This is a genomic window from Actinomadura rugatobispora, from assembly GCF_055379765.1.
This window is the reverse complement of sequence record NZ_AP029191.1, coordinates 8,009,610-8,065,712: the sequence shown is the minus strand read 5'-3', so window position 1 is coordinate 8,065,712 and position 56,103 is coordinate 8,009,610. Positions and strand designations below refer to the sequence as shown.

Here is a 56,103-nt window from a genome sequence, read left to right as displayed (position 1 = left end):
CGACGGGTAGTCGGCGGCGATCGCCTCTTCCACGGGCACGCCGCAGCCGATCACCTCGATCTCCCGGTCCGCGAACACGCCGTCGATGCGCCGGCCCGGGCGCCGGGACGAGAACGTCGCCGCGTAGCCCTCGGGAGCGACGGCGTGGGCGTCCTGGAAGATCTCGTCCAGCGTCCTCCAGGACGCGCCCCCGGGCTGCTCGTTGATGTCCCCGGCGATCACGACCGGCGCGCGGTGGGCGGCGCGGGCCCGCTCCAGAATGCCGATGATCTCGCCGGTGTGGGCCAGGCGCGGCTCGTCCCGCAGGTCGAGATGGGTGCTCGCCGCGATCAGCCGCGCCCCGCGGCCGTCGCCGTCCGGGAACTCCAGGACGGCGACGGCCAGCCCGCGGCGGTGCAGCTTCGGAAACGGCTCCAGCAGGTGGTACTCGCGGTGCACGACCCGGGCGCGCGGCCCCGCCAGCACGGCCAGCCCGGCCGCGCGCCGTCCCGAGGCCACCGACAGCCCGCACGCCCGTGCCAGCCGCCGCCGCTTGAACCGCCACCCCAGGAAGCGCGGCACCTCCTGCAGGCAGACCACGTCCGGCTCCAGGGCGCGGACCACCCGCGCCACGGCCGCCGGGTCGTCCCGCAGCGACCGGACGTTGTAGCTGAGCACCCGGACGACGACGGCCACCGCCCGCCTCCCCCGCCTCGCCGGTCGCGTCAGGTCCGGGCCAGGTCGGCGGCGCCGACGATGCCGGCGGCCGACCCCAGCTCGGCGATGAGGATCTCCGGCAGCGGACGGTGCCCGCGGCCGGTCAGCGCGGTCTCGAACGCGTCCCGGATCGGGTCGAGCAGCAGGTCGCCCGCGTCCGACAGCCCGCCGCCGATGATGAACGCGCCCGGGTCCAGGATCGCGGTGAGATCGGCCAGGCCCTGCCCCGCCCAGTGCGCCACCGTCCGGAAGCACTCCAGCGCCGCGGTGTCGCCCTCGCGGGCCGCCTGCGTCACCTCGGGCCCGCTGATGCCGTCGGGACGGCCGTCGCCCAGCTCCAGCAGCCGCCCCGCCATCGCCGGGGCCACCCGGGCCAGGTCGCGGGCCTCGTGCACCAGCGCGTTGCCGCTGGCGTACTGCTCCCAGCAGCCGCGGTTGCCGCAGCCGCAGCGCCGCCCGTCCGGGACGACCCGGAAGTGGCCGACCTCGGCGCCGATCCCGAACCGGCCCCGGTAGAGCTCGCCGTTGATGATGATGCCGCCGCCGATGCCGGTGCCCAGCGCGATCAGCACGATGAAGTCGTGGTCGCGGCCGGCGCCGAACCGGGCCTCGCCCCAGGCGGTGGCGTTGCCGTCGTTCTCGACCACGACCGGCAGCCCGGTCAGGTCCTCCACCTTCTTCTTGATCGGCTCGTCCCGCCAGGCCAGGTTGGGCGCGAACAGCACCGTGGAACGGGTCTCGTCCACGAACCCGGCGGTGCCGAGGCCGACCGCCGCCACGTCCTCGAACTTGCCCTTGAGCAGGTCGACGACCTCGGCGATGACCGCGGCGGTCTCCTTGGGGTTGGTGGAGGGGGTGGGACGGCGGACCTTCTCCAGAATCCTGCCTTGGTCGTCGACCACGCCCGCGGCGACCTTGGTACCCCCAACATCAACGCCGATGGTCAGGGCCATGTGCGGTTCCTCCTCCTCGCGGCGCCTACCGGAGCCCTCACTGCGTCACTGCGCGTCCTTGCGCGTCACTGCCGGCCACTGCGCGACCCGCTGCGCGACATTGTGCGGCATCGCGGGCGGTCGCGGGCGTTTCCGGCGGCGGCCGGCCGCTCACCCGCGCTGCCCGGTCGCTAACCCGTGGCGGCGGGGCGGTCGCCGCCCGGACCGTTCCGCGGCGGCGGTCCGGGCGCGGGGCGGGTCCGCTCGAAGGCCGCGGCCACGTCCATCGCCGCGGCCAGCAGCGAGCGCCCGGCCTGCCGCAGGTGCTCGCGGACGTCACCGCCCGACGCGCGGCCCACGGCGATCGCCCGGCAGACCGGGCAGTCGCGGCACTCGGGTGCGCCGGTCGCGATCCGCGGCGGCTCCCGCGGCGCGCGCGGTTCCCGCGGCTCCCGCGGCTCGCGCGGCTCCTCGGAGACCGCGCGGCTCCACACGTCCTCACCCGCACGTTCACCTGCACGTTCTTCCGTACCGCCGGCACCGGCCCGGCCCGCCTCGCCGCGCGGGCCGGCCGCCGTCTCGCCCAGCCGCCTGCGCAGCGTCTCGAAGAGCTTGACCGCCTCGTCGAGGAGGTCGCCTGGCTGCTCGTTCATGAGAACATTGTCCATCCGTCGTCGGCGCGAAACCGCATCGCCGCCCCCGGCCCGCGACGGGGCCGCTCAGCCCTCGACGTACCGCTTCAGGCCCTTGAGCGCCGAGTCGATGATCCGCTTCTCAGCCTTGCGCTTGACCATCCCGATCATCGGGACGCGGACGTCCACGGCCAGCTCGTAGGTGACCTCGGTGGCGGGCTCGCCGCCGCCCCCGGCCTCCCCCAGCGTGTAGGAGCCGTGCAGCCCCGTCACCACGGTGCCCTGCTCCACCAGCTCCCAGTGGACGTGGTCGTCGCCGCCCCACTCGTAGCGCAGCCCGACGGTGTCGCTGAACGGACCGCCGTCGAAGGTGAGCCGGGCCAGGCGGGCGCGGCCGTCGTCACCGGTCTCCTGGACGGTGAGGTCGCGGATGCCGCTGGCCCACTTCGGATACGCCTCGAGATCGGCGATCACCGCCATGATCTCGGTCTTCCCGGACCTGATGGTGATGGAAGAACTCGTGCGGTCCGCCATCGATGCCCGCCCTTCTGCGCTCGGGAGCACGCCGGTTCCGGCGTCCCCCTGGAAAGTATCCGTCAGAGCGACAGAACGTAAGGAACCCCGCTGCCACGGAAGTGACCCACGTTGACGCATTCGGTGCGGCCGATGCGCATGCGGCGCGCCAGCGGCTGGTGGACGTGCCCGAACAGCACGTACCGGGGCTGGGTCTCGCGGATCGCCTCCAGCACCGCCTCGCTGCCCCGCTCGAACCTGCGCGCGACCGTGTCGTACAGCAGTTCCGGGACGGCGGGCGGGATGTGGCAGCACAGCACGTCGACCGCGCCGACCGCCGCGACCTTGGCCGCGTAGGCGTCGTCGTCGAGCTCGTAGGGGGTGCGGTACTCGGTCCTCAGGCCCCCGCCGACGAACCCGAACCGCAGCCCGCCCAGCTCGACGACCTCCCCGTCCAGGACGTGCTGCCCCTCGCGCAGGTACTCGGCCCACATGGCGGGGACGTCCACGTTCCCGTAGGTGAGGTAGGCGGGGGTCGGCATCGCGGCGAACAGCTCGGCGTACTGGCGGCGGACGGCCTTCTCGATGTGCGGCCAGGCCCCGCCCTCCAGGGAGTCCCACATCCGCCGGGAGAAGGCGCGGGCCTCCTCGAAGTGCTTCTGGGTGCGCAGCTCGATGAGCCGGTCGGCGTTCTCCTGGCCGAACAGGTCCGCGAAGATGCCCTGGGCGTGGTCGGAGTAGTCGATGAACAGGATCAGGTCGCCCAGGCAGATGAGCGCGTCCGCCCCGTCCCCCGCGCGCTTGAGGGCCTCGGCGCGGCCATGAACGTCACTCACCACATGGATCCGCATGTCCCGACTCTAAATGGTCCGGTCCGGCGGTGCGCCACGGCGTGTCGCCCTGACCACCCTCACCGGGCGCCGGACCCGGTCGCGGCGACCACCAGCGCCCGCCACTCGCGGACCAGGCGGGGGTCCACGGGGGCGTCCCAGGAGCCGTCGGGACGGACCGCGGTGCCCACGTGGAACGCGGTGATCCCGGCCGCGGCCAGCACCGCGACGTGCTTGCGGCGCAGCCCGCCGCCCGCCATGAGCAGCCCCGCCGAGCGCGGGCCCTCGGCGGCCCGCCGGACCAGGACGTCCACCCCGGCGTCGACGCCGCGCGGCGAGCCCGCGGTGAGCACGGTGTCCGGCCCGCCGTCCAGGTCCCGGACGGTCCGCCAGGCGGGCGGCGGGTCGGCGGCGTGGTCGAGCGCCCGGTGGAAGGTCCACGGCAGCGGCGCGAGGGCGGCGGCGAGCTTGCCGGTGGCGCCGGTGTCGATCCCGCCGAGCGGGTCCAGGAACCCCAGGACGAAGCCGTCGGCGCCGGCGTCCCGGTGCAGGCCGGCGACCCGGCGCAGCCGGTCCAGCTCCGGGATCGTGGTGCGGAAGCCGGCGTTGGCCCGCAGCATCACCCGGATCGGCAGGGTCGTCACCGCGCGCACTCCGGCGACCAGGTCGGGATCGGGCGTCAGGCCGTCGGCGGCCATGTCGGCGACGACCTCCAGCCGGTCCGCGCCGCCCTCCTCGGCCGCCCGCGCGTCGGCGGCGTCCAGCGCGATCACTTCGAGCAACGACACGGCGCCCCCGCCTCCCCCATGGTCACCCCGCCATGGCTTCCCACGGGTCACGAGCCTAGGCAACGGGCCGCCGCGACCGGGGCGTCCGCCCGCGAACTTTGCGTCACCGTTAACCGGGGCACCGCGGCGGAGGCGGCGGGACGGGCCTGATCATGCCGTAACAGAATTCCTACTCACGGGTATCATTCGACGGTGAGGACGCTGTACCGTCGTCCCCACCGTTGCGGCACCCGCGGCGCCCGGGGGTGCGCAGCGTCCGAGCCTTGCCGACCGTAGCCGCGTTCAACCGAGGAGATGGGCCGTGCGCGAGTTCAGCGTCCCCGCGATGGTGGAGGTCCCCGCCGCCACGAATCTGACCGACGCGCCCTTCACCCGGGCCGCCGAGCGTCCCGGCACGATCGTGCTGCGCCGCCGCGAGGGCGAGGCCTGGCGCTCGGTGACCGCCGGGGAGTTCGCCGCCGAGGTGACCGGGATCGCCAAGGGCCTGATCGCCGCGGGCGTGGAGCCCGGCGACCGGGTCGCGCTCATGTCCCGGACCCGGTACGAGTGGACCCTCCTGGACTACGCCATCTGGGCGGCCGGCGGCGTGACCGTGCCGATCTACGAGACCTCCGCCCCGGCGCAGATCGAGTGGATCATCGGCGACTCCGGCGCCAAGGCCGTGTTCGCCGAGACCTCCGCCCACCTGGCCGCGATCGCGGAGGTGCGCGACTCGCTGCCCGGCCTCGCCCACGTGTGGGGCATCGACGCCGGCGACCTGGAGGACGTGGTCGCCTCCGGCGCGGACGTCACCGCCGAGACGGCCGAGGAGCGCCGCCGCTCCCGCGCCTCCGGCGACCTGGCCACCGTCATCTACACCTCGGGCACCACCGGCCGTCCCAAGGGCTGCCAGCTCACCCACGGCAACTTCGTCGCCACCTCCCGCAACGCCGTCCAGGGCGCCATCTCCGAGGTCGCGGTGGACGGCAGCTCCACGCTGCTGTTCCTGCCGCTGGCGCACGTGTTCGCCCGGCTGATCCAGGTCGCGGCCGTCGAGGGCGAGATCGTCCTGGGCCACAGCGACATCCCCAGCCTGCTGCCCGACCTGGGGTCCTTCCGGCCGACGTTCCTGCTGGCCGTCCCCCGGGTCTTCGAGAAGGTCTACAACGGCGCCGAGCAGAAGGCCGCCGCCGAGGGCAAGGGCCGCATCTTCCACGCCGCCGCCGACACCGCGATCGCCTACAGCCGGGCGCTGGACGACGGCGGCCCCGGCCTCGGCCTCAAGATCAAGCACCGGGTGTTCGACCGGCTGGTGTACGGCAAGCTCCGCGCCGCGGTCGGCGGCCGGGTCGAGTACGCCGTCTCCGGCGGCGCCGCCCTGGGCGAACGCCTCGGGCACTTCTTCCGCGGCGTCGGCATCACCATCCTGGAGGGGTACGGCCTCACCGAGACCACCGCCCCCGCCTCGGTCAACCGGCCCACCGCCATCAGGATCGGCACGGTCGGCCGCCCCATCCCGGGCGTGACCCTGCGCATCGCCGAGGACGGCGAGGTCCTGGTCCGCGGCGTGAACATCCTCACCGGCTACTGGAACAACGACGCCGCCACCAAGGAGTCCCTGGAGGAGGACGGCTGGTTCCACACCGGCGACCTGGGCGCGCTCGACGAGGACGGCTACCTCAAGATCACCGGGCGCAAGAAGGAGATCCTGGTCACCGCGGCCGGCAAGAACGTCGCCCCCGCCCCGCTGGAGGACCGGCTGCGCGCCCACCCGCTGATCAGCCAGTGCCTGGTCGTCGGCGACGGCCGCAAGTTCATCAGCGCCCTGATCACCCTGGACCAGGAGGCGCTGGGCCCCTGGAAGGAGCGGAACGGCAAGCCCGCCGCGATGACCCTGGACGAGCTCCGCCGCGACCCCGAGGTGATCGCCGAGATCGACGGCGCGGTCGCCGAGGCCAACCGGACCGTCAGCCAGGCCGAGGCCATCAAGAAGTACGAGATCCTCGGCGTGGACTTCACCGAGGAGGCCGGCCACATGACCCCCAGCCTCAAGGTCCGCAGGCACGCCGTCATGAAGGACTTCGCCGACGAGATCGACGCCCTCTACTCATAGGGCGGCGGTGGTCACAGAGCGGCGGTGACCGCCTGGTCGATGGGGGTCTCGCCGCCGATGAGCTCCAGGACGCGGCGGCGCGCGCCCGGCTCCCGCAGGAGGGCCGCGGTCACCGCCGCCACGTCGTCCCGGGTCACGGGCTCGTGGCCCACGTACGGCGGGCCCAGGCGTACCCGGCCGGTGCCGGGGTCGTCGGTGAGGAGGCCGGGGCGCAGGATCAGCCAGTCGAGGCCGTCGCGAGCCCGCAGGTCGTCCTCGGCCTCCTTCTTGGCCCTCATGTAGGCGGCCCAGACCTCGCCCCGGCCGGCGTCGGGCGGATTGTCCACGCCCATCGCCGAGATCTGCAGGAACGTGCGGACGCCCGCGCGCTCGGCCGCGTCCGCCAGGAGCACCGAGGCGGCCCGGTCGACGGTGTCCTTGCGGGCGGCGCCGCTGCCCGGGCCCGCCCCGGCGGCGAAGACCGCGGCGTCCGCGCCGGCGATCCGCTCGGCGACCTCCTCGGCGGAGGCGGTCTCCAGGTCGAGCGGCACCGGTTCGGCGCCGGTCGCGCGCACGTCCTCGGCGTGGTCGGGATTGCGGATCAGGGACCGCACGGTGTCGCCGCGCGCGGCCAGCAACCTGGCCAGCCGCAACGCGATCTTCCCGTGTCCTCCGGCGATGGCGACGTCCATGACGACGATCTTACGGACGCGGGCGCGGCCGGCGCGGGGACGGCCCCCCGCGCCGGCCGCGCCGGCGGGTCTCCGGATCAGCGGCGGCGGATCAGCAGCGGCGTCCGGAGTTGATGCAGGACACCGCCCGCTGCATCAGGTTGTCGGGCATGACGTTCACGAAGTCGGCGTGGTCGGTCACCGGGTCGTGCCCCTGCTCGGGGAAGGAGTCCACCGCGAACGCCTGCGCGCGGTTGGGCAGGTTGTAGCTCAGCGTCAGCCGCAGCTGCGGGACGGCCTGCCGGCCCTGCGGGCAGGCGCCGTTCGCCTGCGGGAAGACGATGTGGTCGCGGTGGTTGGCGCTGTCGGTGTTCTGGCCGTCCCAGCAGCTGGGGAAGTCCAGGACGCGCTGCACCTGGCTGCCGCGCGGGCAGAGCGGGTACTTGTCGGTGAACGCCCGGTTGGCGAACCCGCTGCAGGTCCACGAGGCGCGCGCGTTGGCCAGGCCGTTGGTGGCGGCCTTGGCGTCACCCATGATCACCCGCAGGAACCGCGGCATCGCCACCACCCTGCTGCGCGGGTTGCCGCGGAACTGGATGTTTGCCGAGCGCGGCAGCACGATCGAGCCGACGTTGCCGTCGGCCGCGCTCTGCTGGGCCGCGGCGGAGTCGTCCTGCCCGTTCCGGTCGCGCATGACCGGCCAGTAGTAGGTGGACAGGTCGCCGTTGGTGCAGGTGGTCTCGGAGGCGGCCAGGCTCTCGTCCGTGGAGAAGGCGTCGGCCGACTCGTTGCCGACGTAGTCGTGGATGTGGTGCGCCCCGTTCTGGACGCCCGGCGCCACGATGAAGTTGTCGGGGTTGTGGTGCTCGTTCTGGTTCGTTCCGCAGCGCGAGCTGAACGTGCCGCGCGAGCCGCCCCGCGACGGGCGGACCTGGCGCACCCGCGGGGCCTGGCGGATGTTGACGAAGTCGTCGGCGTCCGGGCCCTCGGCGATGCCCGGCGGCTGCTGGGCGGGCGGGTTCGGGTCCTGGGACGGCGGGGCCGAGGGGTCGGCCGACGGGTCCGCCGACGGGTCGGCGGACGGGTCGGCGGGCGGGGGCGCGGACGGGTCGCCCTGCGCGGGCGGCTGCTGGCCGCCGCCGCCCTGATCGGGCGGCTCGGTGGGTTCCGCGGTCGCCGGGGGCGACGGCCGCTCGGGCGCCGCCAGCGCCGGGCCCTCCGCCGCCGCCGCGATCAGCAGCAGCGCCGGAAGGACGACGGCTATGCGTTTCCTGCTTCCCATGTAGATCTCCCTGTGAGCGGGGGTGGGGAAATGAAAGACCCGTCAGGAAAGGGCCGATTTGGAGACGAGACCCGTGCTCTCCAGCAGCGTCATGTGCGTGTTGACGTACTTCAGCGAACGCTCGGCGAAGGCCCGGATCTCACTGTTCTCGGTCTTGGCGCGGACTTGGGCGATCACGCCGAAGACCTTGCCGTGGGCCGCGCGCAGGCGCAGCACGAAGGTGCTGTCGAATTCGCCGCCGAACCGGTCGGACATCTCCGCCAGCCACGCCTTCTGCTGCGGATTGGGCTCGTTCGGCAGGATCACCTGCAGCCGCTGCGCCACCGTGCGGGTGTCCTCGTCGAGCCGCGCGTGCTGCTCGGCGATCATCTGCGCGATCTCCTTGACCCTGGGGCTGGCGGCGCGCTGCTGGGCCTGCTGGCCCGCGGGCATCTCCCACAGGCCCGCCTGCCGCACCGCGACCAGCAGCTGCCGGTCGTCGGCGCTGAGGCGCCCCCAGCGCGTGTCGACCGTGGCGCCCGACAGGCGCCCGGCGGTGGTGTCGCCGTCCGCCGGCACGCCCGGCGGGCTGAGGACGACCACCAGCGCGGCCGTGACCGCGAGCGCGGCCGTGACCACCAGCAGCAGCCGGCCGCGCCGCAGCCTGCGCAGCAGGCGCGTGTCGCCGGCTCCGTACGACTTCCGCACCGGTCTCCTCCTTTCACCGCATCCCTGAACTCCACCCCGGCAGGCGTTTCCAGGAAATACGCTCCGCGCCGGGCACCGGTTCACCGGGTTGCATTTTTTCTTGCTTTTCTTCGCGGCCCGGAAAAGGGCAGGCGGTATCCCCGCGCAATCACCGGGCCGCACAATTGGCGGCCCGTTTCACGCATGCCCCGCCGCGGTTCGCGGGGCATGCGCGGGTCACTCGTCAGGAACGGCGGGAGCCGCTCTTGGGCACGCCGGTGGTCACGCGCAGCGCCAGCGCGGGGCACATCGCCACCGCGCGCTGCACGTCGCGTTCCATCCAGGTCGGGATGTCGGTGCCGAGCACGACCGGGAATCCGTACCGGTCGAGCTGGATCAGCTCGGGCACCAGGTAGGCGCACAGCCCGTGGCCGTCGCAGCGGCTCCAGTCGATCGCGACCCGGCCCTCCTTCCCGGACGGGACGGGCAGCGGCAGCACCCCGAACACCGGCTGCCCGCAGGTCCCGCCGTACCGGTGGACCTCGATGTCGCCGGCGAAGGCGTCCAGCGCCGACAGCACGAACCTGGCGGTGCCGTCGGGATGCGAGCAGGCGCCCCGGCCCCGGCCGACCCCGGCCGCGCGGCGCACGTCGTCGACGCTGCCCGACCCGTCGTTGAGCGCGTTCATCGCCCGCACCACGTCGGGCAGCCCCAGCCGGCACGGCCCGCACTGCCCGGCCGACTGCGCGGCCAGGTAGGAGGCGATCCGGGTGGCCTCGCCGAGCGGGCAGGTCCCCCGGGTGAGCGGCAGGATGATGCCCGCGCCGACCGTGCCGCCGACCGCCTTCATGCCGGCCCGCGACAGCACCGCGCGGGCCGCGCCCACCGGGTCCAGCCACATGCCGTGGTAGCCGCCGACCAGCACGGGCTCCCCGCGCTGGACCTCCGCGTGGTCGAGGACGGCCTGCAGCGGGGTGCCGAGGGGGGCTTCGACGACCCGCGTCCCGCCCACGGTGAGCAGGGTGGTGCCCGGCTCGTCCTCGGTCCCGGCGGAGGCGTACAGGTCGGGGCCCAGCGAGGTCAGCACGGCGAGCTGGGCGAAGGTCTCGGTGTTGGACAGCAGGGTCGGGCAGCCGTCCACGCCCGACTCGGCGGCCCGCACCTTCCGGCCGGGCGGGATGGGGATCTCCCCGTTGATCGCGCGGACCACCGCGCCGCTCTCGCCGGAGATGAACCGCTCGGTGAGCCGCACCACCCGGGCCGGCATGCGGCGCTCGACGATGGCGGCGCGGACCGACCGGGCGGCCTCGTCGTCCTCGACGGCCACCACGATCCGCTGGGTGCCCAGCGCGGTGGCGGCGATCGCGGCGCCGTCCAGGACCAGGTGCGGGGCGCGGTTGAGCAGCACCTTGTCCTTGGCGCTGCCGGGCTCGCCCTCCGCCCCGTTGACCACCACGACCGCGTCCTGCGCGGGACGGCGCCGGTCGCGGCGCTCGCCGGGCAGCTCGATCTCGTCGGCGGTGGGATGGGTGATCCGCGCGGCGACGGCCATGAGCTTGCGGGCGAACGGGAAGCCCGCGCCGCCGCGCCCGCGCATGTCGACCTGCTCGGCCATCCGCACCAGGTCCTCCAGGACCGGTGTGCTGAGCCGGCCGTGCACCGCCTTGTGCCGCTCCAGGTCCAGCCGGTCGAACCGGTCGAAGCCCAGGGTGAGGCGGGGCCCGCCGATGTTGGAGACGGTGACGGCGCCGGTCATCGCATCACCTCGGTGTCCCAGAAGTCGCCCCCGCCGCCGCGCGGATCGCCGCCGCGCGGGTCGTCGTTGCGCGGGCCGTCGTACCGGGGGTCGCCGCCCCGGGGATCGGCGCCCCGGGGGTCGGCGCCGGCGTACTCGGGCGAGCGCACCGCGCCCCGGGACACGTTGCGCCGCCCGCCGCCGGTACGGCCGCCGCGCGCCTCCCGGGCGGACGGCGCCGTCGCGGTGTCGCCCGCGCGCCGCACCTCCCGCGGCCGGAACACCACGAACACGCGGGTGAACACGGCGAGGGCGACCATCCCGACGCACAGCACGTAGCTGAGCGTCACCCACGCCGCCGCCGACCGCCCGGCGGTCAGGCCGTGCGTGATCGCCATCGGCCAGGACGCGTAGGCCAGCGCGTGCACCGACCGCCACACCCAGGGCCGCGTCCCGCGGGCGAACCGGGCCCGCAGCAGCCCGCTGGCCACGACCACCAGCAGCAGGTCGAACGCCAGCGCGCCGTACCCGATCGGGCCGGTGCTCGGCACGAGCACCTGCCGCGGCACCGCCAGCCCGCCCAGCACCTTCACCAGGACGTGCGCGATCACGAACGTCACCGCGAGCATCGAGGCCGCCCGGTGCACCGCCTGCGCCAGCACCCGGTGCCGGATCGCCAGGATCAGCCGCTCGGTGGCCAGCAGCCCGCTGACCACCGCCGTGGTCATCGCCAGCAGGCCGAACACGCCCGCGTAGAAGGAGAGGAAGCGCTGCACGTCGCCGGCGACGGCGGCGCCCTGCGGGGTCGCCGCGCCGATCAGCACCAAAACCGCGCCGACGGCCGCGGCGCGCAGCGCCCAGCTCGGCACGGCGGGATCATCGCTACTTCGCGTCTGCACTGCTCGAACTCCTGTTCTGGGTAGTGGAAGGCGCGGGGTCGTTCCCGGGTGCGTCGGCACCGTTGCCGTTGCCGTTGCCATCGCCGTTGCCCGGCAGGCCGGGGAGGTCGGGGAGGCCGGGCGTCTCGGGGAGGTCCTCGACGGGCACCGCCCCGAGGTTGGCCAGCAGTCCCCCGGGCAGGACCTGCATCACGCCGCGCTCGGCGAAGCCGAGCAGCGGGCGGGCCCGTTCCCGGAGGGTCCAGCCGCCGAGCCGGGTCCCTTCGAGCGGGACCTCCTCGGCGCCGCGGCGGAGGGAGAACTGGACCAGCGGGCGGGGCGCCGCCGCGCCGCCGCAGGCCCGGTCGGCGCCGATCCGGCCCAGCGTGTCGCCGCGCTTCACCGTGCTCCCGCCGCGCAGCTGGCTGACCTGGCGCATGCGGTAGTAGGTGCTGGCCACCCCGCTGCGGTGCACCACCATGACCAGTCCGCTGCCGGCCGAGTCGGCGCAGAACCGGTAGAGGCGGCCGTCGGCGGCGGCCTGCACCCGGCCGTCGCCGCCCCAGAAGGCCAGCGCGCCGAGGGGTCGGGACGAGCCGTCCCCGTCGGCGCTGCCGATCGTCCAGGCGCCGCCGACCCGCCAGGGCAGCATCAGGCCGTCCCCGGCCCGGGTGCCGTTGGTGGCCGCGGCCGCCTGCTCGGCGGTCACCGAGCTGTAGCGGCGCAGCGCCTGCGCCTCGGCGGGCGGCATCACCGCGGCGGGCATCCGCCCGATCATCGCGGCGAACGAGCTGCTGCCCGACACCGCGACCTGCCAGGTGCCCTGCGCCCAGCGGCCGACGAAGAACGCGGTCTGCGGGGTGGCGGGGCTGGCGGCGGGCACCGGGACGGCGGTGGTGCCGAACGCCCACTGGCGGTCGGCGCTGACCCGGTCGACGCCGACGATGGGGGCGCCGCCCGCCGCCGCCCCGTAGGCCTGCCGGGCGGCCGGGCCGTGGTTGGCGAGGGTGAGGGCGCGGACCCGTTCGGTGAGCGTGCGGGTCTCGGGCGCCGCCGCGTCCGGGCCGCCCGGCGTCGTCGCGGGCGGGCGCTGGGCCGGCGCCTGGCCGGACGGCTTGGGCAGCGATCCGGGCGAGCGCAGGACGAGGTCGGAGCCCGCGGGGCCGGGCGTGCCGAAGGTGCTGCCCTCCAGCAGGCTGCGCTCCACGATCGCCAGCAGCGACAGGCCGACGAAGATGGAGAAGACCAGCGCGCCCGTGCTCAGCCGGTCGGCCGGGCCGCGCGCGCCGCGCACCCGCTGGTGCGGCATGCCGGTCTGCTTGGGCAGCGCGTGCGGGCCGCCGCGCCGCGGGCCGCCGCGGCCGGGGCGGCCGGGACGGCGCTGCCGCCTGCCCTCCCGGCGCCTGCCGAGCGAGCCGCGGCGCTTCCGGGCGGCCTCGGACTCCTCCGCCCGCGACCACGCGCTGAAGGCCCGCTCGAACCGCGACTCGAACCTCGGCTCGGCACGCGGCTCGGTTCGCGGGTCGGAGACCGGCTCCGAACGCGGGTCGGTTCGCAGGTCGGAGCGCGGGTCGGCGCGTGGATCGGCGCGTGGGTCGGCGCGGGGCACCGGGCGCGGGTCGGCGCGTGGGGCCGGGCGCGGGGCACCGGGGGGAGCCTCGGTACGGGTCCGGATCGGCCGCCGCGGGTCCGGGCGCGGCGGCTCGGGCAGCCCCGAACCCGGCAATCCCGAAACGGGCAGCGCCGAACCGGGCAGCCCGGGGCCGGGAGGCCGCGGGTCCGTGCGCGCCGGCTCGGGCCATGCCTGCTCGGGCACGCCCGCGTTCCGGACCCCGAGATCCCGCCGGGCCTGCTTGCGCGGCCGTTTCCGGGCAGGGTACGGGGGCTGGTCACGGGGGTCCGTGACCGACGGCGTCCGTGGCGGCTGGGACCGCCCCGGCTGCGCCTGCTGCCGCGGCTGGGACCGCTGCTTCGACCGGGAGCTCTGCTTGGACCGGGGACGTCCCGGATCCGCCCAGAAGGCGTCATACGAGCTCTCGGACGCATGCCTGCTGTCGCGTCGCGCCATGCCCTCTCCTGTGGAGGAGGCGAAAGCGGCGAACGACGCCGAGGTTCCGTCTCGTTCCGGGCCGCGAGGGTCCGGAACGCGTTCCTGATCGAGTCTCGGGCGGCGGCCTGGAGCCCGCTCCGCTCCTGCCGCACCCTGGGCCGCCTCACCTTCGAGTCCGGCCCGACACCCCCGGAGCATACGCCCCAGGGGCCCCCTTGATGCGGATCAGTGACAAAAAATCCTCCGGAAACCCTGTCCGGAAGCGGTTGCGCCTTTCACCGCACGCGGAGCCGGGCACCGCCTCCACGGTCCGCCCCGGCCGGCGGTGGTGCTCGCGCACGTACTGCGGTACGTGCGGGGGCGGCGGGGCGTTCACGCCCGGCGCGGCGGATTCTCGAGAGGCGCTTTCCGGGACCGTTCCGCGGGCGCGGCTTAGGCCCGGCTCAGCCTTCCCTTAAGCCAGGCATAACGCTCGTGCCATGGCCGTCCCGACGGCCTAGCGTCAGGGGTGTCATCGGTTCGCCGGTCCGGGAGGAGGTACCCCGATGATCGACCTCCGCGGGGTGGCCCACCCCTCCTCCGTCAGGACCGCGCGCCGGTGCCGGGGTCGCGCCCGGCACTCCCGTCCACGCCTCGACGATCCGCGCGCCGGCCGTCCCGCACGACGCGCCCGCCTCCAGGTTCTCCCCCCGAAAGGGCGCCTGGCCGGAGCACGGCGGATCACACCCTCCTCGACAGGGGCGGCGTGGAACTGGTCTCCGGGAGTGCCCGGCGCGATCTCAACCCCTCGGAGCATCACCCGCGGCCGCCGGACCGGCGCGGGTCCGGCGGCTCGGGTGATCCGGCTCAGGTCGACCAGGGCAGCCGCAGCGCCTCCAGCTCCGGGTCGGCCAGGATCGACTCGATGAGCGACGCCGGCCCCACGACCTTGGTGCCCCACAGGTCCCAGTCGCAGTAGACGATCCAGGAGCGGTCCTCGGGCCACAGGTTGGACGGGCAGCTCGACATCGCCGGATGGTCGTACAGCTCGGCCGCGTCCCCCAGCCGCCCGGCCAGGACGGCCTCCCGGTCCCAGTCGCCGGTGACGAGCGAGCAGTAGTAGGCGTAGCAGCGCCGGGCCTCCCCCTCGACATCGTGCCGCACCAGCAGCGACATCAGCCGGCGCCAGCCCTCGCGGTCCAGGCAGCCCTCGGCGGGCGGCTCCACGGCCGCCGACCAGCTCCCGGTGGGATGCGCCTGGCGCAGGCAGCGGTTGCCCGGCAGCGCGCCCTCCGGCACGGCCGGCTCCCCGAAGCCGCGGGCCAGCTCCGCCCAGCGCAGCCGCCGCCACCCCGCGCCCGGATGGCCGCCGCGGCCCAGCCGGGTGCCGGTGACGACCGCGCCTTCCAGCAGGTCCCGGTCGATCTCCCCCGGCGCCTCCGGCTCGGCCAGCCCGGACGCCCGGGCCGACTGGTAGACATCGTCGTGGGTGGTGGTGACCAGCCCTCCGTTCCACACGTACATGGAGTGCAGGATCCATACCGCGTCCGGGCGCCGCGGTGGTTGGTAGCCCGCGTGGTTGTGGTCGGGATCGAGATCCTTCAGCCAGCCCGTGGCCTCCCCGGAGACCGGCTCCCACGCGTCTTCGACGTCCGCCATGCTCCGCATCCTGCCACTGTTCGCAGCGGGTTCCGCACGCGGCATGACGGTGGACGGCCGATCACCGCCCCGCGTTCGCCGATCACACCCCGAAGTTCCCCGCGGTCTCCTCCGTGCGGTCCCGCTTGAGGTGCAGGTCCCAGAGGAGTCCGGCCAGGTCGGCGGGGTCGAGGATCTCCACCTCGGGCAGGGCGGGGCCGTCCGAGGAGGAGGCGGCGCCGTCCATCAGCGCGTGCACCTCGCTGCCGGCGATTCCGCCGCCGATGCTGAGCAGGCCGGTGTAGACGCCGGTTCCGGCCAGCGCGGCGTTCAGGGTCAGGACGTGGTGGCGCATCGCGGCCATGGCCGTGCCCACGTTCCCCAGCATCGGGAGGGGGTGCCGGCCCGAGGTGCCCTGGGAGAACAGGAGCGTGCCCTCGCCCCGTTCGAGCATGCCGGGCAGCACCCGCCGCGCCAGGCCGACGGGGGTGTTCAGGAAGAGGTCGATCGGGCCGCGCAGCTCGGCGGGGCCGGTCTCGGTGATCGGGGTCGGCGCGAAGCCGAGGGAGAGCCCGCCGGGGCTGTACTCGAGGACGTCGACCGTCCCGAAGCGCCGCTCGATCGCGTCCACGGCGGCCTCGGCCTGGGCGGGGTCGGCGAGGTCGGCGGGGAAGGCGGCCGCCTCGACGCCCTCGGCCGCCAGCGTCGCGACCAGCTCGTCCAGCCGGGCCGCGGTACGCGACACCAGGGCGGCGCGGAAGCCCTCGCGGCCGAACCGGCGCGCGACCGCCAGCCCGAGCGCGGGCCCGGCCCCGAACACGGCGATGGTCTTCGGCGTTCCTGCGGACATGGCACTCCCCTAACTTGAAGGCATCCTCAACTTTCTTCACGGTAGCACAGAACTTGAGGCGACCCTCAAATAACTAGGATGGGGGACATGAGCAGCGGCGGTCCCCCCAGAGCACTGCGCAGCGACGCCCGGCGCAACCGCGAGAAGGTGGTGGCCGCGGCACTGGAGATCTTCACCGAGCGCGGCCTGGACGCCCCGCTGGAGGACATCGCGCGGCGCGCGGGCGTCAGCATCGGCACCCTCTACAACCGCTTCCCCAGCCGCGAGGCGCTGATCGACGAGATCCTCCCCGACCTCATCGGCGCCCAGATCGAGGCGGGACGCGAGGCGCTGGCCCACCCCGACCCCTGGGAGGGCTTCGTGCTGTACGTCACCCGCACCTGCGAGCTGCAGGCCCGCAGCCGCGCCGTCACCGACGCCCTGTCCATGCGCTTCGACCGGGCCGAGAAGCTCGCCGAGGCCTGCGCGCAGGGGCTGTCCCACGTCGGCGCGATCATCGACCGCGCCCGCGAGGACGGCGGCCTGCGCCCCGACTTCACCCCCGCGGACCTGGTCTACATCATCTGGAGCAACGCGCGGGTCGTGGAGGCCACGGCATCGGTCGCGCCCGAAACCTGGCGGCGCAACCTGGCCTTCGTCCTGGACGGCCTGCGCGCCGAGGCCGCCCACCCGATCGCCGAACCGCCCATGAGCCCCGAGCAGATCGACGAGGCCATGCGCGGCCTCGCCCGCCGCTGACAGCGGGAAGGCCCGTCAGGAGCCGTTCAGGAGGGTGTCGAGCCGGTCGGCCTGGAGCTCCCAGCGCCACTCCTGCTCCACCCAGGAACGCCCCCGCTCCCCCAGCTTCCGCGCACGCGCGGGGTCGCCCAGCAGGTCGCCCAGCGCGCGCGCCACCGCGGCCACGGAACGGCCCTCGACGACCACGCCCGTCTCCCCGTCCAGGACCGCGTCGGGCGCACCCCCGGAATTCCCCGCCACCACGGGCAGTCCTGTCGCCGACGCCTCCAGGTACACGATGCCGAGCCCCTCGACGTCGAGGCCGCGACGGCGCGTCCTGCACGGCATGGCGAACACGTCCCCCGCGTCATAGTGCGCGGGCAGCTCCTCCCAGGGCACGCTCCCGGTGAACACCACCGAATCCGCCACCCCGAGCGACGCCGCCAGCCGCTCCAGATCGGCACGGTACGGCCCGCCGCCCACGAGCAGCAGCGCCGCGTCCGGAACGGCCTTCCGCACCCTCGGCCACGCATGGATCAGAGCGTCCTGCCCCTTACGCGGGACGAGCCGCGACACGCACACGGCCACGGGACGATCGACCAGACCGTACCGGCGCCGCATCTCCTCGCCACCGGCCCCCGCACGGAACACCCCCTCGTCCACGCCCGGAGCCAGCCACGCCATCCGCGACGCGGCGGCGGGAGACAGGACCCGCGCCATCCGGCTCCGCGTGTACTCCCCCAGGTACGTCAGCGCGTCGACGCCCTCACCGATCCGCCGCAGCAGCCCGCGCGCCACCGGCAGCGACGCCCACCCGGCCTCGTGCCCGTGCGTGAGGCCCACCAGCCGCTCCGCGCCCCGCCGCCGCAGCGCCGGCGCCAGCAGCCCCAGCGGCGCCGCCGCCCCGAACACCACCGAGTCGCAGCCCTCCGACCGCAGGATCTCCCCCGCCCGGCGCAGCACGGACGGCTCCGGCACCATCAGGGAGGTCGGGTGCCGCACCACCGGGAACGGCTGCGCGGCGTCGAACTCCGCCGCCCCCTTCCACGCCGGCGCGTACACCACCACCGACCCCGGCGGCCGCCGCACCGCGAGATTGTGCACGAACGCCTGGATGCCGCCCGGCCGGGGCGGGAAGTCGTTGGTGACGACGAGGGTCTTGGTCATCTCTCCCCAGACTAAGGAACACCGGGCCAAGAAGCACCGGGCCGGGGAACACCGGGCACCGGTCCGCCATGAGCGGAGGCCCGCCACCGGTGTCCCGGTGACGGGCCTCGCGAAACGCCGTGCAAGGGGCTCAGCGGCTGAGCTGCTTGCTCCCCTTGCCGTTCTCGTTGCCGGCCTCCAGCTCGTGCTCGCCTTCGCCGTGCTCGCCGTGGGCGTGCTCCTCGATCGGGATGTCGTCGAAGGTCCACGCCCGGTTGAGCCGCGACCGCACGTGCCCCAGCGGGCCCTTGGAGCTCGGCGCGGGAATGCCCGCGGCGTCCACCGCCGGGGCCTCGGGACGGGTGTTCTCCTTGCTCAGGATCACCGCCCGCTCCTCCTCGCGCGCCGGCTCGTGCCGCTCGCTGAACTTGCCGTCCGGCGACATCACGATGATGCCGCTCTCCACGCCGTGCGCGATCGTCGCGGCGTTGCTGCGCTGCAGCCCCAGGCAGATCCGCTTGGTGACGATGTAGGCGACCACCGGGCCGATGAAGATCGCGAACCGGAAGAACCAGGTCGTGGCGAACAGCGACACGTGGAACCGCTCGGCGAGCACGTCGTTCGCGCCGGCCAGCCACAGGATCCCGTAGAAGGCGACCGCGGCCATGCCCACGCCGGTGCGGACCGGGGCGTTGCGCGGCCGGTCGTTGACGTGGTGGTGCCGCTTGTCGCCGGTCACCCACTGCTCGATGAACGGCCACAGCGCCGCCCCGGTGAAGATGATCCCCAGCGGTCCCAGCGCCGGGATCAGGACGTTCCAGCTGATCGTGTGGCCGAACGCGGTGGTCTCCCAGTTCGGCATGATCCGCAGCGAGCCCTCGAGGATGCCCATGTAGAAGTCGGGCTGCGAGCCCGACGAGATCGCCCCGGGGTCGTAGGGGCCGAACAGCCAGATCGGGTTGATCTGGGCGAAGGCCCCCAGCAGCGCGCACACGCCGAAGGTGAACATGAAGTAGGCGCCCGTCTTGGCCATGAAGACCGGGTAGAACGGGTAGCCGTACACCTTCTCCTCGGACTGCTCCTTGACCGGCATCGCGGTGTGCTTCTGATGCCACATGATCATCATGTGCGCGGTGACCAGGCCCAGGATGAGCGCCGGGATCAGCAGCACGTGCAGGGTGAACAGCCGCGGGATGATGTCACCGGTGTTGCCCTCGGGGAACTCCCCGCCGAACAGGAACATGTAGAGGTACGACCCGACGACCGGGATCGACTCCGCCACGCCCTGGGTGATCCGCAGGCCGGTGCCCGACAGCAGGTCGTCGGGCAGCGAGTAGCCGAACAGGCCCTCGACCATGCCCAGCGTGAACATGCCGATGCCGATCAGCCAGTTGATCTCACGCGGCTTGCGGTACGCGCCGGTGAAGAACACCCGCAGCATGTGCGCCATGATCGACGCCATGAACAGGATCGCCGCCCAGTGGTGGATCTGCCGCATCAGCAGCCCGCCGCGGACGTCGAAGCTGATGTGCAGCGTCGAGGCGTAGGCCTCCGACATCCGCACGCCGTTCAGCTTGGTGTACGACCCGTCGTACACCACCTCGATCATGCTCGGCTTGAACCAGAGCGTCAGGAACGTCCCGGTCAGCAGCAGGATGATGAACGAGTACAGGGCGATCTCGCCCAGCATGAACGACCAGTGGTCCGGAAAGACCTTCTTCATGTTCCGCTTGAAGAAGGTGGTGGAGCCCAGGCGGTCGTCGAGGAAGTTCAGCGTTCCGTCGACCGCCTTCGGGGCGGTTGCCTCGCTCATCCGCGCTCCCAGAAGCTCGGGCCGATCGGCTCGGGGAAGTCGCCCGTGGCGATCAGGTAGCCGTTCTCCTCGCCCAGCGGCAGCTGCGGCAGCGACCGCGCCGCCGGGCCGAAGATGACCTTGGCGCCGTCGGTGGCGTCGAAGGTGGACTGGTGGCACGGGCACAGGATGTGGTGCGTGGTCTGCTCGTACAGGGCCGCCGGGCAGCCCACGTGCGTGCAGATCTTGGAGTACGCCACGATCCCGTTGACGGTCCAGTTCTTCTCGGTCCCGCCCTTGAGCTGGTCCTCGGGGAGGTTGATGAGGATCGTCACCGCTTTGGCGATCTCGTTCAGCGGGTGGTGCGCGTGCTCCTCGATCCCCTCCGGCAGCACCGTGATCATGCCGCCGGGCGAGGCGAAGTCGCTGACCTTGAGGGGCTTGTTGGTGCCGTCCACGACCAGGCGGACGCCCTTCTTGCCCTCGGCCTTGGCCGCCTTGACCGCCTCGCCCCAGTAGGTGTGGCGCAGCCGCTTCTCCGGCAGCGGGCCGAGGTCGCGCAGCAGCACCAGCGGGGCCAGGCCCAGCGGCGCGGCGGCCAGCAGCAGCGTGCGGCGCAGCAGCGGCCGCTTGGTGATGCCGCTGTCCTCGGCGCCCTCCAGGAACGCCTGGGTGAAGGCCTGCCGGGTGGCGGGGTCGGCCGCCATCTCGTGCCGTTCCTGGACGATCGGCTTGCTGGTCATGAGCCGGCGCACCCAGATGGTGATGCCGATGGCCAGCGCCAGGAACGACAGCGCCATCATCCCGCCGAGCCAGTAGTTGGACTCGCGGGCGCGGTGGATGCCGTGCATGCCGCCGTCGCGGCCGCTCCAGCCGATGTAGTAGGCGATGAACGCCACGCTGCCGGCGAAGGCGGCCAGGAAGAACAGCGCCACGACGCGCTCGGCGCGCTTGGCGGACTTCTCGTCCAGCTCCCCGCCCGCACCGGCGGGCGCGGAGATGTCCTGGCTGGCCAGCAGCTGCTTCTCGGCGGCCGGCGAGGGCGTGCCGAGCACCCGGCCGGGCGTCGCCCCGCCCTCGCCCGGCTCCCGTTCGGGACCGGTGGTGTCGTTGTTGTCGGTCATGACTTCTTCAGCTTCTTCGGCTTCTTGGCGGTGATCCACATGGCCGCCAGGACGAGCAGGCCGATACCGATCAGCCAGCCCGCCAGGCCCTCGGAGACGGGGCCGATGCGGCCGAGCCCGTTGCCGCCCGGGTTGGGCTCCTCACGGGTCTGGACGATGTAGGCGATGATGGCCTGCTTGTCCTTCTGGGTCAGCGTGGTGTCGTTGAACACCGGCATGGCCTGGGGACCGGTCAGCATCGCCTCGTAGATCTGCACGGGCGTGACGTCGCTCTTGTCCAGCGGCGGGGCGTACTTGCCGCCGGTCAGCGCGCCGCCCGAGCCCACGAAGTTGTGGCACTGGGCGCAGTTGGTGCGGAAGAGCTTGCCGCCGAGCGCGACGTCGCCCTTCTTCGGGTCGACCATCTCGGCCGAGGGGACCGCGGGGCCGCCGCCGAGCGAGGCGATGTAGGCGTTCAGGTCGGCCAGGTTCTTCTGCGCCTGGGCCTTCTGCTTCTCCGCCCGCGCCTTCTGCTCGGGGTCGTGGTAGTCGGTCGAGATGGTGGTGTCGAAGGCGGGGATCGGCTCCTTGCGGGGGACCTGCGCGCCCGGGTTCATGGCGGGCATCCGGCCGGTGCTGACCTGGAAGTCGACGGACGCCGCGCCCACGCCGATCAGGCTCGGGGCCAGGGGCTTGCCCTTGGCGTCCTTGCTGCCCTCGGCGTTCAGCCCGTGGCAGCTGGCGCAGTTCTTGTCGAACAGCTGCTTGCCGTTCTGCAGATCGTTCGCGGCCTGGGCCGTGTTCGCCGCCTCGGCGCGGTCAGGCTGGGGCTGGAAACCGGCGTAGATGACGCCGATCGCCGCCAGGGCCGCCAGCACGACGGCGTAGCCCGCCCACGGGCGCCGTCGCCATGCGGTGAACCTTTTCACGGAAATCCCCGTTCGGGTCGTGTCGTCGTTGGTCAAGCGGGGCTTCGCCCGGGACTGTGCCGCCTCCGGGGGTGGACCCCCGGACTCCCCGGGCTTCGCCCGGGTCATAGGTCGAGCAGGTAGATCGTCGCGAACAGGCCGATCCACACCACGTCCACGAAGTGCCAGTAGTACGACACGACGATCGCGCTCGTCGCCTGCTCGTGCGTCCAGCGCTTGGCGGCGTAGGTCCGTCCGAGGACGAACAGGAACGCGATCAGGCCGCCGGTGACGTGCAGGCCGTGGAACCCGGTGGTCAGGTAGAAGACCGAGCCGTACGCCGAGGACGACAGCGTCAGGCCGTCATGGGTGACCAGGTTGTAGTACTCGTAGGCCTGACCGGCCACGAAGTAGGCGCCCATGATGAAGGACAGCACGTACCACTCGCGCAGTCCCCAGCGCCGGAAGTTCAGCAGGCCGCCGTCGCGTCCGACCTTGCCGGCCTCGGCCTTGAACACGCCCATCTGGCAGGTGACCGAGGACAGCACCAGGATCGTGGTGTTGAACGCGGAAAGCGGAAGGTCCAGCTCGGCGCCCGGCCACGCGTGCTCGCCCTGCTGGCCGATCGTCACGGAGCGGATCGTGAAGAACATCGCGAACAGGGCCGCGAAGAACATCAGCTCGGACGACAGCCAAACGATCGTCCCCACGCTGACCAGGTTGGGACGATTCGCCCGAGCGTGAGGTGTTGTCTCTATCGCGGATGCTGTTGCCACGGGCGCCATTATTACGTCACTGGTCCGATGATCGACGCATGACCCCCCATCAGAGGTTCCCGAGCGTGTCCGACCTGCGCTTTCGGAAGGGCCCCCGAAGCCGCCCCCGGCCGCCCGACCGGCCCCGTCCGCCGCACGGTATGCGCGCGGCCACGGTTTCGACACGGAACGGCCACGGAGATCATCGGCCGGGCGGACGTGCCCGGACCCGCACCGGCCGGGTAACCTTCTCAGCCATGAGCACCGCCCCGGACAGCGCCGAGAACCCCATGACGGTTCTCATCTACAGCGACGACGCCGACACCCGCGCCCAGATCCGGCTCGCCATCGGCCGCCGGCCCGCCGCCGACCTGCCGCGGGTGGAGTTCGTGGAGCGCGCCACCCAGCCCGCCGTGGTGGAGCGGCTGGACCAGGGGGGCGTCGACGTGGTCGTGGTGGACGGCGAGGCGCAGCCCGCGGGCGGCCTGGGCGTGTGCCGCCAGGCCAAGGACGAGGTGTACGACTGCCCGCCGGTGCTCGCGATCATCGCCCGCCGCGACGACGGCTGGCTGGCGACCTGGTCGCGCGCCGACAAGGTGGTCGGCCTGCCCCTGGACCCGATGGCCCTGGCCGGTGCCGTCGCCGACCTCATGCGCTGGCGCACGGAGAACCGCCTTCCGGCTCTGTAGTCCTGCTCGCCGGGGAGGCGGGGGCGAGCCCCCCGGGCCTGAGGGGGCGGCCGGCCCCCGCGCATCCCCTCGGACCCATCGCAACCTGGGGGAATTCATGGATGCGCGCACCACCTGGCCGGCGCTGCTCAACGCCCTGCTCGACGGCGACTCGCTGTCCAGGGCCGAGACCGCCTGGGCGATGAACCAGATCATGGCCGGGGAGGCCACCGACGCCCAGATCGCGGGCTTCGCCGTCGCGATGCGCGCCAAGGGCGAGACGGTCGCCGAGGTGGCGGGCCTGGCCGAGGGCATGATGGCCAACGCCACCCCGATCGAGATCCCCGGCCGGCTCGGCGACCTGGTCGGCACCGGCGGCGACCGGGCCCACACCGTCAACATCTCCACCATGGCCGCCGTGGTCGCGGCGGCCGCCGGCGTGAAGGTCGTCAAGCACGGCAACCGCGCCGCCTCGTCGTCCTGCGGCGCCGCCGACCTCCTTGAGGAGCTGGGCGTCGCGATCACCCTGCCGCCCGAACGCGCCGCCGAGGTCGCCGAGGAGGTGGGCATCACCTTCTGCTTCGCGCCCATCTACCACCCGGCGCTGAAGCACGCGGGCCGCACCCGCAGCGAGCTGGGCACCCCCACCGTCTTCAACTTCCTGGGCCCGCTCACCAACCCCGCCCGCACCGCCACCCAGGCCGTGGGCGTGTTCCACCCCCGCATGGCGGGCGTGATCGCCGGGGTCTTCGCCGAGCGCGGCTGCTCGTCCCTGGTCTTCCGCGGCGACGACGGCCTGGACGAGCTCACCACCACCGGCACCTCCACCGTGTGGGTCGTCCGCGACGGCGCCGCCACCCAGACCACCTTCGACCCCGCCGACCTGGGCATCCCGCCCGCCGCCCCGGACGACCTGCGCGGCGCCGACGCCCCCTTCAACGCCCGCGTCGCCCGCGCCGTCTTCGCCGGCGAACCCGGCCCCGTCCGCGACATGACGCTCCTGAACGCCGCCGCCCTGATGGTCGCCTACGACGGCGCCCCCACCCCCGAAACCCTCACCGACGCCCTGGGCGCCGCCTACACCCGCGCCGCCGAAGCCGTGGACGAGGGCAAGGCCGCCGCCAAACTCGACGCCTGGGTCAAGCAGAGCAACGTCTAAAAGGAGGCCCTCCCCAGCCCCGCAGCGACCGCAACGGCGACCGCGAAAACTGTCCGGCCCGGAGCGGAGCGCCAGCGGAGTGGAGGGACGGGCAGGCGGCGGGGAGCGGGTCCGTAGCGAGCCCCCAGGCGAGCGAAGGAGGCGCTTCGCGCCGTACCGGGTGGTGTGGAGGGTCGCCCCTCCACGATTAATCCGCGTCGGGGAGGCCCAGGGCGAAGGCGGCGTCCAGGTCGTGCCTGGAGTAGGTCCTGAAGGCGATGTGGGTCTCGGTGTCGCGGATGCCGGGGACCTTGTTGAGGCGGCCGGGGATGACGTCGTTGAGCTCGTCGTGGCGGTGGACGCGGATCATGGCGATGAGGTCGTACTCGCCGGTGATGGAGTAGACCTCGCTGACGCCGTCGAGGGCGGCGATGCTCTCGGCGACCTCGTGGATGCGCGCCACGTCGGCTTTCACCAGGACGATCGCGGTGACCACGGCACCCTCCCCCATGTCGGCAACGCGGTGGCGTGATCGACTCTACCGGGGTCAGCCGCTGCTCAGGGCGGCCAGGCGGCGGGAGGGGCCGGCCCGGCGGGCGAGGACGGCGAAGGCGACGCCGGCGACGAAGCCGGCGATGTGGGCGACGTAGGCGACGTTGCTCTCCTCGTCGCCGAGGGAGAGCCACTGGATGACGAACCAGTAGCCGAGGACGACCCAGACGGGGAGCCGGATGACGACGGGCGGGACGAGGCTGACGATGCGGCCGCGCGGGTTGAGGATGAGGTAGGCGCCGAGGACGCCGGCGATGGCGCCGGAGGCGCCGATCAGCGGCGTGGTGGAGTCCGGGGAGACGTAGGCGAAGCCGTAGACGGCGACGAGGCCGAAGACGAGGTAGGACAGCAGGTAGCGCAGCCGTCCGAGGCGGTCCTCGACGCCCATGCCGACGACGAAGAGGGCGATCAGGTTGCCGAGCAGGTGCAGCGCGCCCGAGTGCAGGAACATCGAGGTGAAGGCCGAGAACCAGGGCGTCTTGTCGTAGGAGTCCTCACCGCACTGGCGGACGATCTCGGCGGGGAGCGGCTGCTGCCGGCCGGTGGTGAGCTCCTTGGGGACGGCACCGTGCTCGAAGGCGAAGCGGGCGGCGCTGCACTCGCGGGCCTTGCCCTCCCCGTACCAGGTGGAGAAGTTGGCCATGGGGGTGAGCAGGAAGACCACCACGTTGGCGGCCACCAGGAGGTAGGTCACCCACGGGACCCGCCGGGCGGGCTGGCTGTCGTAGAGCGGCAGGGCCATGAGGAGGAGGTCCTTGTGCAGAGCCTGGGGGTGATTGCCGGGTTTCTCCCGTCACCTTAGTGGGCGGCCGGAGCGGGACTCGCCGGGCTCGTGGGCGGCGTAGGCGTTGTCGATCCATTCGCGCAGCCGTTCGGCGCCGTGGACGGGGCTGGTCCAGGTGCCCTCGACCTCGACGGGGCGGATGCCGGGCGAGTCCATCCAGCGCAGGATGCATTCCATCTCTTCGGCCGCGGCGGCGCCGCCGGGGGCGCCGGTGGTGACCGACCAGGGGAAGACGGTCTCGGCGGTGGCGATGAGGGCGTCGACGTAGGGGCGGGGGTGGGCGTGGGGCGGGATGGTGCCGGCGGCGGCGAGGCGGCCGTGCCGGACGACGGCCAGCTCCCAGCCGCCGTCGAAGGCGGGCCGGGCGGCGACGACCTGGGGGCAGCCGGCCAGGGCGCCGAGCCGCTGGCCGCGGGCGGCGGCGCGGACGAACGCGGCGAGCCGGTCGCGCTGCAGGGCGGCCTCCTCGTAGCGCTGGCCGGCGGCCAGCCGGTCGATGCGGACGCGGGCGGCGGCGACCACGGGGCGCACGTCGCCGGCCAGGACCGAGCGCGCGGAGGTGACGTGGACCTCGTAGGCGTCGGCGGACTCGCGGGCCTCGCAGGGGGCGCCGCAGCGGCCGATGTCGCCGAGCGCGCAGGTGCGGGCGCGGCCGCGTTCGATGAGGCGGGGGGTGAGGCGCTGGGTGCACTGGCGCAGCGGGATGGCCTCGTGCATGGCGGCGCGGGCCTCTTCGGCCTGCCGCCGTGAGGAGAGGGGGCCGAGGTAGGCGGCGCCGTCGTCGCGGCATTCGCGGACGATGGACAGCCGGGGGAAGGGTTCGACGGTCAGCTTGAGCCACATGACCCGCTCGGGGAACTTGGAGCGGCGGTTGTAGCGGGGTTTGTGCTCGGCGATGAGGCGGAGTTCGCGGATCTCGGCCTCCAGGCCGGTGGCGCACTCGATGGTGCGGACGCGTTCGGCGAGGCCGACCATCTCGCGGACGCGGTGGCGGGTCTCCGAGCCGGTGAAGTAGCTGCGGACGCGGCTGCGCAGGTCGCCGCTCTTGCCGATGTAGAGGGCCTCGCCGCGGGCGTCCTCGAACACGTAGACGCCGGGTGCGCTGGGGACGGCGTCGGCGAGGTGGCGTTTGCGGCGCTGCTCGGGGGTGGGGGCCTTGGCGAAGCCGCGCAGCTCTTCGAGGGAGGTGACGCCGAAGGAGCCGAGCCGTTCGATGAGGCCGTGCAGGACGTCGACGGTGGCGCGGGCGTCGGCGAGAGCGCGGTGGCAGGGCCGGGTGGCGGTGCGGAAGAACCGGGCGAGGGTCTCCAGCTTGACGTTGGGCACCTCGTCGCGGTTCAGGACGCGGCGGGCGAGGTCGACGGTGTCGATGACGGGGAAGGCGGGCCAGGCGTGGCCCTGGGCGGCGCAGGCGGCCTTGAGGAAGCCGATGTCGAAGCGGGCGTTGTGGGCGACGAGCACGCAGCCGCGGGCGAACTCCAGGAACGACGGGAGCACCGAGTCGATGCGGGGCGCGGCGGTGACCATGGCCTGGGTGATGCCGGTGAGCGCGGTGATGAACGGCGGGATGGCGCCGCCGGGGTCGACGAGGGTGCCGAACTGCCCGAGGTCGGCGCCGCCGCGGACCTTGACGGCGCCGATCTCGGTGATGGCGGAGTCGGCGGGCGAGCCCCCGGTGGTCTCCAGGTCGACCACCACGAAGGTGACCTCGGCCAGGGGGGTGCCCAGGTCGTCGAGGGTGCCCTGGACGCCGTGCGCCAGCGGGCTGTCCGAATGCGCAGCCGTCATGGCGGCGACCGTAGAGCACGCCACCGACAGACCGAGGGCCGCTAGGGTGGGGGGCACCCCGGGGAACGTCGCGGGCGGGGGCGCCGACGGCGTCCCGCGAGGCTCCCGCCGGGACCGGCTGATCACGCGTTTGCCCTGGTTAAGGTGTGTGTCACCCGGGAAAACCGATCGCACCGACGGCACGGCCCGGAAGGAGCGGGATCATCGACAGCGGCCCGGAAGCGGAGGAGCGCCTGCCCCGCCCCCTCCCCGAGGCGGTCCGGGTGGGCGTGGTGGAGACGGCCGCTGAGCTGATCGGTGCGCTGCCCGCCGAGGAGGTGCCGCTGCCGCTGCGCCGCTTCGCGCGGTTCGAGCGCCGCAAGCGGGCCAAGCTGGCCGGGCAGCACATCGCCGCGCAGCTGGAGAAGGACGCCGGGTTCCGGCGGCGGGTGGCGGCGCCGCTGCGGGAGGCGCAGCCCGACCTGGTGGAGGCGGTGGAGCAGGGCCCGGTGCCGCCGGCGGCCGATCCGGTGAAGGTGGCGGTGATCGCCTACCTGCTGCGTCCCGAGGGCTGGATCCGGCTGGTGGAGGCCGCCCGCGCCGAGCTGGAGCGGTCGGCGAGCGTGTCGGAGGGCGAGGCGGCCGAGCGGCGCATCGCCGAGCTGCGCGAGGAGCTGGCGGTGGCCCGTGCGGCCCGGTCCGCCGAGGTGGAGCGGCTGCGCGCGGAGCTGCGCGACACCAAGACCGAGGTGGCCGAGCTGCGCCGCAAGCTGCACGATGCCCGTACCCGGGCGAGGGCGGCGCAGGAGCGGGCCGAGGCGCTGGCGGCGGAGACGGAGCGGGAGCTGGCCGCGGCGCGCGAGGGCACCGCGGCGGCCGACAAGGAGATGCGCAGGCTGCGCGGTCGGCTGGCGCGGGCGGAGACCGACGCCGAGGCGGCCCGGCGCGCGTCCCGGGAGGGCCGCAACGTCGACGACGTGCGGCTGCGGATGCTGCTGGACACGCTGGTGGACGCGGCGCAGGGCGTGCGCCGCGAGCTGGCGCTGCCGTCGACGATCGAGCGCCCGGCGGACGCGGTGGCCGGGGTGGAGCCCGACCGGCTGGCGCATCGCGCGCTGCCGGGGCGGGCGCTGTCGGACCAGGATCCGCAGCTGCTGGAGCGGCTGCTGACCCTCCCGCAGGTGCATCTGGTGGTGGACGGCTACAACGTCACCAAGTCCGGCTACGGCGAGCTGCCGCTGGCCGACCAGCGCAACCGGCTGCTGTCGGGGCTGGGCGGGCTGGCGGCGCAGACGCGGGCCGAGGTCACGTGCGTGTTCGACGGGGCGGACCTGGACGCCCCGGTGGCGATCCCGGCGCCGCGCGGGGTGCGGGTGCTGTTCAGCCAGCCGGGGCAGACCGCCGACGAGCTGATCGGGGAGCTGGTGCGGGCCGAGCCGCCCGGCCGCGCGGTCGTGGTGGTCTCCTCCGACCGCGAGGTGGCCGACGCCGCCCGCCGCGCCAACGCCCGTCCCGCGCCCTCCACGCTGCTGCTGCGCCGTCTGGGCCGCACCTAGGTCATCCAGGTGCCCTGACCTGCTGTTTCGGCGTCCTCGCGGCTCTCACGCGTTCTGTTCCCGTCCCGGGGTGCCGGGAGGCGGCGCCGCTGCGCCCGGTGGCGCCGCCGGTGCGGGCGGTGACGGGCGGACCGGTGTCGACAGCGCCTCGTGATCTTTATCTCACCGAGTGTGCGTAAAGTCCGAATTACTGCGTCAAAGACCAACGATTCGGTTGTGGCAGGTGTGGCCCCTCGCTAATGTCGTCCGCTGACATCGTGGACCGAGAGGGGCACAACGGATCGTGGCCAGTGATCTCACCGGGGCGGGCCCCCTGCCGCAGCGCGGCCGCCCGGGCGCACACACAGGACGCGGCGGCTCCCGCAGGCTCACGGCGACCGTCTGTCTCGCCGTGACGGCCTCGCTCACCGTTCCCGTCACCGTGCTTCCCGCGACCGCGGCGCACGCCGACCCGCGCCCCAGCGCGGCGGAGGCCCGCAAGAAGCTCACCAAGCTCAACGAGCAGGTGGAGCAGCTGGTCGAGAAGTACAACCAGGTGCAGGAGAAGCTCAAGGTCGCCAAGAAGAAGTGGCAGGCGACGCAGAAGGCGGGCAAGGAGGAGCTGACCACCTTCAACGAGCTCCAGGGAAAGATCGCCCAGATGGCGGCCGCCGCGTACAAGGCGGGCAACACCGGTGACGTGGCCGGCTTCGTCGGCGCCGACAACCCGCAGGCCGTGCTCGACCAGGCCGCGGTCTTCGAGCACCTGTCCCGCAACCGCAGCTCCGAGCTGGCCCAGTTCCTGGGGTCGGCGCAGCGGCTGCGGCGCGAGCAGGCGCAGGCCAAGGCCGCCTACGACGAGGTGGCCAAGCAGGCCAAGGACCTGAAGGCGCAGAAGGCCGAGGTCGAGAAGGGCGTCCAGAAGCAGAAGAAGCTGCTGGCCCAGCTCGGCGAGACGACCTCCTCGGGCGGGGGGACGGGCGGCAGCTACACCGGCCCGGCCAGCGGCTCGGCGCGGGTCGCGCTCAACTTCGCCTACGCCCAGCTCGGCAAGCCGTACTCCTACGGCGCGGCGGGCCCGAGCTCCTACGACTGCTCCGGGCTCACGATGAAGTCGTGGGGCGCGGCGGGCGTCGGCATCACCCGGACGACCAACTCGCAGTACGCGGCCACCAAGCGGGTCGCCAAGAGCGCGCTGCAGCCGGGCGACCTGGTGTTCTTCAACAACCTCGGCCACGTCGGCCTGTTCGTGGGCGGCGGCAAGATGATCCACGCCCCGCGGACCGGCAAGAACGTCGAGGTCGTGAGCATCACCTCGGGCTACTACCTGTCGAACTACTTCGGGGCCGGGCGTCCCTGACGCGCCGGCCCGCCGCACCCCCGGTGCGGCAGGGCCTCCGTAGCGGTCGGCGCACGCGCCGTCACAAGATCCATAGCAGGGCTTCGCCGCCGGACCGGGTTATTCCTGGTCCGGCGGCTTTTTGTCCCCTATTTGCCTTCTCGTCGACCTTTGCTATGTTGTGTCCCATTCCGGCGCCCCCCAGGCGTCGCCCGGCCCCGCGCGGCATGTCCGCCCCGGGCCCTGCGGCACCCCCCAGGTGTCGTCCCCGCTCCGGCGCCCTCCAGGTGCCGACCCCCGACTCGGCCCCGTCCAGGTGCCGCGTCCTTTCCCAACGGCCGGCCCGGCCGCACCGTGAGCGCATGTTCGGCGCGCATGGGCGCTGAGAGCGCGTCACGGCGGTCCCCCCATCGGGCCCTGGCCGCGGGCGAGACCCGATCACGGGTCGCCCCCCATAAGCACGGCGTGGCCGCCCGACCCCTGCCCTCGTGACGCCCGACCCCCTTGTTCACGAGGAGCTCTGGGCGGCCACGCCCTCCCAACCCTTCGACCCGCCCGGGTGCGCGTGCGCACCGGGTGACCTGACCGATCCCGAAAACAGGGTGCCCGTACGACGGGCGCCCACCGCCGAGTCCGCGAGAAGCGGAGCCGGGGACCCACGTCCCATCCGGGGTGAATCGGCCTCTCACCAGGCCGTAGGGCAGCTTCCACGCCCGAACCCGTCAGCTAACCCGGCAGGCGGCATGGAAGCTGAGGAGTTCCCGCAGTGGCAGGAAAGCATCGCACGCCCCAACCCCCGAGCATCACCCTCCGTATCACCGGTCGTCTCGTCGCCGGAGCCGTCGTGGTCGGCCTCGCCGCCGCCACCGCCCAGGCGTCGCTCAACGACACGGGCGGCCCGTCCCCCCAGCGGTCCGCCGCCATGATGGCCGCGGGCGCGGAGAGCAGGACCGAGCCCGAGACCCGGAAGGGCGCCGAGAAGGCGTCCGAGTCGTCGTCCTCGTCGTCGTCCTCCAGCTCCGCCAAGGCCAAGGCCGCCAAGCGCGAGAGGCCCACGGCGCAGGACGCCATCAGGCTGGCCCGCGAGCAGGTCGGCATCTCCGAGGACGGCGGCGGCGAGACCAAGTTCCAGGACTGGTACAAGTCGACCGACCGCGCCAAGGAGACCGTGGCGCGCGACGGAGGCTCCCTCGAGGGCTACAGCGACGCCGCGTGGTGCAGCATGTTCATCTCCTGGATCGGCGACCGGATCGGCCTCAGCGACCAGCTCGGCATGGACGCCTGGACGGTCGCGCACGCCGAGTGGTTCAAGGACCACGACCGCTGGGGCACCGAGCCCCGGCCGGGCGCCATCGTCTTCTTCAACTGGGGCGGCAGCAAGGACGTCAACGACATCGTGCACGTCGGGATGGTCATCAAGGACAACGGCGACGGCACGGTGAAGACCGTGGAGGGCAACACCAGCAACGCGGTCATGGTCCGCGAGCGGTCCACCGGCTCCATCGTCGGCTACGGCTACCCCGAGTACGCCAAGTCCTAGGGATAGGCCCGCGCGCCCGCGCACATAGGATCTCGCGCATGGAAGCCCAGCGCGCACGCGGAGTCCCGCGGCGGAAGGCCCTGGTGGCCATCGCCGCGGGCTCCGCCGTCTGCGCCCTGGGCGGCGGCGCGGCCCTCACCGCCGCCACCTCCGAAGAGACCGGCGGGCGCCCGGCCGGTACGGACGGCCCCGATGTCGGGCAGCCCGACCCGAACGCGGTCGCCGCCGTCCTGGCCAACCGTGCCCGCGCCGTACGCGACCGCGACCGCACCGCGTTCATGGCCACGGTCGCGGCCGCGCCCGCGCCGTACCGGCAGGCCCAGGCCGCGATGTTCGACAACCTGCTCAAGCTGCCTCTGGAAGGGTGGCGGGAGCGGTTCGAGCGGGTGGTCTCCACCACCGGGGGCGCCGCGCTCGTCCAGACCACGGTGGGCTACCGGCTGCGCGGCCACGACGACGACCCGCTGCGGCGCACCCGGCACCTGGCGTTCGCGCCCCGCTCCGGCACCTGGACGATCACCGGCGACGGCACGTCCCGCGGCCGCACCGACGACCCCGAGATCTGGGACGGCGGGCCGCTCACCGTGGTGCGCGGCCGCACCGCGCTGGTGGCCGGCGACGCGCCCGGCCTGGCCGGGATCGCCCGCCGCCTGGACGCCGCCGTGCCCACCGTCGCGCGGCTGACCGGCGCGGCGGCCGTCCGCGGCTGGCGGGACCGGGTGGTCGCGCTGGTGCCGGGCGACGACCGGCGCGCCGGGGCGCTGGCGGGAGGCGACCGCGACCTGGCGGAGATCGCCGCGCTTGCCACCGTCGCGCCCACGTCCGGCGGACCGGGGGCGGACCGGATCGTCATCGCCCCCGGCGTCTTCGGCCGCCTCAACGACCTGGGGCGCGACGTCGTCCTGACGCACGAGCTGACGCATGTCGCCACCGGCGGCGCCCGCGACGGCCGCACCCCGCTCTGGCTCATCGAGGGCTTCGCCGACCACGTCGGCTACCACGGCCGGGACGTCGCCGTGCGGTCGGCCGCGCGCGAGCTGGCGCGCGAGGTCGCCGCCGGGCGGCTGCCCGCCGCCCTTCCGGGCCGGGCCGCCTTCGACGGCGCCTCGGGCCGGCTCTCGCAGTCCTACCAGGAGGCCTGGCTGGCCTGCCGGATGATCGCCGAGCGGTACGGTGAGGCGAGACTGGTCCGGCTCTACCGGACGGCGGGACGGCGTTCCGAGACCGCGGCGCTGCGCGAGGTGCTGGGCGTCAGCCCGGCCCGTTTCACCGCCGGCTGGCGTGACTACCTGCGGAGGGAACTGCGATGAGCGCCGAGCCCGGGCAGGCGGCCGACCGGCGTTCGCGGCGGGCGGCCGCGGTCGCGGCGGTGGTGCTGTTCGCCGCCGTCGGCGCGGTCCTGGCGTTCACCACGCCGTGGAACCCGATGCCCGGCCACGTGCCGGGCGGCGCCGCGCCGGTGGACCCGGCCCGCGACTTCAGCGCCGCCGAGATCGCCCGGTCGCGCGCGTTCGACGCCGCGCTCGCGCCGCGCGCCTACACCAGCCTGGTCACGGGACTGGCCCTGGTGCTCGTGCTGGGCCTGACCCCGCTCGGCTCCCGGTTCATCGCGTGGACGACCGCGCGGGTGCGCCGCTGGCCGCTGCGGGTGGCGGTGGCGGCCGTGGTGCTCACCACGCTGCTGCGCCTGGCCGCGCTGCCGTTCTCCGTCTGGGGCGAGGCCATCCTGCGCCGGTACGGACTGTCCACGCAGTCCTGGCCGTCCTGGCTCGTCGACCAGGCCAAGTCGCTCGGCGTCACCTGGGTCGTGTGGACGCTCGCGCTGGTCCTGCTCTACTGGGCGCTGCGCCGGTTCCCGCGCTACTGGTGGACGGGCGCGGCGGCCGGGGGCTTCGTCCTGGTGGTGGCGCTGTCGTTCCTCTACCCGGTCGTGTTCGAGCCGGTCTTCAACAAGTTCCACTCGCTGCCGCAGAGCCGGCTGCGCACCGACCTGCTCGCGATGGCCGAACGCGACGGCGTCCCGGTCAAGGACGTCCTGGTCGCCGACGCGTCCCGCCGCACGACCGCGCTGAACGCCTACGTGTCCGGCTTCGGCTCGACCCGCCGCATCGTCGTGTACGACACGCTGCTGAAGTCCACCCCGGCCCCGCGCGTCGAGGCGATCGTGGCGCACGAGCTCGGTCACGCCAAGCACGCCGACGTGCTCTACGGGACGCTGATCGGCGCGCTGGGCGTCTCCGCGGCCGTCTGCCTGCTCCACCTGCTGCTCGGCTCACCGCGCCTGCTGCGCCGCGCGGGCGTCGTCCCGGGGCCCGGCGGCGGCGCCGGCCCGCCGGGGGGCGCGACCGGCGACCCCCGGTCGGTGGCCCTGCTGATCGCGCTGGTGACGGTGGGGATGCAGCTCGGCGGGCCCGTCCAGAACCTCATCAGCCGACAGATCGAGGCGCGCGCCGACGCGCACTCCCTCGACCTCACGCGCGATCCCGCCACGTTCGCGTCGATGCAGCACGAGCTGTCCGTCCGCAACATCTCCGACCTGCGGCCCGACATGCTCGAACGCGTCCTCTACATGACGCACCCGTCGGCGCCCGAACGCATCGCCCTGGCCCGCGACTGGGCCCGCCTGCACGGCGTCCCGGAACCTCCCCCGCAGCGGCGCTAGGGGCGCTGCTCCTCGGCCACGGCCCCCGGCGAGGCGTGCTGGGCGGGAAGGCCGACGCCGCCCTGCGGGCCGATCCGCATCGACTGCTTGAGCGCGCTGCCCTGCACCCAGTTCTTCCAGTTCATCTGCCAGTAGCCCCAGCCGTTGTCCGGCTCCAGCTCGCGGCTGCTGCCCGTCACCTCGAACGGGTCGCCGCGCTGGGAGAACTCGTAGAACCAGCGCGCGTGCGACGGGCTGGTGTTGATGCAGCCGTGGCTGACGTTGGAGCTGCCCTGCGACCCCACCGACCACGGCGCGCTGTGCACGTACTCGCCGCTGTCGGAGATCCGGACCGCGTTGTCGACGGTCAGGCTGTAGTAGCCGGCCGAGCCGGGCCCGATGCCCTCCCAGGACGAGGTCATGGTGACCGGGTTGCCCTTGTCCATCGTCAGGTGCATGCCGTTGGTGGTGGTGTACTTGCGGACGCCGCCCCGCCCCATGCTGATGGGCATCTTCCGGACGACCCTGCCGTTCTCCCTCACCACCATCTGGTGCTTGTCCTCGCTGGCGGTGCTGATCCGCTCGTCCCCCACGCGGAACCTCACCGCGTGGTCCTTCCCCCCGTACACGCCCTTGGCCACCGCCACGCCGCTCAGGTGCGCGCGGAAGGCCACGTCGGTGTGGCGCGGCCAGAAGTTCCTGGTACGGAACACCACCGTCTGATTGTCGAACCAGTGCCAGGCCCCCTCGACCGGTCTGCTGGAGCGGACCTCCAGCGCCCGCTCCACCGCCGCCCGGTCGGACACCTCGCTCTCGAAGTTCATGACGATGGGCATCCCGACACCGACGACCTCCTTGTCGCTCGGCCCCTCGAAGGTCACGCCGACCGTCCGGTCCGCCTTGGCCGTGGTGAACCGGCTGGCGACCGTGCGGGTCCTCCCGTCGCGGCCGAGCGCGGTGGCCGCCACCCGGTACTCGGTGCCCGGACGCAGCGCCCACCGCGAGCGCCACTGCGTGCGGTCGGCGCTCAACGCGCCCTCGACCGGCTCGCCCTTGGTGAAGACGGTGACGTTCTCGATCGTCCCCTGCCGCGCCTGCACCGCGATCGGGCTGTCCGGCCGCGGCCGCTGCGCGCCCTGCGCGGGGCTGACCGCCACGGTGACCGCGTCCGCACCGGTCACCATCGTGTCGGCGCCGGAGGTGCAGCCCGCGGCTCCCGCGCCCACCACCGCCGCCGCCAGGCCCACCGCCGCCGCGCGGGCCTCGATCCCGAAGCGCCCATCGGCCTTTGGGCGCATATTCAACGCGATCATCATGAAAGGGCCGGTACCCGCGAGATTCGCGGGCACCGGCCCTCTGAGTGATCCTTTACCGTTTACGGGCGAGTTCGCTACGGGCGGGCGCCGGGGCTCAGTGCGAGAAGTGGCCCCGGTAGTACTCGAACACCAGCCCGATGGTGGTCATGATCGCGGCGGTCGCGCCGAGGATCACCAGCCACCAGCCGAACACCACGCCGAGCGCCACGGCCGCGGCCGACAGCGCCACGTACAGCGGCCACCAGCTGTGCGGGCTGAAGAAGCCCAGCTCGCCGGCCGCGTCCGCGATGTCGCCCTCGGGGTCGTCCTCGTACAGCGGCCCGCCGTTGCCCTTCTCCAGGCGCCGGACGGTGAAGTGGATGTAGAACCCGATCAGCCCGGCCAGGCCGACGGACAGGGCGAGCGCCGTGGTGCCCGTCCAGTCCTTGGACCACATCCAGTAGACGACGTCGGTGGCGAGGAAGAAGACCGCGCACCCGTAGAACATGAACGCCTGAACGCGCATCGCCTAGCCCTTCGTCCCGGTGAGCTCGCCCTTGGCGCCGACGTGCGGGTGGTGCAGGTCGAACGCCGGGCGCTCGGAGCGGATCCGCGGGATCGAGTTGAAGTTGTGCCGCGGCGGCGGGCAGGACGTCGCCCATTCCAGGGACGCGCCGTACCCCCACGGGTCGTCCACGGTGACCCGCTTGCCCTTCTTGGCGGTGATGTAGACGTTGTAGAAGAACGGCAGCATCGACAGGCCCAGCAGCAGGGAGAACACCGACGACACCTGGTTCATCCCGGTGAACTCGCTGGCGTAGTCGGCGTACCGCCGGGGCATGCCCGCGGCGCCCAGCCAGTGCTGGATGAGGAAGGTGCCGTGGAAGCCGATGAACAGCAGCCAGAAGTGCACCTTGCCCAGCCGGTCGTTCAGCATCTTCCCGGTCCACTTCGGCCACCAGAAGTAGAAGCCGGCGAACATCGCGAACACCACCGTGCCGAACACGACGTAGTGGAAGTGCGCCACGACGAAGTAGGAGTCCGACAGCTGGAAGTCCATCGGCGGCGAGGCGAGGATGACGCCGGTCAGCCCGCCGAACAGGAACGTCACCAGGAAGCCGATCGACCACAGCATCGGTGACTCGAACGTTAGTTGCCCTCTCCATATCGTTCCGACCCAGTTGAAGAATTTCACTCCTGTGGGCACCGCGATGAGGAACGTCATGAAGGAGAAGAACGGCAGCAGCACCTGGCCGGTGACGAACATGTGGTGCGCCCACACGGTGACCGACAGGCCCGCGATGGAGATGGTGGCGAACACCAGGCCGATGTAGCCGAACACCGGCTTGCGGCTGAACACCGGGAAGATCTCGGTCACGATGCCGAAGAAGGGCAACGCGATGATATAGACCTCCGGATGCCCGAAGAACCAGAACAGGTGCTGCCACAGCAGGGCCCCGCCGTGCGCGGCGTCGAACACGTGCGCGCCGAGCTTGCGGTCGGCCTCCAGCGCCAGCAGCGCCGCCGCGAGCACGGGGAAGGCCAGCAGCACCAGGATGGAGGTCAGCAGGATGTTCCAGGTGAAGATCGGCATCCGGAACATCGTCATGCCCGGCGCCCGCATGCACAGGATCGTGGTGATGAAGTTGACCGCGCCCATGATGGTGCCGAAGCCCGACATGGCCAGGCCCATCACCCACATGTCGCCGCCGACGCCCGGCGAGCGCACCGCGTCCGACAGCGGCGCGTAGGCGAACCAGCCGAAGCTGGCGGCGCCGCCCGGGGTCAGGAAGCCGGCGATCACGATCAGGCTGCCGAACAGGAACAGCCAGTACGCCAGCATGTTCATCCGCGGGAACGCCACGTCCGGCGCGCCGATCTGCAGCGGCATGATGACGTTGGCGAACCCGGCGAACAGCGGGGTCGCGAACATCAGCAGCATGATGGTGCCGTGCATGGTGAACAGCTGGTTGAACTGCTCGTTGCTCACCACGTCCAGGCCGGGCTCGAACAGCTCCAGCCGCATGACCAGCGCCAGCACGCCGCCGATCAGGAACATCACGAACGAGGTGATCAGGTACAGGTAGCCGATCACCTTGTGGTCGGTGGACGACATCCAGGAGGCGATGATGCGCCCCTTGCTCGTCCGCGTCCGGGGGACCGACACGTCGCCCGGCGCCTCGCTGACCGTGGTCACTGCTGGGCACCCCCTGCCGCCTTGCGCTTGGCGTCGGCGATGTACTGGTCGTATTCCTGCGGCGAGACGACCTTCAGCTGGAACAGCATCCGGCTGTGGTCGACGCCGCAGAGCTCGGCGCAACGGCCTTCGTAGGTCCCGGTCTTGCGCGCGGTGAACTCGAACTCGTTGGTGTAGCCCGGCATGACGTCCTTCTTGTAGAGGAGCGCCGGGACCCAGAACGAGTGGATGACGTCGTTGGCGTGCAGCCGCACGCGCACGGTCTCGCCCGCCGGGATCGTCATGACCGGCTTGGCGCCCGTGGTGGCGTTCGGGTCGACGGGCGTGCCGACGACCGAGGCGACCGTGCGCTCCTTGCCCGCCGCGTCCTTCTCGCGGTAGTCGAACTGCCAGCTCCACTGGAACCCGGTCACGTCGATCGTCACCGAGGGGTTGTCGGTGGTCTTCTCGACGTAGTTCTGGTCACGGGCCGTGAAGTAGAACAGGACACCGATGATGACGAACGGGACCGCCGTGTAGAGGATCTCGATCGGCATGTTGTAACGCACCTGCGGCGGCAGGTCGTCGGAGCGCTTGCGGTGGAAAAGCACCGCCCAGATGATCAAGCCCCAGACCACGGCGCCCACGGCGAACGCCGCGATCCAGGACCCCTGCCAGAGCTTGAGCATGCGCTCGGCCTGGTCACTGATCGGCTCGGGCATGCCCAGGCGGGCCACCTCGCCGCTGCACGCGGTGGCGGTCAGCGCCAGCAGGCCCAGCGCGCCGGCGCTCGTCAATGCGCGGCGACCGCGCACAGGCGCACGCCGCTCCCCAGAGCGGGTCGGACTCACGGAATGCCTTCCCCACGGATAGAAAGCCCGGTCTGCCGGGCGGTGAGATCAGTTGTTACACGTGTGTGGGGGACACATTAGCGTGAGGGTGCCGCAACCCCCGGATCGGGTGCCCGGTTAGGGTGCTGACGTGGCCGATTCCCAAGTCCCGGGCGCCTACTTCGACGCCGCGTCCAGTGAGCCGCCGCATCCGGCGGCGCGCGCGGCGCTCCTGGACGCGCTGGAGTCCGGCTGGGCCGACCCGGCGCGGCTGTACGGCGCGGCGCGCGGCGCCCGGGTGATGCTGGACGAGGCGCGCGCCCGCGCGGCCGGGGTCCTCGGCGTGCGCCCGGACGAGCTGTCGTTCACCACCTCCGGCACCCAGGCGGTGCACCTGGCCGTGCTGGGCGCGCTCAAGGCCCGCCGCCGCGCCGGCCGCCATCTGGTCGTGGGCGCCGTGGAGCACTCCAGCGTGCTGCACGCCGCCGAGACGCACGAGGCCGACGGCGGCGAGGTCACCGTCGTCGGCGTGGACCGGGACGGGCGGGTCGACCCGGCCGCCTTCGCCGCCGCGCTGCGTCCCGACACCGCGCTGGCCTGCCTCCAGTCGGCCAACCACGAGGTCGGCACGCTGCAGCCGGTCGCCGAGGCCGCCGAGGCGTGCCGGGCCGCCGGCGTCCCGCTGTTCGTGGACGCCGCCCAGTCCGCCGGGCGCCTCGCGGTCCCCGGGGGCTGGTCCTACCTGGCCGCCAGCGCCCACAAGTGGGGCGGCCCGCCCGGCGTGGGGCTGCTGGTGGTGCGCAAGGGCAACCGCTGGCGCTCCCCGCTCCCCCACGACGAGCGCGGCGACCGCCGCGTCCCGGGCTTCGAGAACGTCCCGTCCGCCGTCGCCGCGGCCGCCGCGCTGGAGGCCCGCGCCGCCGAGGCCGCCGGGGAGGCGCCGCGCCTGTTCGCGCTGGTCGACCGGATCCGGACCCGGGTGCCCGAGCTGGTCCCCGACGTGGAGGTCGTCGGCCACCCCGTCGAGCGGCTCCCGCACCTGGTCACCTTCTCCTGCCTGTACGTCCCGGGTGAGGCGCTGCTCACCGAACTGGACAGACTGGGTTTCGCGGTTTCCTCGGGAAGCTCGTGCACGGCGGATACGCTGCGACCCAGTCATGTCCTTGAGGCGATGGGGGTGATTACGCATGGCAACGTACGGGTATCGCTGCCGCGTGGCGCGAATCCGGACGATGTCGACCGCTTCCTCGCCGTACTCCCCCGCACGGTGGCCCGGCTGCGCCGGGCCGCGGGGGTGAGCGCACCGTGAGGGACGCGACGAGGAACGCGACGAGGGACGCGACGACCTGCACCACCCCCACGGGCAGGACCGCGACGACAGGGAGGCGGGCGCGCGCATGAGGTTCCGAGGCCGTGCGAAGGCCGGGTCCCACCGCCGCGGCGGCGGCGCCCCGCCGCAGACCGTCCAGGCCCCCGCCCCCGCCCCCGAACCGGCCGGGCCCGCGCCGGCGCTGGTCATCGACGCGCTGGGCCGCAAGTGCCCGATCCCGATCATCCTGCTCGCCGAGCGCATCCGGGAGATCCCGGTCGGGGAGGTCGTGGCCGTCCTGGCCGACGACGTCGCCGCGCGCACCGACGTGCCCGCCTGGTGCCGGATGAAGTCGCAGGACTTCGTCCGGGAGGAGACCCTCCACCACGCGCAGGCCCCGGCGGACGCGCCGCCCAAGGGCTGGGCCTTCCACATCCGCCGCATGTACTGAGCCGCACATGTACTGAGCCGAAACGGCCGCGGGGCCCGTCCCGGAGGACGGGCCCCGCGGCCGCGTGCGATCAGGGGTTGGGGCAGGTGAGGTGGGGGGCCACCTCGTCGGCGGCGTCCTTGCCGTAGGTCTGGGCGAACCGGTCGAGGAAGGCCCGGGTGCCCAGGTCGTACTCCTGCGGGCCCGCGGCCTCCAGGGCGTGGGCGGCGATGACGTTGCCGACCTGGGCGGAGCGCTCGAGGGGCAGGCCCCAGGCGACCGCCGTCAGGAAGCCCGCGCGGAAGGCGTCGCCGACGCCGGTCGGGTCGGCGACCGTGGTCACCGGGGTGGCCGGGACGTGCAGGCCCGCCTCGCCCTTGCGGTCGATGGCGACGCCCTTGGCGCCCAGGGTGGTGACGCGGACGGCGACCCGGTCGAGGATCTCCTCCTCCGACCAGCCGGTCTTCTCCTCGCAGAGGGCCTTCTCGTACTCGTTGGTGAACAGGTACGCGGCGCCGTCGATCAGCCGGCGGACCTCCGGGCCGTCCATGCGGGCCAGCTGCTGGGACGGGTCGGCGGCGAACGGGAGGCCGCGGGTGCGGCACTCGTCGGTGTGCCGGACCATCGCCTCGGGGTCGTTCGGGCTGATCACGACGAGGTCGAGGCCTCCGACGCGGTCGGCCACCGGGCCCAGCTCGATCTGCCGGGCGTCGCTCATCGCGCCGGCGTAGAAGGTGGCGATCTGGTTCTGGTCCAGGTCGGTGGTGCACAGGAACCGCGCGGTGTGGTGCAGTTCGGAGACGTGCACCGAGGCGGTGTCGACGCGGTGCCGCTCCAGCCAGGAGCGGTAGTCGGCGAAGTCGTCGCCGACCGAGCCGACCAGGATGGAGTCCTTGCCCAGGCTGCCCATGCCGAAGCAGATGTTGGCGGCGATCCCGCCCCGGCGGATCGTCAGCTCGTCCGCCAGGAAGGACAGCGAGACCCGATCGAGCTGATCGGGGATGAGCTGGTCGGCGAACCTGCCGGGGAAGGTCATCAGATGGTCGGTCGCGATGGAGCCTGTCACGGCGATGCGCACGGCGTCGCTCTCCTCGTCGGTGTCGTCCGGCTCTGTATCCGGCTGTCTGCAACCCGGAAAGCCTACTTGCCGCGCACCGCCGGCCACAGCTCGGCGCGTCCACAGGGCCGGGCGGGCGACACGAAAAGAGCGGTCCGGACAGCAGGGTCCGGACCGCGTCTCCACGCGTCCCCCGGGGCCGCCGGGGCGTGCGCCCCGGCCTGATTCGCCTCGGTCCGATCAGCCTCGGTCGAAGGGCCTCAGTTGAAGGAGTCGCCGCAGGCGCAGGAGCCCTGCGCGTTCGGGTTGTCGATCGTGAAACCCTGCTTCTCGATCGAGTCCACGAAGTCGATCACGGCGCCGGTCAGGTAGGGGGCGCTCATCCGGTCCACCCGGACGCTCAGGCCGCCGAAGTCCTGGATCACGTCGCCGTCGTTCTCACGCTCGTCGAAGTACAGCTCGTAGCGCAGACCCGAGCAGCCGCCGGGCTGCACCTGGACGCGCAGCGCGAGGTCGTCGCGGCCCTCCTGCTCCAGCAGGCCCTTGGCCTTCGACGCGGCGGCGTCGGTCAGGACGACGCCCTGCTGCGTGGTCTCCTGCGTGGTCGTCTCGGCTGCCATCTGTTCAGCTCCCGGGTCTCGCGGCGTAAATCTGGCATGTCATCGAGGACGCCGTGCGCCTCTTCCGTACACCAACGTACCTCGCCCCGTCGTCATTCCGGCCATCGCCCGGAGTTTCGCGCACCCGCCGGGATCCCCAAAAGGACCCCTTCCGGACATGTCTGGACGACCCCTGCCGGGAGGGGGCGCCCGATGGGTATGCCATGATTAGTCGTCAAAGCGACGATAAGTCCCGTCGCAGGAGGGAGACTCCCGTGACCACCCCTGTGCGTGACCTTCCACTGCTGTTCCTGGGCGAGGGGGCCGATCCGGCCAGCGAGCGAGGCGTGGACTGCCCCGGCGACCTGCCCCCGGCCTCGGATCCGGCCCTGGTGGAACGAGCCAGAGCGGCCAAGGCCGCGCTGGGCGACCAGGTGTTCGTGCTGGGCCACCACTACCAGCGCGACGAAGTGATCCGGTTCGCGGACGTGACCGGCGACTCCTTCAAGCTGGCCCAGCAGGCTGCGGCCCGCCCCGAGGCGCCCTACGTCGTGTTCTGCGGCGTGCACTTCATGGCCGAGTCGGCCGACATCCTCACCGCCGCCCACCAGCAGGTGGTGCTGCCCGACCTGGCCGCCGGCTGCTCGATGGCCGACATGGCCACCTTCGACCAGGTGGAGGAGTGCTGGGAGGCGCTCGAGGACGCCGGGATCGCCGGCGACGTCGTCCCGGTCACCTACATGAACTCCTCGGCCGACATCAAGGCGTTCGTCGGCCGCCACGGCGGCACGGTGTGCACCTCGTCCAACGCCAAGCGCGCGCTGGACTGGGCCTACAGCAAGGGAGAGAAGGTGCTGTTCCTGCCCGACCAGCACCTGGGCCGCAACACGGCCGTGCTGGAGATGGGCCTCTCCCTGGACGACTGCGTCGTCTACAACCCGCACCGCCCCAACGGAGGGCTCACCCAGAAGGAACTGCGCGACGCCAAGATGATCCTGTGGCGCGGGCACTGCTCGGTCCACGGCCGCTTCACCAAGGAGTCGGTGGACGAGGTCCGCGCCCGCGTGCCCGGGGTGAACGTCCTGGTGCACCCCGAGTGCAAGCACGAGGTCGTCCTCGGCGCCGACCTCATCGGGTCGACCGAGTACATCATCAAGACCATCGAGGCGGCCCCGTCCGGCTCGGCGTGGGCGATCGGCACCGAGCTGAACCTGGTGCGGCGGCTGGCGAACGAGCACCCGGACAAGAACGTGATGTTCCTGGACAAGGCCGTGTGCTTCTGCTCGACCATGAACCGCATCGACCTGCCCCACCTGGTCCGGTCCCTGGAGTCGCTGGCGGCGGGCGAGGTCGTCAACCGCATCGAGGTGGACGCGGAGACCGCGCGCCACGCCCGCGCCGCCCTCGACCAGATGCTGGCCCTCCCCTAGCCCGCCGCAGCCCGGCCCCGGCGGGCTAGAACCCCGAGTGCTCCACCCAGTGGACGAGCAGGACCTCGTCCCCGGAGAACTCCAGCCGGGGGTCTCCGAGCTTGCGGCGGCCCCACAGGAACAGGTAGAGGTCCGCGGCATCGCCGCTGACGGCGGCGCCGGTCTCCGTGCCGGCGCCGCCGCCGGTGCCCGCGGCGCCCGCGTCCTCGCTCGTCCAGTCGAAACCGTCCGGCCGGAGCCGGACGACCCACCGCGCCCCCGCGTCGGGCGCGACGAAGGCCAGCGCGGTGCCCTCCCCGCGCAGCTCGCCGACCTTGGGCGCGAAGGCGGCGGCGCTGGGCAGGTTCGTCAGCAGCTCCGCGACGCCGTCCTCGGCGACCGCGGCGTCGATCACCGGATCGCGGCCCAGGGCCAGCTCGGCGTCACAGCGGTGCACCAGCGTCTCGTGCACCATCCGCCGCGACCAGAACCGCACATGGTGGTCCGGGCCCCAGCCCCACACCGGTTCGGCCGGATCGTGCTCGCGCAGCGTCTTGACCAGCAGCTCCCCGCCCTCGACCAGCCACGACGGCAGCTCCTCGGGGGCCTCCGGCACGGCTACGCCGAGCCCGCGGGGGCTACGCCGCTCCTGCGCCCCGGTCCGCACCAGCGCCTCCGCCCACCGGTGGATCACGCCCACGTGCCGGGCCAGATCGCCCAGCGACCAGTCCGGAGTGGTGGGCACGGGCGTCTCCCAGCGGGCCCCCTCCAGCGCCGCCGCGAACGCGGCGATCTCCGCCTCGGCGGCGTCGACGTGACGGTCGTGGGTCCAGGACGCTGCGGGCATGACACTCCTCCGGGGTGATCGGCGCGTTCCCCGAGAGTGCCACACTCAGTCGGGAGGCGCCGGGGCGGCTCCCGCCCACTCGCGGTCATCGACGGTCTCGAACTCCAGCCGGTCGTCCCCGGCCGTCACCCGCACGTGCTGGCCGCCGCGCAGCGAACCGTCCAGCAGCAGGCGGGACAGCCTGTTGTCGACCTCCCGCTGGATGGTGCGGCTCAGCGGGCGCGCGCCGAACTCGGGCTGGAAGCCCCGCTCGGCCAGCCAGTCCACCGCCGCGGTCGCGAACTCCACCGTCACCCCCTGGGCCCGCAGCCGGCGGCGGGTCTCCTCCAGCAGCAGATCGGTGATCCGCCGGAGCTGGTCGGCGTCCAGCTGCCGGAACACGATGATCTCGTCGATCCGGTTGATGAACTCCGGCCGCAGCCGCTCCCGCAGCACCCGCAGCACCCGGTCCCGCACCGACGCCTCGGCCGCGCCCTCGCCCATCTCGCCGAAGCCGATCCGGCCGCCGCTCCCCACGATCAGCTCCGACCCCAGGTTGCTGGTCATGATGATGAGCGTGTTCTTGAAGTCGACGGTGCGGCCCTGCGCGTCGGTCAGCCGGCCGTCGTCCAGCAGCTGCAGCAGCACGTTGAACACGTCCTGGTGCGCCTTCTCGATCTCGTCCAGCAGCAGCACCGCGTACGGCGTGCGCCGCACCGCGTCGGTGAGCTGGCCGGCCTCCTCGTACCCGACGTACCCGGGCGGCGCCCCCACCAGGCGGCTCACGGTGTGCCGCTCCTGGAACTCGCTCATGTCGAAGCGGATCATCCGGTCGGCGGAGCCGAACAGCGCCTCCGCCAGCGCCCGCGCCAGCTCGGTCTTGCCGACCCCGGTCGGGCCCAGGAACAGGAAGCTGCCGATCGGGCGGTCGGGCGGCGCCATCCCCGAACGGGACCGGCGCACCGCCTCGGCCACCGCCGAGACCGCCTCGTCCTGCCCCACCACCCGCTGGTGCAGGTGCTCCTCCAGGCGCAGCAGCCGCTCCCGCTCCTCCTCGGTGAGCTGCGACACCGGGACCCCGGTCGTCCGCGACACCACCTCGGCGATGTCGACGTGCGTCACCTCCGGCACCGCCTTGTGATCGCCGGTGCGGGCCGCCCCGACCCGCCGCTCCAGGTCGGCGATGTCGTCGCGGAGGGACGAGGCGCGCTCGTAGTCCTCCGCCATCACCGCGTGCTCCTTCTCCCGCCGGCGCTCCTCCAGCCGCTGCTCCAGCCGCCGCACCTCCCCCGCCGGGGTGCGCACCCGCAGCCGGACCCGGGCGCCCGCCTGGTCGACCAGGTCGATCGCCTTGTCCGGCAGGAACCGGTCGGTGATGTACCGGTCGCTCAGCTCGGCCGCCGCCACCAGCGCCTCGTCGGTGAACCGCACCTGGTGGTGCGCCTCGTAGCGGTCGCGCAGGCCGCGCAGGATCTCGATGGTGTCGTCCACGGCCGGCTCCGGCACCAGGATCGGCTGGAACCGGCGCTCCAGCGCGGCGTCCTTCTCCACGTTCTTGCGGTACTCGTCGATCGTGGTGGCGCCGATGATGTGCAGCTCGCCGCGGGCCAGCGCGGGCTTGAGCATGTTGCCCGCGGTCATGCCGCCCTCGCCGCCGCCGGCGCTCACCATCGTGTGCAGCTCGTCGATGAAGATCACCAGCTGCTCGGAGTGGTCCCGGATCTCGTCGACGATCTTCTTCAGCCGCTCCTCGAAGTCGCCCCGGTACCGGGTCCCGGCGATCACCCCGACCAGGTCCAGCTGCACCACCCGCTTGCCCAGCAGCGTCTCCGGCACGTCGGCGTCCACCACCCGCTGCGCGATGCCCTCCACGATCGCGGTCTTCCCGACGCCCGGATCGCCGATCAGCACCGGGTTGTTCTTGGTGCGCCGGGACAGCACCTCGACCGTCTGCTCGATCTGCTCGTCCCGGCCCACCACCGGGTCCATCCGGCCCTCGGCGGCCAGCTCGGTCAGGTCGCGGCCGAACTCGTCCAGCGTCGGGGTGCCGGTCGGCGGCCGCCCGCCGCCGCCCCGCGTCCCGCCGCCGACCGCCTCGCGCAGCGCCTCCGGCGTGAGCCGCTCCCGCGCCATGATCTGCCCGGCCGGCGAGTCGGGGTTCAGCGGCAGCGCGAACAGCAGATGCTCCGGGCCGATGTACGTCGAGCCCAGCGCCCGCGAGATCTGGTGGGCGTCCAGCAGCGCCCGCTTGGCCGCCGGGGTCAGCTCCGGCGGGGCCTCCTTCGCCTCACCGCGCGACACCTCGGCCTCCACGTCCCGCAGGATCGTGGCGGCGTCCACGCCGGCCCGCTCCAGCAGCCGCCGCGTGCTGTCCTGCCGCGCCAGGGCCCAGAGGAAGTGGTCGGTGTCCAGATCGCGGCTGCCCCACTCGGCCGCCTTCACCGCGGCCTCCCGGACCGCCTCCCGGGCCTCCTCGTTCATCAGCCGTCCGATGTCGATCCGGTGCACCGGCCGCCGGGGCACTCCAGGACCGAAGAAGCGGGCCAGGTAATCCTCGAAAGGATCGGACCCGTAGTCTTCCGGACCGTACACGCCGTCGGTCATGACGCTCCCCCTTCTCGTCCGGACCTCAGGGCTCGTACTCCAGGCCGTCTGCCCGACGAGACCACCCCGAAACGGGTCACAACCCCGGGGCGCCCCACACCGGGAACCAGCGGCCCAGATCCTCCTCGAACGGCAGATCCGCCCCGACCGCGCCCCGCACCTGCAGCTCGAGCGCGTTGTCCCGCCGCTCCACGCCCCCGGGCAGCGGTGCGAACGGGTAGAACGTCCCGCGCTTGTAGAGGTAGACCAGCGCCAGCCCGCGCCCGTCCGGCCCCCGGAAACCGGCCAGCGAGCACAGCAGATGCGGCCCGAACCCGGCCGACTCCAGGGACGCGTTCACCGCGTGCAGATCCGTGACCAGCGCGGGGAGCTCGTCCGGGGAATGCCGGGCCAGCAGCCAGGTGTAGCCGTAGGAGTCGTTGCTCAGCTCGACCCGGGGCCCCTCGTCGGCGTCCAGGAGCTCCTGGACGTCGCGCTGCAGCCGGGCGAACGCGCCGCCCTCCGCCGCCCGGAAGCACACCGAGCCCAGGCCCGTCGGCGTGAACGCCGTCGCCGCCTCCAGCGTCACCGCCGCCGTCGGCAGCGCGAACAGCCGGTCGAGATCGGGCTTGACGGGCTTGGAACGCCCCAGCAGCGCGTCCAGGAACCCCATCACGCCCCCTTGCTCAGCTGGGCGGAGATCGACTGCAGCTGCGTCAGCCTGCGCTCCAGCGACGGGTGCGTGGAGAACAGCGCGGACACGCTGAACCCCTTGGTGAACGCGGGCGCGAAGAAGAACGCGTTGAACGGCTCGGCCGCCCGCAGATCCCGGCTGGGGATCCGCGCCATCTCCCCCGAGATCTTGGTCAGCGCCCCGGCCAGCGCCGACGGCCGCCCCGTCAGCAGCGCCGCCGCCCGGTCCGCCGACAGCTCCCGGTACCGCGACAGCGCCCGCGTCAGCAGGAAGCTCACCGCGTACGCCAGCGCGCTGACGGCGACCACCGCCAGCAGCACCAGCCCCGTGTTCTGGTCCCCGTTCCGCTGCCGGAAGCCGCCCCACAGCCCCCACTCCAGGCCGAACCGGGTGATCAGGCCGGCGCACACGCCCAGGAACGAGGCGATCGTCATCACCGCCACATCGCGATGCGCCACGTGCGCCATCTCGTGCGCCAGCACGCCCTCCAGCTCCACCGGGTCCAGCCGGCGCAGCAGGCCCGTGGTGACGCAGACCACCGCCCGCCGCTGGTTCCGCCCGGTGGCGAACGCGTTCGGCACGTCGGTGTCCGCGATCGCCACCCGCGGCTTCGGCGCGTCCGACATCGCGCAGATCCGGTCGACCACCCCGTGCAGCTCGGGCGCCTCCTCCGGCGAGACCACCCGGCCGCGCATCGCGAACAGCGCCATCCGGTCGGAGAAGAAGTACTGCGCCAGCAGGAACGCCACCGCGGCCACCAGCGCCACCAGACCCCAGCGGGGGGCGATCACGAAGAAGGCCGTCACGAAGACGACATAGACCAGCCCGAGCAGGAACATCGTCACGAGCATCCGCGACGTCAGCCCCCGATCGGGGGCGTACCGAGTCCGAGCCACCGAGTCCCCCTCTCATCGTGGGGGACGACCCCCCACGCCCCCGGAACGCCCGTTCCTCCGCTCCGCCGGCGCTCCGCTGGGGGCCGGTCAGGGGGAAGCTCCGCGTACGTTCATTGGGGGTTGGTTATGGGGGGTTCTCTTACTTTAATCCGGGATGAGGCCCTCGTCGCCCAGCATCTTGCGGACCTCGTCCATGGCGGCGTCGGCCGGGGGGAGGATCAGCTCGGACGGCTCCAGGCTGTCCTCGGGCAGGGTCCTGCCGACCTTGCGCACGTTGTCGAGCAGGCCGTGGAGCGCGGTGCGGAAGGTCGCCTCGTCGCCCGACTCGATCGCGGCCTCGAGCTCGTCGTCCAGGGTGTTCAGCGCGGACAGGTCGTCGGGCGCGATCTCCAGCTGCCCCTCCCCCATGATCCGGACGATCATTGTCCACCGCCGGGCTGCTGCGGCCACTGGGACTGCTGCTGCTGCGGGGCGTCGACGCCCTGCTCCCGCGCGGCCGGGGTGCCCTGGTTCAGCTCCTTGGGAGCGGGGCCCTGGCCCAGCTCGGCCTTCAACCGCTCCAGTTCGAGGTCGACGCCGGGGCCGGAGCCCATCCGGTCGAGCTCGGCCTGGATGTCGTCCTTGGGACCGGAGAAGTCCTCCAGCGCGCCCGAGGCCAGCAGGTCGTCGATGGCGCCGGCGCGCGCCTTCATGTTCTCGGTCTTCTCCTCGGCGCGCTGGATCGCCAGGCCCACATCGCCCATCTCCTCGGAGATGCCGGTGAACGCCTCGTTGATCTTCGTCTGCGCCTCGGCGGCCGTGTAGGTGGCCTTGATGGTCTCCTTGCGCGTGCGGAAGGAGTCGACCTTGGCCTGCAGCCGCTGCGAGGCCAGCGTCAGCTTCTCCTCCTCGCCCTGCAACTGCTGGTACTGGGCGCGCAGGTCGCCGAGCTGGGAGTCCAGTCCGGAGCGGCGGGTCAGCGCCTCCCGGGCGAGGTCCTCCCGGCCCACCTGCAACGCCTTCTTGCCCTGGTCGGTCAGCTTGTTCTGCTGCTGCTCCAGCTGGTTGATCTGCAGCTCGAGACGCTTGCGCGAGGTGGCGACGTCGGCGACACCCCGACGGACCTTCTGCAGCATCTCCAGCTGGCGCTGGTAGGAATAGTCCAGGGTCTCGCGGGGATCCTCCATACGGTCCAGGGCCTTGTTCGCCTTGGACTTGAAGATCATCGACATTCGCTTCATCACGCTCATCGCGCGGCGCCGGTCCCTTCGTGTGCTCTGCTCAGTCACAAACTGGGCTCAATGACCACTGCTGGGGTTCTTATCACCCTACGCGTTAACGCGCGAGGCAGCCACGATGTTCGCAGCCGGTAGTCTGATCCTCGTGTTCCGACGTCGTACCCAGGAAGCCCCCGAGAATCCTCCTCAGGTAGCAAAGCCGGGAGGAAAGGGGCGCCCCACGCCCAAACGCAGCGAGGCCGAAAAGCGCCGCCGGCAGCCGATCACCGCCCCGGCCAACCGCAAGGACGCCTACAAGAAGGTGCGCGAGCGGCAGGCCGCCGAGCGCACCAAGGCCCGCGAGGGCATGGCCAGGGGCGAGGAGAAGTACCTCCTCAAGCGCGACAAGGGCCCCGTGCGCAAGATGGCCCGCGACTACGTCGACGCGCGCCGCACCGTCGGCTCCTACCTGATGTACGCGATGTTCGGCATCGTGGCCCTCAGCCTGCTGCCCATCGCCGCGGCCAAGCTGGCGGTGCTGTTCGCGCCGCCGCTGCTGCTGGCCGTGGTGTTCATCGAGGGCCTGCTGATCAGCCGCGGCGTCAAGAGGCTGGCCGCCGAGCGCCACCCCGGCGAGGACCAGAAGGGCGCCGGGCTGTACGCGGCGATGCGCGCCATGCAGATCCGCCGGCTGCGGGTCCCCTCCCCCCAGGTCAAGATCGGCGAGAAGGAGGCCGTGGGCAAGGGCTGACCCGACCGGGTCCGGCAGGGCCAGGCTGGGCCGATCTTTTCGGGGCTAGGGTCGGTCCCATGGAGTTCAGGAATCTCGGCCGCAGCGGTCTCAAGGTCAGCGAAATCTCGTACGGAAACTGGCTCACCCACGGCTCCCAGGTCGAGGAGGACGCCGCGCGCGAGTGCGTGAAGGCGGCCCTCGACGAGGGGATCACCACGTTCGACACCGCCGACGTCTACGCCGGCACGCGCGCCGAGGACGTCCTCGGCCGGGCGCTGGAGGGGCAGCGCCGCGAGGGCCTGGAGATCTTCACCAAGGTCTACTGGCCGACCGGGCCCGGCGCCAACGACCGGGGCCTGTCGCGCAAGCACGTCTTCGAGTCGATCCACGGGTCGCTGCGCCGGCTGCGCACCGACTACGTGGACCTGTACCAGGCGCACCGGTTCGACTACGAGACGCCGCTGGAGGAGACCCTCAAGGCGTTCGACGACCTGGTGCGGCAGGGCAAGGTGCTGTACGTCGGCGTCTCGGAGTGGCGGGCCGAGGAGATCGAGCGCGCGCTGAAGATCGCCGACGAGATGGGGTTCGACCGGATCATCTCCAACCAGCCGCAGTACTCGATGCTGTGGCGGGTCATCGAGCCGGAGATCGTCCCGCTGAGCGAGCGGGAGGGCGTCGGGCAGATCGTCTGGTCGCCGATCGCGCAGGGCGTCCTGACCGGCAAGTACCTGCCGGGGCAGCCGCTGCCGGAGGGGTCGCGCGCCACCGACGACAAGGGCGGCGCCGACACGATCAAGCGCTACCTGGGCGACGACCTGCTGGCCCGCGTGCAGGAGCTCAAGCCGGTCGCCGCCGACCTCGGGCTGAGCATGGCCCAGCTGGCGGTGGCCTGGGTGCTGCAGAACCCGAACGTGTCGTCGGCGATCGTGGGCGCCTCGCGTCCCGACCAGGTGCGCGACAACGTCAAGGCGGCGGGGGTCGAGCTCGACGAGGGCGTGCTGAAGCGCATCGACGACATCCTCGGCCCGGTGGTCATCCGCGACCCGGGCAAGACCGCCAGCCCGTCCCGGCGCCCCTGAACGGGCCCGGTTCCTCCTGAACGTCCGTGCCACGGACCCGCCCGCCCGGCTCCCCGCCGGGCGGGCGGTCCCGTTCACTCGGGTTCGTGCAGGCTCATCGGGCCGTAGACGGGCGACTCGCCGTCCAGGAGGGTGACCTGGTCGGCCCCCTCCTCGCGGAGCCCGCGCCAGTTCTCCCCCAGCCAGGACTCGGCGTCGGCCTGCGTGGTGAAGGTCTCCTCCGCCACGCCGGCCGGCCGCCCGTCGGCCTTCTCCAAACGCCAGCTCCACGCCATACCGTCATGTCCTCCCTGTTCCCCGCCGACACGATCGCGGCGAGACTAGCGCCTCGGTCCGGGCATTCTCAGCCGCCGTTCTCGATCGCACGGCGGATCTCCTCCGCGCTGCCCAGCGCGCTGGTGGGGAGCGCGCGGCCGTCCACCCGGACGGTGGGGGTCCCGCCGACCCCCTCGGAGGTGTATCGGCCGCTGGTGGCCAGCACGGACGAGGCGTACCGCTGCTCGTTCACGCACTCGCGGAAGGCGGCGTCGCCGACGCCCAGCGGCGCCGCGTACGACACCAGGTCGGCGAGCTCGTAGCCCCTGGTGTACTGGCTGCCGGGCTGGTGGGCGTACAGCGCGTCCTGGTAGGCGAGCCAGCGGGCGCCGTCGCCCAGGCAGCGCATCGCGGACGCGGCGCGCAGCGAGTTGCCGTGCATCGGCTCCATGCCCTTGCTGAAGATGACCATGGGCCGGTAGATCACCTTGGCCTTGCCGTCCACCGCCAGCCGCTTGAGCATCGGGTCGACCATGCGGTCGAAGGTGCCGCAGTGCGGGCAGGCGAAGTCGGCGTAGATCTCCACGACGGGGCTTGTGACGCCGGGCCGGACCATGGTGAGGCTGCCGTCCTCGCCGGGCCTGGCCTCGGCGCCACCGGCGATCTGCCCGACCAGCAGCCGCTGCCGCGGCGGATCGTCCCCGCCCTCGGCCTCGCCGTCGCGGGTGAGCAGGACGGCCCCGACGACCGCGACCACGGCGACGGCCAGGCCCGCGGCCAGCAGCGCGATGACCAGCCCGGCGCCGCCCTTGCGCGGCGGCGGGCCCGGCGGAGGCCCGGGGGGGCATGCCCCAGGCACCGCCCGGCGGACCGGGCGGGCCGGGTGGACCGGGTTGGCCTGGCGGGCCAGGCTGGCCGGGCATCTGCGGCCACGGCGCGTTCGGGGGGTTGCCCACCGTGCCTCCCTGCTGTGTGGACCTGCTGTGTGGACGTCGGCTGCACCATTGTTCCTGGCGATGCCTATTGTTTCGAACGCCATGGATATCGGATCACGGGACGCGCGCGTCGAGGTGCGGGGGTTCGCGGGCGCGCAGGGGTGGCCCGCCGAGGGATGCCGGTGCGCCTCGTGCGGCCGGTTGCGCGCCGCAGGGGTCATGCACGAGCCGCTGCGCGCCCTCATCGGAGGGATGCCGCTGGAGGAGTGCGCGCGGGACGAACTCCCCGGCGGTTTCGAGGTGCGCGGGCCGGGCGGTGAGCGGGTGCTCGTGGCCGCGGGACCGGGCGCGTGCCCCGAGCCGCCCGCCGGGGCGCGGTACGACGCCGTCCTGCTCGACCTCATCGGCTCTCCCGGGCATCTGGGCTGGTTGCGCCGGACGGGGGCCGTCACGGCCCATACCGAGGTGAGGGCGGTCCACGTGGACCACCGGGTGCGTTCAGAGGAGGAGTTGGAACGGCGCCTGGGCCACTGGCTCCGCCCCCTGGACGGCCCGCACCGCACACTGCTGCTGGGCGGCTCGCGTTCCGGCAAGTCGGCCGAGGCCGAACTGCGCCTGCTCGCGCACCCGAACGTCACGTACCTGGCGACGAGCGCCCCGCGCGACGGCGACGCCGAATGGTCCGCGCGCGTGGAGGCGCACCGGCGGCGCCGCCCGTCCTGGTGGCGGACGGTCGAGACGGTCGCGCTGGCCGAAGCCCTGGAGGCGGCGGCCGACCCAGCCGAGGCGATCCTCGTGGACGGTCTCGGCACCTGGCTCACCGCGGTCGTCGACGAGGCCGGCGCGTGGGACGACCCCGCCGCCGTCGCCCCGCGCCTGGACGGCCTCGTCGCCGCGTGGCGCGGCACGGCGGCGCGGGTGGTGGCGGTGAGCGACGAGGTCGGCCTGTCGCTGGTCCCCGCGACGGCGTCCGGCCGGGCGTTCCGCGACCTGCTCGGGCGGCTCAACCAGCGGCTGGCGGCCGAGTCGGAGGAGGCCGCCCTGGTGGTGGCCGGGCGCGTCGTGGAGCTGCCGTGAACGGGCTGCGGCTGGCCGTCACGCTGCTGACGATCGTCCCGCTGCGGGCGGACCGGGCCGACCGGGACACGGCGCGGCGCGCGATGCTGCTGGCCCCGCTGACCGGGCTCGTCGTCGGCGGCGGCGCGGCGGCCGTGCTGCTGCTGGGCGACCTGGCGGGGCTGGCCGCCCTGCCGCGGGCCGCGCTGGCGGTGGCGGCGGCGGCCGTCCTCACCCGGGCGCTGCATCTGGACGGCCTGGCCGACCTGGCCGACGGGCTGGGCAGCGGGCGGCCCCCCGAGGACGCCCTGGCGATCATGAAGCGGTCCGACATCGGGCCGTTCGGCGTCGTCACCCTGCTGCTCACGCTCCTGGTCCAGGCCGGCTGCCTGGCCACCGCACCGGACGCGGCGACCGGTGTCGTGATCGCCGCGGTGACCGGCCGGCTGGCGCTGCCGTGGGCGTGCCGGACCGGCGTCCCCTCGGCGCGTCCGGGCGGCCTGGGCGCGCTGGTGGCGGGCACGGTCGCGACCCGCGCCGCCGTCGCCGTGACGGGCGCCGTCCTGGTGGCCGCCGCGCTGGCGGGCGCGGCGGCCGGTGGTGCGGAGGGCGCGCTGTACGCCGCCCTGGCGGTGGTGGCGGGCCTCGGCGCGGCGCTGCTGATGCTCCGCCATGCCGTCCGCCGCCTGGGCGGGGTCACCGGCGACGTGTTCGGAGCGCTGGTCGAGCTGGCCGCGACCGCCGCGCTGGTCGTCCTCGCCGCCGCCTAGCCGCCCGACCCGGCCGCGGTGGCGGCGGTGTCGGCGGCGGTGTCGGCGAGGGCGCGGCGGGCGTAGGCGCGGACGTCGGCGTCGGAGTCCTCGCAGGCCCGGCCGAGCGCCACGGCGACCTCGGGCGTCCCGGCCCGTCCCGCCAGGGCGATCACCGCGGCCTTGCGGACGTCGAGGTGCGGATCGTCCAGCGCCTTGATCAGCGGCCCGGCGGCGGCGTCCCCGGCGGCCGCCGCCAGGCCCCGCGCGGCGCCGGTGCGCACCTGCCAGGCCGGGTCGGCGAGGGCGGCCACGGCGACGCCGTCCAGCGGGGGCGGGCAGCCGACGCCCGCGAGCGCCTCCAGCGCCGCCGCCCGGACCAGCGGGTCGGCGTCCTCGACGAGCCCGCCCAGCGGACCGGCCGAGTCCGGGTCCCCGATCGTGCCCAGGCCGTGCGCGGCGGCGACCCGCACCTCGCGGGAGGCGTCGGCGGCGGCGCGCGCCACCTCGGCCGCCGCGTCGTGCGCGACCAGGCCGCGCACCGCCTGCAGCCGCACCCGGTGGTCGCCGTCGTCCAGCGCGGCGGCGTACAGCGCGGACGCGCCGAGCCGCAGGGCGCGCAGGACGTCCAGCACGGCCGCCCGGACCTGGGCGTCCGGGCTGTCCAGAGCCGGCAGCAGCTCCTCCCGGAGCTCCGGGGTGGCGGGCAGGACCTCGACCAGCTCGCGCAGCGCGGTGGCGGCCGCGTGCCGCACCGAGCCGTGCCCGTCGGCCAGCGCGCCCGCCAGGGCACCGCCGACCCCGGCCGGGACGACCTCGGTCAGCGTCGCCACCGCCGCCCGCCGCACCTTGGGGTCGGAATCGTCCAGGTACGGCCGGATCGCGGCCAGGTCGGGGCCCGTCTCCGCCAGTTCCAGCAGCTCCAGGATGCGCGGCGGGCGGCCGACCGGACGGGGCCGCGGCCGTCCGCCTTGGCCCGTGGACGCGACGGCGGTAGCGACGGCGGCGGCGGGCTCGGGCGCCGTGGCCAGCACGACCGGCTCCGGGACCGGCTCGGGCACGGTGAACTCCGGCACCGGCACCAGGTAGGGCGCCACCGGCCGCTTCACGAACTCCATCGCGCCGTCGTCGCGGCGGCGCAGGTTGAGGTGGAAGAACCACTCGGCGTCGTCGCGTTCGGGCAGGTCGGCCCGGTCGTGGTAGAGGCCCCAGCGGCTCTCGGTCCGGGCCAGCGACGCCCGCGCGGCCATCTCCGCGCAGTCCCGGATGAAGGTGACCTCCGCGCAGCGCATCAGCTCGTGCGGCGTCCGCGCGCCCATCCCGGCGATCTCCCCCGCCATCCGGGTGAACGTCTCGACCGCGATGCCGAGCTTGGCCGCCGTCTTCGGCGGCGCGACGTA

53 protein-coding genes and 1 riboswitch (2 of these 54 running past the window's edge) are annotated in these 56,103 nt (G+C 73.3%); of the genes, 16 read left to right on the top strand and 37 right to left on the bottom strand.

Annotated elements, in window-relative coordinates; all coding sequences use genetic code 11:
* The 6 genes from ACZ466_RS36200 to ACZ466_RS36175 form a co-directional block, all read right to left on the bottom strand.
* Positions 1-675 carry the 5' portion of an endonuclease/exonuclease/phosphatase family protein gene (locus ACZ466_RS36200; RefSeq protein ID WP_378292698.1) on the bottom strand. 54 nt of this gene lie to the left of the window's left edge, so only the first 675 of its 729 coding nucleotides appear in the window; the start codon lies at positions 673-675; the stop codon falls past the left edge of the window.
* Between the two features lie 29 nt (positions 676-704).
* Positions 705-1,649 carry an ROK family glucokinase gene (locus ACZ466_RS36195; protein WP_378292696.1) on the bottom strand — a complete coding sequence of 315 codons (945 nt, stop codon included), beginning with the start codon at positions 1,647-1,649 and terminating at the stop codon, positions 705-707.
* Positions 1,650-1,819: 170 nt separating this feature from the next.
* Positions 1,820-2,281 carry a hypothetical protein gene (locus tag ACZ466_RS36190; RefSeq protein WP_464041823.1) on the bottom strand — a complete coding sequence of 154 codons (462 nt, stop codon included), beginning with the start codon at positions 2,279-2,281 and terminating at the stop codon, positions 1,820-1,822.
* 66 nt (positions 2,282-2,347) lie between these two features.
* Positions 2,348-2,794, bottom strand: coding sequence for an SRPBCC family protein (locus ACZ466_RS36185; RefSeq protein ID WP_378292692.1), 447 nt, complete (start codon positions 2,792-2,794; stop codon positions 2,348-2,350).
* A 62-nt stretch (positions 2,795-2,856) separates the two neighbouring features.
* The gene (locus ACZ466_RS36180; protein WP_378292690.1) at positions 2,857-3,624 is read right to left on the bottom strand and encodes a metallophosphoesterase family protein; all 768 of its coding nucleotides are present in this window, start codon (positions 3,622-3,624) and stop codon (positions 2,857-2,859) included.
* Between the two features lie 59 nt (positions 3,625-3,683).
* The gene (locus ACZ466_RS36175; protein ID WP_378292688.1) at positions 3,684-4,391 is read right to left on the bottom strand and encodes a copper homeostasis protein CutC; all 708 of its coding nucleotides are present in this window, start codon (positions 4,389-4,391) and stop codon (positions 3,684-3,686) included.
* A gap of 301 nt (positions 4,392-4,692) precedes the next feature.
* On the opposite strand from ACZ466_RS36175, the gene ACZ466_RS36170 reads away from it, so the two are divergent.
* Positions 4,693-6,483 (top strand): AMP-dependent synthetase/ligase, encoded by a 1,791-nt coding sequence (locus ACZ466_RS36170; protein ID WP_378292686.1) that lies wholly within the window; start codon positions 4,693-4,695, stop codon positions 6,481-6,483.
* A gap of 11 nt (positions 6,484-6,494) precedes the next feature.
* Here the strand turns inward: ACZ466_RS36170 and ACZ466_RS36165 are convergent, their stop codons facing one another.
* The 8 genes from ACZ466_RS36165 to ACZ466_RS36130 all read right to left on the bottom strand — a co-directional run bounded on the left by ACZ466_RS36165 (position 6,495) and on the right by ACZ466_RS36130 (position 16,211).
* Positions 6,495-7,154, bottom strand: coding sequence for an NAD(P)H-binding protein (locus ACZ466_RS36165; RefSeq protein WP_378292684.1), 660 nt, complete (start codon positions 7,152-7,154; stop codon positions 6,495-6,497).
* Positions 7,155-7,245: 91 nt separating this feature from the next.
* Positions 7,246-8,415, bottom strand: coding sequence for a DUF1996 domain-containing protein (locus tag ACZ466_RS36160; RefSeq protein WP_464041822.1), 1,170 nt, complete (start codon positions 8,413-8,415; stop codon positions 7,246-7,248).
* Between the two features lie 42 nt (positions 8,416-8,457).
* Positions 8,458-9,102, bottom strand: coding sequence for a DUF4142 domain-containing protein (locus tag ACZ466_RS36155; RefSeq protein WP_378292680.1), 645 nt, complete (start codon positions 9,100-9,102; stop codon positions 8,458-8,460).
* 223 nt (positions 9,103-9,325) lie between these two features.
* Positions 9,326-10,837 carry an NADH-quinone oxidoreductase subunit NuoF family protein gene (locus ACZ466_RS36150; RefSeq protein WP_378292678.1) on the bottom strand — a complete coding sequence of 504 codons (1,512 nt, stop codon included), beginning with the start codon at positions 10,835-10,837 and terminating at the stop codon, positions 9,326-9,328.
* On the bottom strand, positions 10,834-11,715 hold the full coding sequence (locus ACZ466_RS36145) for a hypothetical protein (protein WP_378292676.1): 882 nt from the start codon (positions 11,713-11,715) through the stop codon (positions 10,834-10,836). Before ACZ466_RS36145 ends, ACZ466_RS36150 begins: the two co-directional genes overlap by 4 nt.
* A complete protein-coding gene (locus ACZ466_RS36140) occupies positions 11,699-13,303 on the bottom strand; it encodes a M23 family metallopeptidase (protein WP_464041821.1) in 1,605 nt (534 codons plus the stop codon). The genes ACZ466_RS36145 and ACZ466_RS36140 overlap by 17 nt, the downstream gene beginning before the upstream one ends.
* 1,287 nt (positions 13,304-14,590) lie before the next feature.
* Positions 14,591-15,382, bottom strand: a complete 792-nt coding sequence (locus tag ACZ466_RS36135) for a hypothetical protein (RefSeq protein ID WP_378292951.1) — start codon at positions 15,380-15,382, stop codon at positions 14,591-14,593.
* Positions 15,383-15,464: 82 nt separating this feature from the next.
* Entirely contained in the window at positions 15,465-16,211 is a 747-nt protein-coding gene (locus tag ACZ466_RS36130) for an SDR family NAD(P)-dependent oxidoreductase (protein WP_378292953.1), read from the bottom strand.
* Positions 16,212-16,298: 87 nt separating this feature from the next.
* Here ACZ466_RS36130 and ACZ466_RS36125 point away from each other — a divergent pair, with 87 nt between their 5' ends.
* Positions 16,299-16,949: a TetR/AcrR family transcriptional regulator gene (locus ACZ466_RS36125; RefSeq protein ID WP_378292955.1), complete on the top strand. Its 651-nt coding sequence runs from the start codon at positions 16,299-16,301 to the stop codon at positions 16,947-16,949.
* 15 nt (positions 16,950-16,964) lie between these two features.
* Here the strand turns inward: ACZ466_RS36125 and ACZ466_RS36120 are convergent, their stop codons facing one another.
* The 5 genes from ACZ466_RS36120 to ctaE form a co-directional block, all read right to left on the bottom strand.
* Entirely contained in the window at positions 16,965-18,095 is a 1,131-nt protein-coding gene (locus ACZ466_RS36120; protein ID WP_378292957.1) for a glycosyltransferase family 4 protein, read from the bottom strand.
* A gap of 130 nt (positions 18,096-18,225) precedes the next feature.
* Positions 18,226-19,887: a cytochrome bc1 complex cytochrome b subunit gene (qcrB, locus tag ACZ466_RS36115; RefSeq protein ID WP_378292959.1), complete on the bottom strand. Its 1,662-nt coding sequence runs from the start codon at positions 19,885-19,887 to the stop codon at positions 18,226-18,228.
* Positions 19,884-20,990: a cytochrome bc1 complex Rieske iron-sulfur subunit gene (qcrA, locus tag ACZ466_RS36110; RefSeq protein WP_378292961.1), complete on the bottom strand. Its 1,107-nt coding sequence runs from the start codon at positions 20,988-20,990 to the stop codon at positions 19,884-19,886. The genes qcrB and qcrA overlap by 4 nt, the downstream gene beginning before the upstream one ends.
* The gene (gene qcrC, locus ACZ466_RS36105; RefSeq protein WP_378292963.1) at positions 20,987-21,898 is read right to left on the bottom strand and encodes a cytochrome bc1 complex diheme cytochrome c subunit; all 912 of its coding nucleotides are present in this window, start codon (positions 21,896-21,898) and stop codon (positions 20,987-20,989) included. Before qcrC ends, qcrA begins: the two co-directional genes overlap by 4 nt.
* Before the next feature lie 104 nt (positions 21,899-22,002).
* A complete protein-coding gene (ctaE, locus tag ACZ466_RS36100) occupies positions 22,003-22,662 on the bottom strand; it encodes an aa3-type cytochrome oxidase subunit III (RefSeq protein WP_378292965.1) in 660 nt (219 codons plus the stop codon).
* Positions 22,663-22,889: 227 nt separating this feature from the next.
* On the opposite strand from ctaE, the gene ACZ466_RS36095 reads away from it, so the two are divergent.
* Both ACZ466_RS36095 and trpD read left to right on the top strand, forming a co-directional pair.
* On the top strand, positions 22,890-23,321 hold the full coding sequence (locus tag ACZ466_RS36095) for a hypothetical protein (RefSeq protein ID WP_378292967.1): 432 nt from the start codon (positions 22,890-22,892) through the stop codon (positions 23,319-23,321).
* Positions 23,322-23,418: 97 nt separating this feature from the next.
* Complete coding sequence (gene trpD, locus ACZ466_RS36090; RefSeq protein ID WP_378292969.1) at positions 23,419-24,459, top strand: anthranilate phosphoribosyltransferase; 1,041 nt, start codon at positions 23,419-23,421, stop codon at positions 24,457-24,459.
* Positions 24,460-24,646: 187 nt separating this feature from the next.
* On the opposite strand, the gene ACZ466_RS36085 is transcribed toward trpD, so the two are convergent.
* Genes ACZ466_RS36085 through ACZ466_RS36075 form a run of 3 tightly spaced genes read right to left on the bottom strand, consistent with a single transcriptional unit; the run spans position 24,647 to position 27,562 of the window.
* Positions 24,647-24,934, bottom strand: coding sequence for an Lrp/AsnC family transcriptional regulator (locus ACZ466_RS36085; protein ID WP_378292979.1), 288 nt, complete (start codon positions 24,932-24,934; stop codon positions 24,647-24,649).
* Between the two features lie 51 nt (positions 24,935-24,985).
* Positions 24,986-25,732 (bottom strand): rhomboid family intramembrane serine protease, encoded by a 747-nt coding sequence (locus ACZ466_RS36080; protein ID WP_378292971.1) that lies wholly within the window; start codon positions 25,730-25,732, stop codon positions 24,986-24,988.
* 51 nt (positions 25,733-25,783) lie between these two features.
* On the bottom strand, positions 25,784-27,562 hold the full coding sequence (locus ACZ466_RS36075; RefSeq protein ID WP_464041820.1) for a DEDD exonuclease domain-containing protein: 1,779 nt from the start codon (positions 27,560-27,562) through the stop codon (positions 25,784-25,786).
* A 272-nt stretch (positions 27,563-27,834) separates the two neighbouring features.
* Here ACZ466_RS36075 and ACZ466_RS36070 point away from each other — a divergent pair, with 272 nt between their 5' ends.
* The 5 genes from ACZ466_RS36070 to ACZ466_RS36050 all read left to right on the top strand — a co-directional run bounded on the left by ACZ466_RS36070 (position 27,835) and on the right by ACZ466_RS36050 (position 34,617).
* Positions 27,835-29,097 (top strand): NYN domain-containing protein, encoded by a 1,263-nt coding sequence (locus ACZ466_RS36070; RefSeq protein ID WP_378292973.1) that lies wholly within the window; start codon positions 27,835-27,837, stop codon positions 29,095-29,097.
* A gap of 283 nt (positions 29,098-29,380) precedes the next feature.
* Positions 29,381-30,436 carry a C40 family peptidase gene (locus ACZ466_RS36065; RefSeq protein ID WP_378292975.1) on the top strand — a complete coding sequence of 352 codons (1,056 nt, stop codon included), beginning with the start codon at positions 29,381-29,383 and terminating at the stop codon, positions 30,434-30,436.
* Positions 30,437-31,030: 594 nt separating this feature from the next.
* Positions 31,031-31,172: riboswitch (cyclic di-AMP (ydaO/yuaA leader) on the top strand.
* A gap of 9 nt (positions 31,173-31,181) precedes the next feature.
* Entirely contained in the window at positions 31,182-31,955 is a 774-nt protein-coding gene (locus tag ACZ466_RS36060) for a CHAP domain-containing protein (RefSeq protein WP_378292977.1), read from the top strand.
* Between the two features lie 38 nt (positions 31,956-31,993).
* Complete coding sequence (locus tag ACZ466_RS36055; protein WP_464041819.1) at positions 31,994-33,265, top strand: MDR/zinc-dependent alcohol dehydrogenase-like family protein; 1,272 nt, start codon at positions 31,994-31,996, stop codon at positions 33,263-33,265.
* Positions 33,262-34,617 carry a M48 family metallopeptidase gene (locus ACZ466_RS36050; RefSeq protein WP_378293342.1) on the top strand — a complete coding sequence of 452 codons (1,356 nt, stop codon included), beginning with the start codon at positions 33,262-33,264 and terminating at the stop codon, positions 34,615-34,617. The genes ACZ466_RS36055 and ACZ466_RS36050 overlap by 4 nt, the downstream gene beginning before the upstream one ends.
* Here ACZ466_RS36050 and ACZ466_RS36045 read toward each other — a convergent pair.
* The 4 genes from ACZ466_RS36045 to ctaC all read right to left on the bottom strand — a co-directional run bounded on the left by ACZ466_RS36045 (position 34,614) and on the right by ctaC (position 38,864).
* Positions 34,614-35,894 carry a L,D-transpeptidase gene (locus ACZ466_RS36045; protein ID WP_378293352.1) on the bottom strand — a complete coding sequence of 427 codons (1,281 nt, stop codon included), beginning with the start codon at positions 35,892-35,894 and terminating at the stop codon, positions 34,614-34,616. The two genes, ACZ466_RS36050 and ACZ466_RS36045, sit on opposite strands and share 4 nt — an antisense overlap.
* Before the next feature lie 112 nt (positions 35,895-36,006).
* The gene (locus tag ACZ466_RS36040; protein ID WP_378293344.1) at positions 36,007-36,417 is read right to left on the bottom strand and encodes a cytochrome c oxidase subunit 4; all 411 of its coding nucleotides are present in this window, start codon (positions 36,415-36,417) and stop codon (positions 36,007-36,009) included.
* A 3-nt stretch (positions 36,418-36,420) separates the two neighbouring features.
* The gene (gene ctaD, locus ACZ466_RS36035) at positions 36,421-38,088 is read right to left on the bottom strand and encodes an aa3-type cytochrome oxidase subunit I (RefSeq protein ID WP_464041817.1); all 1,668 of its coding nucleotides are present in this window, start codon (positions 38,086-38,088) and stop codon (positions 36,421-36,423) included.
* Positions 38,085-38,864: an aa3-type cytochrome oxidase subunit II gene (ctaC, locus tag ACZ466_RS36030; protein ID WP_378293346.1), complete on the bottom strand. Its 780-nt coding sequence runs from the start codon at positions 38,862-38,864 to the stop codon at positions 38,085-38,087. The genes ctaD and ctaC overlap by 4 nt, the downstream gene beginning before the upstream one ends.
* Positions 38,865-39,048: 184 nt before the next feature.
* Between ctaC and ACZ466_RS36025 the strand changes: the two genes are divergently transcribed.
* Both ACZ466_RS36025 and ACZ466_RS36020 read left to right on the top strand, forming a co-directional pair.
* Positions 39,049-40,206 (top strand): cysteine desulfurase family protein, encoded by a 1,158-nt coding sequence (locus ACZ466_RS36025; protein WP_378293348.1) that lies wholly within the window; start codon positions 39,049-39,051, stop codon positions 40,204-40,206.
* 88 nt (positions 40,207-40,294) lie between these two features.
* On the top strand, positions 40,295-40,657 hold the full coding sequence (locus ACZ466_RS36020; RefSeq protein ID WP_464041816.1) for a sulfurtransferase TusA family protein: 363 nt from the start codon (positions 40,295-40,297) through the stop codon (positions 40,655-40,657).
* Positions 40,658-40,727: 70 nt separating this feature from the next.
* On the opposite strand, the gene ACZ466_RS36015 is transcribed toward ACZ466_RS36020, so the two are convergent.
* Together ACZ466_RS36015 and ACZ466_RS36010 are read right to left on the bottom strand one after the other, a co-directional pair.
* Positions 40,728-41,714, bottom strand: a complete 987-nt coding sequence (locus tag ACZ466_RS36015; protein WP_378291631.1) for a carbohydrate kinase family protein — start codon at positions 41,712-41,714, stop codon at positions 40,728-40,730.
* 239 nt (positions 41,715-41,953) lie between these two features.
* Positions 41,954-42,313: a HesB/IscA family protein gene (locus ACZ466_RS36010; protein ID WP_378291629.1), complete on the bottom strand. Its 360-nt coding sequence runs from the start codon at positions 42,311-42,313 to the stop codon at positions 41,954-41,956.
* A 254-nt stretch (positions 42,314-42,567) separates the two neighbouring features.
* Between ACZ466_RS36010 and nadA the strand changes: the two genes are divergently transcribed.
* Positions 42,568-43,722 carry a quinolinate synthase NadA gene (nadA, locus tag ACZ466_RS36005; RefSeq protein ID WP_378291627.1) on the top strand — a complete coding sequence of 385 codons (1,155 nt, stop codon included), beginning with the start codon at positions 42,568-42,570 and terminating at the stop codon, positions 43,720-43,722.
* Between the two features lie 25 nt (positions 43,723-43,747).
* Here nadA and ACZ466_RS36000 read toward each other — a convergent pair whose 3' ends face one another.
* From ACZ466_RS36000 to ACZ466_RS35975, 6 genes are all read right to left on the bottom strand, one after another.
* On the bottom strand, positions 43,748-44,548 hold the full coding sequence (locus ACZ466_RS36000) for a maleylpyruvate isomerase family mycothiol-dependent enzyme (RefSeq protein ID WP_378291624.1): 801 nt from the start codon (positions 44,546-44,548) through the stop codon (positions 43,748-43,750).
* Between the two features lie 45 nt (positions 44,549-44,593).
* Positions 44,594-47,131, bottom strand: coding sequence for an ATP-dependent Clp protease ATP-binding subunit (locus ACZ466_RS35995; protein WP_378291622.1), 2,538 nt, complete (start codon positions 47,129-47,131; stop codon positions 44,594-44,596).
* A 76-nt stretch (positions 47,132-47,207) separates the two neighbouring features.
* Positions 47,208-47,783 carry a PspA-associated protein PspAB gene (gene pspAB, locus ACZ466_RS35990; protein WP_378291620.1) on the bottom strand — a complete coding sequence of 192 codons (576 nt, stop codon included), beginning with the start codon at positions 47,781-47,783 and terminating at the stop codon, positions 47,208-47,210.
* Entirely contained in the window at positions 47,783-48,700 is a 918-nt protein-coding gene (htpX, locus tag ACZ466_RS35985; protein ID WP_378291618.1) for a zinc metalloprotease HtpX, read from the bottom strand. Before htpX ends, pspAB begins: the two co-directional genes overlap by 1 nt.
* Positions 48,701-48,844: 144 nt before the next feature.
* Entirely contained in the window at positions 48,845-49,123 is a 279-nt protein-coding gene (gene pspAA, locus ACZ466_RS35980; protein WP_378291616.1) for a PspA-associated protein PspAA, read from the bottom strand.
* Entirely contained in the window at positions 49,120-49,929 is an 810-nt protein-coding gene (locus ACZ466_RS35975) for a PspA/IM30 family protein (protein WP_378291614.1), read from the bottom strand. The genes pspAA and ACZ466_RS35975 overlap by 4 nt, the downstream gene beginning before the upstream one ends.
* A gap of 133 nt (positions 49,930-50,062) precedes the next feature.
* On the opposite strand from ACZ466_RS35975, the gene ACZ466_RS35970 reads away from it, so the two are divergent.
* Together ACZ466_RS35970 and ACZ466_RS35965 are read left to right on the top strand one after the other, a co-directional pair.
* A complete protein-coding gene (locus ACZ466_RS35970) occupies positions 50,063-50,647 on the top strand; it encodes a DUF3043 domain-containing protein (RefSeq protein WP_378291612.1) in 585 nt (194 codons plus the stop codon).
* A gap of 59 nt (positions 50,648-50,706) precedes the next feature.
* Positions 50,707-51,708, top strand: coding sequence for an aldo/keto reductase family protein (locus tag ACZ466_RS35965; protein ID WP_378291610.1), 1,002 nt, complete (start codon positions 50,707-50,709; stop codon positions 51,706-51,708).
* Between the two features lie 74 nt (positions 51,709-51,782).
* Here ACZ466_RS35965 and ACZ466_RS35960 read toward each other — a convergent pair whose 3' ends face one another.
* On the bottom strand, positions 51,783-51,983 hold the full coding sequence (locus ACZ466_RS35960) for a hypothetical protein (RefSeq protein WP_378291608.1): 201 nt from the start codon (positions 51,981-51,983) through the stop codon (positions 51,783-51,785).
* 68 nt (positions 51,984-52,051) lie between these two features.
* Positions 52,052-52,822, bottom strand: coding sequence for a DsbA family protein (locus ACZ466_RS35955; protein ID WP_464041815.1), 771 nt, complete (start codon positions 52,820-52,822; stop codon positions 52,052-52,054).
* A gap of 178 nt (positions 52,823-53,000) precedes the next feature.
* On the opposite strand from ACZ466_RS35955, the gene ACZ466_RS35950 reads away from it, so the two are divergent.
* Entirely contained in the window at positions 53,001-53,975 is a 975-nt protein-coding gene (locus tag ACZ466_RS35950; protein ID WP_378291604.1) for a bifunctional adenosylcobinamide kinase/adenosylcobinamide-phosphate guanylyltransferase, read from the top strand.
* Positions 53,976-53,980: 5 nt separating this feature from the next.
* Positions 53,981-54,724 (top strand): adenosylcobinamide-GDP ribazoletransferase, encoded by a 744-nt coding sequence (locus ACZ466_RS35945; protein ID WP_464044036.1) that lies wholly within the window; start codon positions 53,981-53,983, stop codon positions 54,722-54,724.
* Here the strand turns inward: ACZ466_RS35945 and ACZ466_RS35940 are convergent.
* Positions 54,721-56,103, bottom strand: the final stretch of a protein-coding gene (locus ACZ466_RS35940) for a fumarate reductase/succinate dehydrogenase flavoprotein subunit (protein ID WP_378291602.1). It continues 1,392 nt past the right edge of the window; 1,383 of the gene's 2,775 nt are visible here — the last part of the coding sequence; its start codon lies off the right edge, out of view — the gene reads right to left on this strand; the stop codon is at positions 54,721-54,723. The two genes, ACZ466_RS35945 and ACZ466_RS35940, sit on opposite strands and share 4 nt — an antisense overlap.

Excerpts from the sequence above, each read along its gene's own strand:
- ACZ466_RS36135 (WP_378292951.1), bottom strand. The coding sequence starts at position 15,382 with ATGGCGGACGTCGAAGACGCGTGGGAGCCGGTCTCCGGGGAGGCCACG.
- ACZ466_RS36165 (WP_378292684.1), bottom strand. The coding sequence starts at position 7,154 with ATGGACGTCGCCATCGCCGGAGGACACGGGAAGATCGCGTTGCGGCTG.
- ACZ466_RS36195 (WP_378292696.1), bottom strand. The coding sequence starts at position 1,649 with ATGGCCCTGACCATCGGCGTTGATGTTGGGGGTACCAAGGTCGCCGCG.
- ACZ466_RS36130 (WP_378292953.1), bottom strand. The coding sequence starts at position 16,211 with ATGTCCGCAGGAACGCCGAAGACCATCGCCGTGTTCGGGGCCGGGCCC.
- ACZ466_RS36190 (WP_464041823.1), bottom strand. The coding sequence starts at position 2,281 with ATGAACGAGCAGCCAGGCGACCTCCTCGACGAGGCGGTCAAGCTCTTC.
- pspAB (WP_378291620.1), bottom strand. The coding sequence starts at position 47,783 with ATGGGGTTCCTGGACGCGCTGCTGGGGCGTTCCAAGCCCGTCAAGCCC.
- qcrA (WP_378292961.1), bottom strand. The coding sequence starts at position 20,990 with ATGACCGACAACAACGACACCACCGGTCCCGAACGGGAGCCGGGCGAG.
- ACZ466_RS36045 (WP_378293352.1), bottom strand. The coding sequence starts at position 35,894 with ATGCGCCCAAAGGCCGATGGGCGCTTCGGGATCGAGGCCCGCGCGGCG.
- ACZ466_RS35965 (WP_378291610.1), top strand. The coding sequence starts at position 50,707 with ATGGAGTTCAGGAATCTCGGCCGCAGCGGTCTCAAGGTCAGCGAAATC.
- ACZ466_RS36075 (WP_464041820.1), bottom strand. The coding sequence starts at position 27,562 with ATGACGGCTGCGCATTCGGACAGCCCGCTGGCGCACGGCGTCCAGGGC.
- ACZ466_RS36080 (WP_378292971.1), bottom strand. The coding sequence starts at position 25,732 with ATGGCCCTGCCGCTCTACGACAGCCAGCCCGCCCGGCGGGTCCCGTGG.
- ACZ466_RS35960 (WP_378291608.1), bottom strand. The coding sequence starts at position 51,983 with ATGGCGTGGAGCTGGCGTTTGGAGAAGGCCGACGGGCGGCCGGCCGGC.
- ACZ466_RS36185 (WP_378292692.1), bottom strand. The coding sequence starts at position 2,794 with ATGGCGGACCGCACGAGTTCTTCCATCACCATCAGGTCCGGGAAGACC.
- ACZ466_RS36150 (WP_378292678.1), bottom strand. The coding sequence starts at position 10,837 with ATGACCGGCGCCGTCACCGTCTCCAACATCGGCGGGCCCCGCCTCACC.
- ACZ466_RS36120 (WP_378292957.1), bottom strand. The coding sequence starts at position 18,095 with ATGACCAAGACCCTCGTCGTCACCAACGACTTCCCGCCCCGGCCGGGC.
- pspAA (WP_378291616.1), bottom strand. The coding sequence starts at position 49,123 with ATGATCGTCCGGATCATGGGGGAGGGGCAGCTGGAGATCGCGCCCGAC.
- ACZ466_RS36125 (WP_378292955.1), top strand. The coding sequence starts at position 16,299 with ATGAGCAGCGGCGGTCCCCCCAGAGCACTGCGCAGCGACGCCCGGCGC.
- ACZ466_RS36055 (WP_464041819.1), top strand. The coding sequence starts at position 31,994 with ATGGAAGCCCAGCGCGCACGCGGAGTCCCGCGGCGGAAGGCCCTGGTG.
- ACZ466_RS36095 (WP_378292967.1), top strand. The coding sequence starts at position 22,890 with ATGAGCACCGCCCCGGACAGCGCCGAGAACCCCATGACGGTTCTCATC.
- ACZ466_RS35975 (WP_378291614.1), bottom strand. The coding sequence starts at position 49,929 with ATGAGCGTGATGAAGCGAATGTCGATGATCTTCAAGTCCAAGGCGAAC.
- trpD (WP_378292969.1), top strand. The coding sequence starts at position 23,419 with ATGGATGCGCGCACCACCTGGCCGGCGCTGCTCAACGCCCTGCTCGAC.
- ACZ466_RS36180 (WP_378292690.1), bottom strand. The coding sequence starts at position 3,624 with ATGCGGATCCATGTGGTGAGTGACGTTCATGGCCGCGCCGAGGCCCTC.
- ACZ466_RS36160 (WP_464041822.1), bottom strand. The coding sequence starts at position 8,415 with ATGGGAAGCAGGAAACGCATAGCCGTCGTCCTTCCGGCGCTGCTGCTG.
- qcrB (WP_378292959.1), bottom strand. The coding sequence starts at position 19,887 with ATGAGCGAGGCAACCGCCCCGAAGGCGGTCGACGGAACGCTGAACTTC.
- ACZ466_RS35995 (WP_378291622.1), bottom strand. The coding sequence starts at position 47,131 with ATGACCGACGGCGTGTACGGTCCGGAAGACTACGGGTCCGATCCTTTC.
- ACZ466_RS35950 (WP_378291604.1), top strand. The coding sequence starts at position 53,001 with ATGGATATCGGATCACGGGACGCGCGCGTCGAGGTGCGGGGGTTCGCG.
- ACZ466_RS36050 (WP_378293342.1), top strand. The coding sequence starts at position 33,262 with ATGAGCGCCGAGCCCGGGCAGGCGGCCGACCGGCGTTCGCGGCGGGCG.
- ACZ466_RS36040 (WP_378293344.1), bottom strand. The coding sequence starts at position 36,417 with ATGCGCGTTCAGGCGTTCATGTTCTACGGGTGCGCGGTCTTCTTCCTC.
- ACZ466_RS36010 (WP_378291629.1), bottom strand. The coding sequence starts at position 42,313 with ATGGCAGCCGAGACGACCACGCAGGAGACCACGCAGCAGGGCGTCGTC.
- ACZ466_RS36020 (WP_464041816.1), top strand. The coding sequence starts at position 40,295 with ATGAGGTTCCGAGGCCGTGCGAAGGCCGGGTCCCACCGCCGCGGCGGC.
- ctaE (WP_378292965.1), bottom strand. The coding sequence starts at position 22,662 with ATGGCGCCCGTGGCAACAGCATCCGCGATAGAGACAACACCTCACGCT.
- ACZ466_RS36000 (WP_378291624.1), bottom strand. The coding sequence starts at position 44,548 with ATGCCCGCAGCGTCCTGGACCCACGACCGTCACGTCGACGCCGCCGAG.